This is a genomic window from Glycomyces tenuis DSM 44171, from assembly GCF_000427885.1.
Lineage (GTDB): Bacteria > Actinomycetota > Actinomycetes > Mycobacteriales > Micromonosporaceae > Glycomyces > Glycomyces tenuis.
Window position 1 is genome coordinate 282,516 of sequence record NZ_ATYW01000002.1, and the last position, 56,485, is coordinate 339,000.

54 protein-coding genes and 1 pseudogene (2 of these 55 only partly in view) are annotated in these 56,485 nt (G+C 71.5%); 35 read left to right on the forward strand and 20 right to left on the reverse strand.

Translation table 11 applies throughout. The features are described 5' to 3' along the window. From YWW_RS0103920 to YWW_RS0103930, 3 genes are all read left to right on the forward strand, one after another. Positions 1–881, forward strand: partial view of an MFS transporter gene (locus YWW_RS0103920; RefSeq protein ID WP_051325347.1) — the 3' portion only. It extends 535 nt beyond the left edge of the window; the window shows 881 of its 1,416 coding nt (coding positions 536–1,416); its start codon lies off the left edge, out of view; its stop codon occupies positions 879–881. Positions 882–994: 113 nt separating this feature from the next. After that, a complete protein-coding gene (locus YWW_RS0103925) occupies positions 995–3,070 on the forward strand; it encodes a molybdopterin oxidoreductase family protein (protein WP_026929072.1) in 2,076 nt (691 codons plus the stop codon). Between the two features lie 134 nt (positions 3,071–3,204). Continuing rightward, positions 3,205–4,338 carry an alpha/beta hydrolase family protein gene (locus YWW_RS0103930; RefSeq protein WP_051325348.1) on the forward strand — a complete coding sequence of 378 codons (1,134 nt, stop codon included), beginning with the start codon at positions 3,205–3,207 and terminating at the stop codon, positions 4,336–4,338. Positions 4,339–4,491: 153 nt separating this feature from the next. On the opposite strand, the gene YWW_RS0103935 is transcribed toward YWW_RS0103930, so the two are convergent. The 6 genes from YWW_RS0103935 to YWW_RS0103960 form a co-directional block, all read right to left on the reverse strand. Further along, the gene (locus tag YWW_RS0103935) at positions 4,492–4,890 is read right to left on the reverse strand and encodes a TA system VapC family ribonuclease toxin (protein ID WP_026929074.1); all 399 of its coding nucleotides are present in this window, start codon (positions 4,888–4,890) and stop codon (positions 4,492–4,494) included. Then, positions 4,890–5,123, reverse strand: a complete 234-nt coding sequence (locus tag YWW_RS0103940; protein WP_026929075.1) for a hypothetical protein — start codon at positions 5,121–5,123, stop codon at positions 4,890–4,892. The genes YWW_RS0103935 and YWW_RS0103940 overlap by 1 nt, the downstream gene beginning before the upstream one ends. A gap of 23 nt (positions 5,124–5,146) precedes the next feature. Beyond that, positions 5,147–6,115 carry a 4-hydroxy-3-methylbut-2-enyl diphosphate reductase gene (ispH, locus tag YWW_RS35705; RefSeq protein ID WP_051325349.1) on the reverse strand — a complete coding sequence of 323 codons (969 nt, stop codon included), beginning with the start codon at positions 6,113–6,115 and terminating at the stop codon, positions 5,147–5,149. Then, on the reverse strand, positions 6,112–7,125 hold the full coding sequence (locus YWW_RS35710) for a polyprenyl synthetase family protein (protein ID WP_035704019.1): 1,014 nt from the start codon (positions 7,123–7,125) through the stop codon (positions 6,112–6,114). Before YWW_RS35710 ends, ispH begins: the two co-directional genes overlap by 4 nt. Before the next feature lie 82 nt (positions 7,126–7,207). Beyond that, positions 7,208–8,626, reverse strand: coding sequence for a family 2B encapsulin nanocompartment shell protein (locus YWW_RS0103955; RefSeq protein ID WP_026929077.1), 1,419 nt, complete (start codon positions 8,624–8,626; stop codon positions 7,208–7,210). Between the two features lie 90 nt (positions 8,627–8,716). Then, a complete protein-coding gene (locus tag YWW_RS0103960) occupies positions 8,717–9,502 on the reverse strand; it encodes a bestrophin-like domain (RefSeq protein WP_026929078.1) in 786 nt (261 codons plus the stop codon). 36 nt (positions 9,503–9,538) lie between these two features. On the opposite strand from YWW_RS0103960, the gene YWW_RS36395 reads away from it, so the two are divergent. Beyond that, positions 9,539–10,105, forward strand: a complete 567-nt coding sequence (locus YWW_RS36395; RefSeq protein ID WP_026929079.1) for a hypothetical protein — start codon at positions 9,539–9,541, stop codon at positions 10,103–10,105. Here YWW_RS36395 and YWW_RS28215 read toward each other — a convergent pair. Beyond that, a complete protein-coding gene (locus tag YWW_RS28215; protein WP_051325350.1) occupies positions 10,059–12,248 on the reverse strand; it encodes a terpene synthase family protein in 2,190 nt (729 codons plus the stop codon). The genes YWW_RS36395 and YWW_RS28215 overlap by 47 nt on opposite strands. A gap of 348 nt (positions 12,249–12,596) precedes the next feature. Between YWW_RS28215 and YWW_RS28220 the strand changes: the two genes are divergently transcribed. Genes YWW_RS28220 through YWW_RS0103990 form a run of 4 tightly spaced genes read left to right on the forward strand, consistent with a single transcriptional unit; the run spans position 12,597 to position 17,993 of the window. Next, complete coding sequence (locus tag YWW_RS28220; protein ID WP_081687174.1) at positions 12,597–14,018, forward strand: FAD-dependent oxidoreductase; 1,422 nt, start codon at positions 12,597–12,599, stop codon at positions 14,016–14,018. Beyond that, positions 14,015–16,495: a nitrite reductase large subunit NirB gene (gene nirB, locus YWW_RS0103980; RefSeq protein WP_026929080.1), complete on the forward strand. Its 2,481-nt coding sequence runs from the start codon at positions 14,015–14,017 to the stop codon at positions 16,493–16,495. The genes YWW_RS28220 and nirB overlap by 4 nt, the downstream gene beginning before the upstream one ends. A 2-nt stretch (positions 16,496–16,497) precedes the next feature. Beyond that, positions 16,498–16,878, forward strand: a complete 381-nt coding sequence (nirD, locus tag YWW_RS28225; RefSeq protein ID WP_051325351.1) for a nitrite reductase small subunit NirD — start codon at positions 16,498–16,500, stop codon at positions 16,876–16,878. 5 nt (positions 16,879–16,883) lie between these two features. Beyond that, positions 16,884–17,993, forward strand: a complete 1,110-nt coding sequence (locus YWW_RS0103990) for a uroporphyrinogen-III synthase (protein ID WP_035697285.1) — start codon at positions 16,884–16,886, stop codon at positions 17,991–17,993. 97 nt (positions 17,994–18,090) lie between these two features. Here YWW_RS0103990 and YWW_RS0103995 read toward each other — a convergent pair whose 3' ends face one another. Next, positions 18,091–18,489 (reverse strand): hypothetical protein, encoded by a 399-nt coding sequence (locus YWW_RS0103995; RefSeq protein ID WP_026929082.1) that lies wholly within the window; start codon positions 18,487–18,489, stop codon positions 18,091–18,093. Positions 18,490–18,838: 349 nt separating this feature from the next. On the opposite strand from YWW_RS0103995, the gene YWW_RS28230 reads away from it, so the two are divergent. Continuing rightward, positions 18,839–19,480 (forward strand): hypothetical protein, encoded by a 642-nt coding sequence (locus YWW_RS28230; protein WP_051325352.1) that lies wholly within the window; start codon positions 18,839–18,841, stop codon positions 19,478–19,480. A 35-nt stretch (positions 19,481–19,515) separates the two neighbouring features. Here YWW_RS28230 and YWW_RS0104005 read toward each other — a convergent pair whose 3' ends face one another. Next, on the reverse strand, positions 19,516–20,565 hold the full coding sequence (locus YWW_RS0104005) for an NAD-dependent epimerase/dehydratase family protein (RefSeq protein WP_051325353.1): 1,050 nt from the start codon (positions 20,563–20,565) through the stop codon (positions 19,516–19,518). A 110-nt stretch (positions 20,566–20,675) separates the two neighbouring features. Here YWW_RS0104005 and nfi point away from each other — a divergent pair, with 110 nt between their 5' ends. Both nfi and YWW_RS0104015 read left to right on the forward strand, forming a co-directional pair. After that, positions 20,676–21,380: a deoxyribonuclease V gene (nfi, locus tag YWW_RS0104010; protein WP_211228415.1), complete on the forward strand. Its 705-nt coding sequence runs from the start codon at positions 20,676–20,678 to the stop codon at positions 21,378–21,380. Positions 21,381–21,451: 71 nt separating this feature from the next. Then, positions 21,452–21,910: a hypothetical protein gene (locus YWW_RS0104015; protein ID WP_026929085.1), complete on the forward strand. Its 459-nt coding sequence runs from the start codon at positions 21,452–21,454 to the stop codon at positions 21,908–21,910. A 61-nt stretch (positions 21,911–21,971) separates the two neighbouring features. Here the strand turns inward: YWW_RS0104015 and YWW_RS0104020 are convergent, their stop codons facing one another. Then, positions 21,972–22,619, reverse strand: coding sequence for an MOSC domain-containing protein (locus tag YWW_RS0104020; RefSeq protein ID WP_026929086.1), 648 nt, complete (start codon positions 22,617–22,619; stop codon positions 21,972–21,974). 98 nt (positions 22,620–22,717) lie between these two features. On the opposite strand from YWW_RS0104020, the gene recO reads away from it, so the two are divergent. Beyond that, positions 22,718–23,464: a DNA repair protein RecO gene (gene recO, locus YWW_RS0104025; protein ID WP_026929087.1), complete on the forward strand. Its 747-nt coding sequence runs from the start codon at positions 22,718–22,720 to the stop codon at positions 23,462–23,464. Between the two features lie 9 nt (positions 23,465–23,473). On the opposite strand, the pseudogene YWW_RS38180 reads toward recO, so the two are convergent. From YWW_RS38180 to YWW_RS0104040, 3 genes and pseudogenes are all read right to left on the reverse strand, one after another. Continuing rightward, positions 23,474–23,773: pseudogene (locus YWW_RS38180) on the reverse strand (type II toxin-antitoxin system VapC family toxin); the annotation flags it as partial. A 93-nt stretch (positions 23,774–23,866) separates the two neighbouring features. After that, on the reverse strand, positions 23,867–24,115 hold the full coding sequence (locus tag YWW_RS28235; protein ID WP_035697126.1) for a hypothetical protein: 249 nt from the start codon (positions 24,113–24,115) through the stop codon (positions 23,867–23,869). 92 nt (positions 24,116–24,207) lie between these two features. Beyond that, positions 24,208–24,876 (reverse strand): alpha/beta hydrolase, encoded by a 669-nt coding sequence (locus YWW_RS0104040; RefSeq protein ID WP_162145916.1) that lies wholly within the window; start codon positions 24,874–24,876, stop codon positions 24,208–24,210. A 139-nt stretch (positions 24,877–25,015) separates the two neighbouring features. Here YWW_RS0104040 and YWW_RS0104045 point away from each other — a divergent pair, with 139 nt between their 5' ends. Next, positions 25,016–25,810 carry an isoprenyl transferase gene (locus YWW_RS0104045; protein WP_026929089.1) on the forward strand — a complete coding sequence of 265 codons (795 nt, stop codon included), beginning with the start codon at positions 25,016–25,018 and terminating at the stop codon, positions 25,808–25,810. 4 nt (positions 25,811–25,814) lie between these two features. Here YWW_RS0104045 and YWW_RS28240 read toward each other — a convergent pair whose 3' ends face one another. Then, positions 25,815–26,750: an ion transporter gene (locus YWW_RS28240; RefSeq protein WP_155829895.1), complete on the reverse strand. Its 936-nt coding sequence runs from the start codon at positions 26,748–26,750 to the stop codon at positions 25,815–25,817. A gap of 108 nt (positions 26,751–26,858) precedes the next feature. Here YWW_RS28240 and YWW_RS0104055 point away from each other — a divergent pair, with 108 nt between their 5' ends. The 12 genes from YWW_RS0104055 (at position 26,859) to YWW_RS28245 (ending at position 34,939) form a co-directional block, all read left to right on the forward strand. Continuing rightward, positions 26,859–27,863, forward strand: coding sequence for a permease (locus YWW_RS0104055; protein WP_026929090.1), 1,005 nt, complete (start codon positions 26,859–26,861; stop codon positions 27,861–27,863). Beyond that, complete coding sequence (locus YWW_RS0104060) at positions 27,860–28,564, forward strand: TIGR03943 family putative permease subunit (protein WP_026929091.1); 705 nt, start codon at positions 27,860–27,862, stop codon at positions 28,562–28,564. Before YWW_RS0104055 ends, YWW_RS0104060 begins: the two co-directional genes overlap by 4 nt. Positions 28,565–28,694: 130 nt before the next feature. Then, positions 28,695–29,741 (forward strand): metal ABC transporter substrate-binding protein, encoded by a 1,047-nt coding sequence (locus YWW_RS0104065; protein WP_026929092.1) that lies wholly within the window; start codon positions 28,695–28,697, stop codon positions 29,739–29,741. Between the two features lie 14 nt (positions 29,742–29,755). Next, positions 29,756–30,517 (forward strand): metal ABC transporter ATP-binding protein, encoded by a 762-nt coding sequence (locus YWW_RS0104070; RefSeq protein ID WP_035697121.1) that lies wholly within the window; start codon positions 29,756–29,758, stop codon positions 30,515–30,517. A gap of 8 nt (positions 30,518–30,525) precedes the next feature. Beyond that, a complete protein-coding gene (locus YWW_RS0104075) occupies positions 30,526–31,419 on the forward strand; it encodes a metal ABC transporter permease (RefSeq protein ID WP_026929093.1) in 894 nt (297 codons plus the stop codon). A 63-nt stretch (positions 31,420–31,482) separates the two neighbouring features. Then, positions 31,483–31,797: an ArsR/SmtB family transcription factor gene (locus tag YWW_RS35720; protein WP_026929094.1), complete on the forward strand. Its 315-nt coding sequence runs from the start codon at positions 31,483–31,485 to the stop codon at positions 31,795–31,797. 217 nt (positions 31,798–32,014) lie between these two features. Beyond that, positions 32,015–32,398 (forward strand): transcriptional repressor, encoded by a 384-nt coding sequence (locus YWW_RS0104085; protein ID WP_051325355.1) that lies wholly within the window; start codon positions 32,015–32,017, stop codon positions 32,396–32,398. A 10-nt stretch (positions 32,399–32,408) separates the two neighbouring features. Then, positions 32,409–32,768 (forward strand): antibiotic biosynthesis monooxygenase, encoded by a 360-nt coding sequence (locus tag YWW_RS0104090; protein WP_026929096.1) that lies wholly within the window; start codon positions 32,409–32,411, stop codon positions 32,766–32,768. Continuing rightward, positions 32,765–33,568 carry a hypothetical protein gene (locus YWW_RS0104095; RefSeq protein ID WP_026929097.1) on the forward strand — a complete coding sequence of 268 codons (804 nt, stop codon included), beginning with the start codon at positions 32,765–32,767 and terminating at the stop codon, positions 33,566–33,568. Before YWW_RS0104090 ends, YWW_RS0104095 begins: the two co-directional genes overlap by 4 nt. Positions 33,569–33,631: 63 nt before the next feature. Continuing rightward, a complete protein-coding gene (locus YWW_RS0104100) occupies positions 33,632–33,835 on the forward strand; it encodes a hypothetical protein (protein ID WP_026929098.1) in 204 nt (67 codons plus the stop codon). Further along, the gene (locus tag YWW_RS0104105; RefSeq protein WP_026929099.1) at positions 33,832–34,413 is read left to right on the forward strand and encodes a hypothetical protein; all 582 of its coding nucleotides are present in this window, start codon (positions 33,832–33,834) and stop codon (positions 34,411–34,413) included. The genes YWW_RS0104100 and YWW_RS0104105 overlap by 4 nt, the downstream gene beginning before the upstream one ends. After that, on the forward strand, positions 34,361–34,939 hold the full coding sequence (locus tag YWW_RS28245; protein WP_035697114.1) for a TetR/AcrR family transcriptional regulator: 579 nt from the start codon (positions 34,361–34,363) through the stop codon (positions 34,937–34,939). The genes YWW_RS0104105 and YWW_RS28245 overlap by 53 nt, the downstream gene beginning before the upstream one ends. A 55-nt stretch (positions 34,940–34,994) precedes the next feature. On the opposite strand, the gene YWW_RS0104115 is transcribed toward YWW_RS28245, so the two are convergent. Next, a complete protein-coding gene (locus YWW_RS0104115; protein ID WP_155829896.1) occupies positions 34,995–36,200 on the reverse strand; it encodes a hypothetical protein in 1,206 nt (401 codons plus the stop codon). A 126-nt stretch (positions 36,201–36,326) separates the two neighbouring features. Between YWW_RS0104115 and YWW_RS0104120 the strand changes: the two genes are divergently transcribed. The 3 genes from YWW_RS0104120 (at position 36,327) to YWW_RS0104130 (ending at position 42,769) form a co-directional block, all read left to right on the forward strand. After that, positions 36,327–38,129, forward strand: coding sequence for an HSP90 family protein (locus YWW_RS0104120; protein WP_155829898.1), 1,803 nt, complete (start codon positions 36,327–36,329; stop codon positions 38,127–38,129). Between the two features lie 91 nt (positions 38,130–38,220). Continuing rightward, positions 38,221–41,121: a hypothetical protein gene (locus YWW_RS0104125; protein ID WP_026929102.1), complete on the forward strand. Its 2,901-nt coding sequence runs from the start codon at positions 38,221–38,223 to the stop codon at positions 41,119–41,121. A gap of 271 nt (positions 41,122–41,392) precedes the next feature. Next, positions 41,393–42,769 (forward strand): glycine--tRNA ligase, encoded by a 1,377-nt coding sequence (locus tag YWW_RS0104130; protein WP_026929103.1) that lies wholly within the window; start codon positions 41,393–41,395, stop codon positions 42,767–42,769. 3 nt (positions 42,770–42,772) lie between these two features. Here YWW_RS0104130 and YWW_RS0104135 read toward each other — a convergent pair whose 3' ends face one another. Then, entirely contained in the window at positions 42,773–43,672 is a 900-nt protein-coding gene (locus tag YWW_RS0104135) for a hypothetical protein (protein ID WP_026929104.1), read from the reverse strand. Between the two features lie 67 nt (positions 43,673–43,739). Here YWW_RS0104135 and YWW_RS0104140 point away from each other — a divergent pair, with 67 nt between their 5' ends. Continuing rightward, positions 43,740–44,861 carry a hypothetical protein gene (locus YWW_RS0104140; protein ID WP_026929105.1) on the forward strand — a complete coding sequence of 374 codons (1,122 nt, stop codon included), beginning with the start codon at positions 43,740–43,742 and terminating at the stop codon, positions 44,859–44,861. Between the two features lie 161 nt (positions 44,862–45,022). On the opposite strand, the gene YWW_RS0104145 is transcribed toward YWW_RS0104140, so the two are convergent. Then, positions 45,023–45,220: a hypothetical protein gene (locus tag YWW_RS0104145; RefSeq protein ID WP_026929106.1), complete on the reverse strand. Its 198-nt coding sequence runs from the start codon at positions 45,218–45,220 to the stop codon at positions 45,023–45,025. Positions 45,221–45,572: 352 nt separating this feature from the next. On the opposite strand from YWW_RS0104145, the gene YWW_RS0104150 reads away from it, so the two are divergent. After that, positions 45,573–45,830 carry a type B 50S ribosomal protein L31 gene (locus YWW_RS0104150; RefSeq protein WP_026929107.1) on the forward strand — a complete coding sequence of 86 codons (258 nt, stop codon included), beginning with the start codon at positions 45,573–45,575 and terminating at the stop codon, positions 45,828–45,830. A gap of 65 nt (positions 45,831–45,895) precedes the next feature. Here YWW_RS0104150 and dusB read toward each other — a convergent pair whose 3' ends face one another. Together dusB and YWW_RS37190 are read right to left on the reverse strand one after the other, a co-directional pair. Further along, positions 45,896–47,059, reverse strand: a complete 1,164-nt coding sequence (gene dusB / locus YWW_RS37185) for a tRNA dihydrouridine synthase DusB (protein WP_026929108.1) — start codon at positions 47,057–47,059, stop codon at positions 45,896–45,898. Between the two features lie 83 nt (positions 47,060–47,142). Beyond that, positions 47,143–49,215, reverse strand: a complete 2,073-nt coding sequence (locus YWW_RS37190; RefSeq protein ID WP_026929109.1) for a hypothetical protein — start codon at positions 49,213–49,215, stop codon at positions 47,143–47,145. A 558-nt stretch (positions 49,216–49,773) separates the two neighbouring features. Here YWW_RS37190 and dnaG point away from each other — a divergent pair. Beyond that, entirely contained in the window at positions 49,774–51,642 is a 1,869-nt protein-coding gene (gene dnaG / locus YWW_RS0104165) for a DNA primase (RefSeq protein ID WP_026929110.1), read from the forward strand. Positions 51,643–51,705: 63 nt separating this feature from the next. On the opposite strand, the gene YWW_RS0104170 is transcribed toward dnaG, so the two are convergent. Further along, positions 51,706–52,749 (reverse strand): fatty acid desaturase family protein, encoded by a 1,044-nt coding sequence (locus YWW_RS0104170; protein WP_035697102.1) that lies wholly within the window; start codon positions 52,747–52,749, stop codon positions 51,706–51,708. A gap of 429 nt (positions 52,750–53,178) precedes the next feature. On the opposite strand from YWW_RS0104170, the gene YWW_RS0104175 reads away from it, so the two are divergent. From YWW_RS0104175 to YWW_RS0104190, 4 genes are all read left to right on the forward strand, one after another. Beyond that, positions 53,179–54,132 carry an ABC transporter ATP-binding protein gene (locus YWW_RS0104175; protein WP_026929112.1) on the forward strand — a complete coding sequence of 318 codons (954 nt, stop codon included), beginning with the start codon at positions 53,179–53,181 and terminating at the stop codon, positions 54,130–54,132. Next, the gene (locus YWW_RS0104180) at positions 54,129–54,938 is read left to right on the forward strand and encodes an ABC transporter permease (RefSeq protein ID WP_026929113.1); all 810 of its coding nucleotides are present in this window, start codon (positions 54,129–54,131) and stop codon (positions 54,936–54,938) included. Before YWW_RS0104175 ends, YWW_RS0104180 begins: the two co-directional genes overlap by 4 nt. Before the next feature lie 9 nt (positions 54,939–54,947). Continuing rightward, entirely contained in the window at positions 54,948–55,745 is a 798-nt protein-coding gene (locus YWW_RS0104185) for an ABC transporter permease (RefSeq protein ID WP_026929114.1), read from the forward strand. 128 nt (positions 55,746–55,873) lie between these two features. Next, on the forward strand, positions 55,874–56,485 hold the 5' portion of the coding sequence (locus YWW_RS0104190) for a M23 family metallopeptidase (protein WP_155829900.1). Its footprint extends 312 nt past the window's final position; 612 of the gene's 924 nt are visible here — the first part of the coding sequence; it begins with the start codon at positions 55,874–55,876; the stop codon falls past the right edge of the window.

Below are 56,485 nucleotides of genomic sequence, written 5' to 3' on the forward strand. Positions count from 1 at the left end.
GCGGCAACATCGGCGTCCCGGCCGTCCAGTTCATCGGCCCGTTCGTGATCGCCCTCGGCGTCGTCGGCGCCTCCCAGGGCACCGACGAGGCGGGCGAGCGGATCTGGCTGCACAACGTCCCGCTGCTGTGGCTGGTCCTGGCCCTGTTCGCCGCCTTCATGGCCTGGCGCTACATGGACAACCTAGCGGTCTCGCGCACCCCCATCAAGCAGCAGCTGCCGGCGCTGACCCGCAAGCACACCTGGGTGATGAGCGTGCTCTACATCGGCACGTTCGGCTCCTTCATCGGCTACTCCTTCGCGTTCCCGCTGGTCATCCAGATCGAGTTTCCCGAGTTCGCCTCCCTGTGGATGGCCGCCCTGGGCCCGCTGGTCGGGTCCCTGTCGAGGCCCGTCGGCGGCTGGCTCTCGGACAAGTGGGCCGGCGCCCCGATCACCAGCCTGTCGTTCATCCTCATGGGCTGCGGCGTCCTCGGCGCCGTCTGGGGCATCGACACCGGCTCCTTCGCCCTGTTCTTCACCTCCTTCATGGTCCTGTTCCTGATGAGCGGCGTCGCCAACGGCTCGACCTACCGCTCGATCCCGGCGATCTTCAAGGCCGAGGCCACCGCCGCCGTCGGCCGCGAGGCCACCGAGGAGGAGGTCGTCCAGGCGAAGAAGCTCACCGCCGCCGCGCTCGGCTGGATCTCCGCGATCGGCGCCTTCGGCGGCTTCCTGATCAACCAGGCGTTCCGCATCGCCAACGAGCAGACCGGCTCGGTCGTCCCCGCCATGTACGGCTTCCTGGCGGCCTACATCCTGTTCCTGGCCATGAACTGGTGGTTCTACCAGCGGAGGGTCTTCGTGGAGCGGGCCCCGAGCCTCGCCTACGCCAAGGTCTGAACGCTCCTCGCCAGAGCGGCCCGCAATCGTCAGTCGAAGACATTGCGGGCCGCTTAGCATTCCGGAAACATTCGGCTCGTGACGATGTAACGGCGCCGGAGCACACTCGCCGCATGACCGTTCGCACCCGCCTTCCCGTGGTCCGCGCCGCCGACACCCACTGCCCCTACTGCGCCCTCCAGTGCGGCATGCGACTCGAGGAGGACGAGGCCGGCGAGGTCACCGCCTCCCCGAGGGGCGGCGGCATGTGCAAGAAGGGCTGGACGTCCCCCGAACTCCTCGACCACCCGGCCCGCCTCACCAGGCCGCTGCTCTGCGGCGAACCCGTCTCCTGGGACGAGGCGCTCGACCACGTCGCCGAGCGGATCCGCGCCGTCCAGGCCGAGCACGGCAGGGACGCCGTCGGCGTCTTCGGCGGCGGCGGGCTCACCAACGAGAAGGTCTACCAGCTCGGCAAGTGGACCAGGCTCGCCTTGGGCAGCAGGCACATCGACTACAACGGCCGGTTCTGCATGTCCTCGGCGGCCGGGGCGCTGAACCGCTCCTTCGGCGTCGACCGCGGCCTGCCGTTCCCCGCCGAGGACCTCAAGGACGCCGACGTGGTGCTCCTGGTCGGCGCCAACCCCGCCGAGACCATGCCGCCGTTCATGCGGTTCCTCTCCCGAAGCGAGCTCATCGTCGCCGACCCGAGGCGCACCGCCACCGCCGAGGCCGCCCAGCTCCACCTCCAGCCCCAGCCCGGCACCGACCTCGCGCTCGCCAACGGCCTGCTGCACATCTGCATCGAGCAGGGATACATCGACCACGACTACATCGACGCCCACACCACCGGCTTCGACGAGGTCCGCCAGACCGCCGCCGGCTACTGGCCCGCGTTCGTCGAGCGCATCACCGGCGTCGGCGTCCCCGACCTGTACGCCGCCGCCCGCCTCCTCGCCGGACGCATCGGCGACGCCCCGGGCAGGGCGCGAACGGCGATCCTGACCGCCCGCGGCTCCGAGCAGCACGCCAACGGCGTCGACACCGTCACCGCCTGGATCAACCTCGCGCTCGCGCTCGGCCTGCCCGGCAGGCCGTCCTCCGGCTACGGCTGCATCACCGGCCAGGGCAACGGCCAGGGCGGACGCGAGCACGGCCAGAAGGCCGACCAGCTCCCCGGCTACCGCATGATCGACGACCCGGCCGATCGCGAGCACGTCGCCGCCGTATGGGGCGTCGACCCCGACACGCTGCCCGGCGCGGGCGTCTCCGCCGTCGAGCTGCTGCGCAAATGCGGCGACGAGGTCAAGATGCTGTTCGTGCTCGGCTCGAACCCGGTCGTCTCCGCGCCGCGCGCCGCCCGCGTCTCCGACCGGCTCAGGGCCCTGGAGTCGCTCGTGTCATTCGACTTCGTCATGTCCGAGACCGCCGCGCTCGCCGAAGTCGTCCTGCCGGTCACGCAGTGGGCCGAAGAGGACGGCACCATGACCAACCTGGAGGGCCGGATCATCCGCCGCCGCGCCCTGCGGCCCGCGCCCGACGGCGTCCGAAGCGACCTGCGGGTCCTGGCCGAACTCGCCGAGCGCCTCGACGCGCCCGGCACCTACTCCTCGGACCCGGAGGCGGTCTTCGCCGAGCTCGGCCGCGCCTCGGCCGGAGGCCGTGCCGACTACTCCGGCGTCACCTACGAGCGGCTCGAGGAGCGGGGCCTCCAGTGGCCGGTGCCCGCGCCGGACCACGGCGGCACGCCGCGCATGTTCGCCGACTTCGAGTTCGCCACCCCCGACGGCAGGGCCAGGTTCATCGCGGTCGACCACCGGCACCCGGCCGAACGCCGCGACGACGTCTACCCGCTGTACCTGACGACCGGCCGCGTCCTCACCCAGTACCAGTCGGGGGCGCAGACCCGCCTGATCGACTCCCTCGGCGGCACCCCCGACAGTGAGCAGTTCCTCCAGATCCACCCCGACACGGCCGTGCGCCACGGCATCGCCGACGGCGACCAGGTGCGCGTCACCTCCCGCCGCGGCTCCTACACCGCCCCGGCCCGCCTGACCGCCGACATCCGGCCCGACACGGTGTTCTCCCCGTTCCACTTCCCCGGCGCCGCCAACGCCAACGCCGCCGTCTCCGACGTCCTCGACCCGATCTCGCGCATGCCCGAGTTCAAGGTCTGCGCCGTCAAGATCGCCCCGGTCGCCAAGGGCTGAACTCGGCCGAAAGACGGAGGCGAACCGGTCGAATTGCCCAGGGAGGCAAGCCCCTTCCGCTCCTAGACTGGTGGTGCGGCCCGGCCCCGCCAGAGGCCGGGCCGACCACAACGCCATCCGATTGGGAGCGACACTTGAAACGCAATGCCAGACGGGCCCTGCTCGGTGCGACCGCCGTCGCGGTCGCCGCGAGCGCCGGCGCCTTCGCGATCACGAGCGCCGGCGCCGAGACGGCCGGACCCGAGCCCGCCCAGCAGCCCGCTCTCGCGATCCCCGAGCCGACCGGCGAGTTCGAGACCGGCGTCGACACCCTCCACCTCGTCGACGAGGGCCGGGCCGACCAGTGGGTGCCCGAAGAGGACCGCGAACTCATGGTCACGATGTGGTACCCGACCGACGAGGAGGGCGGCGAGACCGCGCCGTACATGACCGCCGAGGAGTCGGCCCTGTTCGGCGCCCAGCTCGAAGCCCCGCCGGAACTGCTCGCGAGCGTCGAGACGAACTCGGTGCCCGGCGCCGAGCCGCTCGCCGACGACGGGACATTGCCGCTGGTGATGCTCTCGCCGGGCTTCTCCTTCCCGCGCGCCACGCTCACCGGCGTCGCCGAGGAGCTGGCCAGCCAGGGCTACGCCGTCGCGGCCGTCGGCCACAACTACGAGGCCCCGATCACCTTCCCCGACCGCACCACCGAATGCCTCGCCTGCACGACCGACGACTACGACGCCATCGTCCCGAACCGGGCCGAGGACCTGACGTTCGTGCTCGACGAGCTCACCGGCGACGACGCCGCCTGGGAGGACTCCGGCGTCATCGACGCCGACCGCGTCGTGGTCGGCGGCCACTCGATCGGCGGCGCGAGCAGCCACCGCGTCATGCTCGCCGACGACCGCTTCGACGCCGGGTTCAACCTCGACGGCACCTTCTTCGCGCTGGACCGGCACAAGCTCGACCGTCCGTTCATGATGGTCGGCGCCGCCGAGCACGGCCTGCCCGGCGAGGACGACACCTGGACGAAGGCGTGGAAGCACCTGGACGGCTGGAAGCGCTGGATCACCGTCGACGGCACCGGCCACAGCTCCTTCACCGACCTCGCCCCGCTCGGGGCCCAGGCCGGCAGGCCCCTCCAGGACCTCGACGGCTTCTACGCCGACCGGCTGACCCGCGCCTATGTGACCGCCTTCGCCGACGAGCACCTGCGCGGCGAAGAGGACCCGATCCTCGACGGCCCCAACGAGGACTGGCCCGAGGTCCGCTTCCACAACCCGTAGCACCGAACGCCACCGCAAGGCGGCCTACCGGCGCGAAGCGCCGGTAGGCCGCCACCACTCTTGCTCTCGCCGCAGGATCTCCTCGATCCGTTCGGAGATGTCGTTTCGGTCGCTTTTTACCGGCCCCGGCGGCGCGCAGCCGTCGGAAGCCGGTCAGCTTTTTGGGATGAGCACCGCCACATCGGAGTGCAGGCTCGACATTCCGGAATCGAAGGTCGCGACTTTACCGCTTCGAGCCCTCGCGAGTCCCGCGAGATATGCGTCGGCTACCTGTCGGTGCCCAACGACGCCTTTGAGAGAGACCGCGGTGTATGGAAGATCGTCCGGCCAGAATTCATGACCGGTGAACGAGGTGAACCCCTCGAGCACCTCGATTGCGGTGATGGCGGATCTCCCCTCTCGCAAGAGCGACCTGACCAACCCTCCCTGAGTGATCGGGCAGGTGGCGAACCCGCCTTCGCGTTCGGCGAACCACCGCTCAGCGACATCGTGATGGTTGTGCTCGTCTATCGCCAAAGCGGCGAGCACATTGACGTCGAGGAGCCAGGCCACTATTCGTCGTCCTCCAGGCTTCGGACGTCTTCAGAGGTGACGACATGTCCCACACTCACGACCGGCAAGCCGGTCAACGGGCTTCTTCTGACCTCGCCCTCGGCCAAATGGTCGGATTGGAGCCCGCGCCGGAAATATTTCGCCACGACATCGCTGAGCGTCGTCGCGGTGTCCCGCGCGATGGCGAGTGCCTGCTGATGCAGGTCGTTCGGAAGATCGACGGTAGTACGCATGGAACCATCATGTCATCGTCGCATCATGATGATTTCTCGTTTTTCGTGTTTCGTTCGTCGCGGCGCAGCCGCTGGGGGAGGAGGAACTCCGTGGTCTCCTCCGCGACGCTCCGCTCGACCACCTCGACCGGGCCGAGCCTCGCGATCGCCTCCACCACCTCGTCCACCAGCGCGGGCGGCGCCGAGGCCCCGGCCGTCACCGCCACCGTCCCGGCCCGCTCGATCCACTCCCGCTCGATCTCCTCCGCCCCGTCGATGAGGTGCGCCTCGGTGCCCGCGTTCCGCGCCAGCTCCACGAGCCGGTTCGAGTTCGACGAGTTCACCGAGCCGATCACGAGCACCAGCTCCGCCTCCTCCACCACGGCCGCCAGCGCGGCCTGCCGGTTCGTGGTGGCATAGCAGACGTCGTCCGTCTTCGGCGCCTTGATCGCCGGGAAGCGCCGCAGCAGCGCCGCCGCGATCCGCTCGACCTCGGCCACCGCGAGCGTCGTCTGCGCCAGGTAGGTGAGCCTGCCGGGGTCGGGGACGTCCAGACGCTCGACGTCCCCGACCTCTTCCACCAGCACCGTCCGCTCCGGGGCCACGCCCATGGTGCCGACGACCTCCTCGTGGCCCGCGTGCCCGATGAGGACGACGGTGTCGCCCGCGTCGGCCGCCCGCCGCGCCTCGGCGTGCACCTTGGACACCAGCGGGCACGTCGCGTCCACCGCGTCCAGTCCCCGCCGCGCCGCGTCGGCCTGCACGGCCGGGGCCACGCCGTGCGCCGAGAACACCACGAGCGCGTCCTTCGGCACCTCGTCGAGCTCGGAGACGAACACCGCGCCCCGCGACTCCAGGTCGCCCACCACCTGGGCGTTGTGGACGATCTGATTGCGCACGTACACCGGCGGCCCGTGCCGCTCCAGCAGCCGCTCCACGATGTCGATCGCCCGCTCCACGCCCGCGCAGAACGAGCGCGGCGACGGCAGCAGGATCCGCCGCGGCCCGCTCATCCCGTCCTCCCCACGGTCCCCGCGGCCAGCTCGCCCAGCTCCGCGACCGCCTCCGGGCGCAGGCTCGCCGTCGCGAGCGCGGCCGAGGCCGAGTCCGCGAGCGCCGCCGCCGCGGACTCGCCGGCCCTCTTGCCGCCGCACGCCTCCACCAGCTCGGCGGCGCGCCGCAGCTCGGCCTCGTTCAGCGGGCCGGTGCGCCCGTACAGCACCGCCAGCTCCGCCGACTCGGGACGGCCCGAGTCGAGCGCGGCCGTCACCGGCAGCGACTTCTTGCGGTTGCGCAGGTCCGAGTACACCGACTTCCCGGTGGCCGCCGGGTCGCCCCAGATGCCCAGCAGGTCGTCGACGTGCTGGAACGCCAGCCCGAGCCGGAGCCCGAAGTCGCGCAGCGCCGCCACCTGCGCGGCGGTCCCGCCCGCGTACAGCGCGCCGAGCGCGGTGGCGCAGCCCATGAGCGAGGCGGTCTTCGCCTCGGACATGGCAGTGCACTCGGCCAGGCCGACCCGCTCGCGGCCCTCGAAGCCGGTGTCGGCCAGCTGCCCTTCGATGAGGGTGCGGACGGTCGAGGCCAGCCGCCCGACCGCCTCGGCGGCCCGCGAGCCGCCCGTGCCCGCGAGGACCTCGAACGCCAGGGCGTGCATCGCGTCGCCGAGCAGGATCGCGTCGGTCGTCCCGAAGGCCTTCCAGACGGTCGGGCGGTGCCTGCGCAGCGTGTCGCGGTCGATGATGTCGTCGTGGACGAGTGAGAAGTTGTGGACCAGCTCCACGGCCACCGCCGCCGGGACGGCGGGCCGCCACCGGCCCGCGACGGCTTTGGCGGCCAGGAGGGTCAGCAGCGGCCGCAGGGCCTTGCCGGAGCCGCCCCCGGCCGGTCGGCCGTCGGCGTCGGTCCATCCGAAGTGGTAGGCGGCGGCGCGGGCCGCCGCGGCGGGGAGCCGTTCGACGGCGGACCGCAGCCCGGTGTCGATGGCCTCGCGTTCGGCGGCGTAGCGGTCGGTCAGCACGGTCATGTGGCCTCCCAGGTCAGCTGTTCGAGGATCGGGTTGCGGTCCCGGGCGCCCGCCGCTCACCGGCGGGCGCCCGGGTTCGGTCTCAGCGGCCGATCTCGACGTTCTCGAGGATGCCGAGCGCGTCGGGCACCAGGACCGCCGCCGAGAAGTAGGCGCTGACCAGGTAGGACATGACGGCCTTCTCGTCGATGCCCATGAACCGGACCGACAGGCCCGGTTCGTACTCGTCCGGCAGGCCGGTCTGGTGCAGGCCGACCACGCCCTGCTCGTCCTCGCCGGTCCGCATGCACAGGATCGAGGTGGTGCGCGCGGGGCTCACCGGGATCTTGTTGCACGGCAGGATCGGCACGCCCCGCCACGCCGGGATGTGGTGGCCGCCGAACTCGACGGTCGACGGGTAGAGGCCCCGCTTGCTGCACTCGCGCCCGATGGCGGCGATCGCCTTCGGGTGCGCGAGCAGGTACTCGGGCTTGCGGCGCCGGCTGAGCAGCTCGTCGAGGTCGTCCGGCGTCGGCGGCCCCGTGCGGGTCGGGATGCGCTGCTCCAGCGCGGCGTTGTGCAGCAGCCCGAAGCCGCGGTTGTTGACCATCTGGTCCTCCTGCTGCTCGCGGAGGGCCTCGACGGTGAGCCGGAGCTGCTGCTCCATCTGGTTCATCGGCTTGTTGTAGAGGTCGGCGACGCGGGTGTGGACGCGCAGCACCGTCTGTGCCACCGACAGCTCGTACTCGCGCGGCGCGAGCTCGTAGTCCACGAAGGTCCGCGGCAGGTCGGGTTCGCCGTCGTGCCCGGCGGCGATGTCGATCGCGGCCTCGCCGTACTTGTTGGACTTGGCCGACAGCCCCGCGCGGTAGCGATCGAGGTGCTCGGCCAGGGCCGGGATCCGCTCGGTGATCTCGGCGATCGCCTCGGACGGCAGCGTGAGCACCGTGGTCGGCGTGGAGGCCACGACGTCGTGCTCCCACACGGGCCCGTCCTCGGTCAGGGCGTGCGAGCCGAAGTGGTCGCCGTCCATGAGCACGTCCACCGCGGCCCGGTCGCCGTAGGGCCCCGAGACGAGCTGGTCGACGCGGCCGTGCGCGATCAGGTGGAGCCCGTCGACCGCCTCGCCGCTCCTGGCGAGGTGCTCGCCGGCCTCGACCTCGCGCTGCTCGAAGCGGTCGGCGATCGCTTCGAGCGCGGCCTCGTCGTCGAAGCCGCGCAGCTGCGCGATCTCGCCGAGCTCGGACGGGATGACCCGGACCGCGGCGCCCTCGCTGGTGAACTGGACGCGCCCGTCGCCCACGGTGTAGGTGAGCCGCCGGTTGACGCGGTAGGTGCCGCCGGAGGTCTGGACCCACGGCAGGATCCGCAGCAGCCACCTGGAGGTGATCTCCTGCATCTGCGGTGCCGATTTGGTGGTGGAGGCGAGGTTGCGGGCCGCGGCCGTGGACAGGCTCGTCTGCTCTTGGCCGTTGCCGGTGTGCGCCGGAGGCGTCGTGTTGGTGAGTACCGAGTCGGACATGATGTGAATCCTCACGTTGGAGCGTGTACTGCTCTTCGCTTGCGTCAGATGTTCATTCGGTTGTTATCGGTGTGTGAACTCTCGATCTGCTCATCGGTCCGTGTAGTGCGCGTCGATCTCGTCGTAGCGGTCGAGCGCGGTCTCGTAGGCGTCCGGTTCGATGGCCTCGCCCCGGCTGAACGGGTATTCGAGCTGGTAGGTGGCCGCCAGCATGAGCGCGACCATGCCCGAGATCAGTCCGACGAGGACGAACTGGAAGCGCCGCGTCGGCGTGCCGAGCGTCAGCGAGACCCCGAACACCAGCAGCGCCCCCGCCAGCAGCACTGTCCACATCGGCCCTGAGAGGCCGCGCTGGGCTTGGAGGAGCCGCTCCGTGCGGTGGTCGGTGAGGTCCCGGATCTGCTCGCGGGCGTCGTCGAGCCGCGTCTGGAGCACGTCGTCCGGCTCGGGGACCGCCGACAGCGGGGCACGCATCCGGTCGATGAGCAGCAGCCCCGCCGAGTCGACCCGGTGCTGCTCGCGCATGGACTCCCATTCGGCGCCGATCACCAGCTCGGTGTAGTCGCGCACCGCCTGTCGCGTCTCGTCGCGCTCGGCGTCCGGCAGCGTCTCGGCCGTCCAGTACACCTCGACCAGCGCTCCGGCCTCCTGGTACGTGACGCTCCCGGCCTCGTTGCGGGCCTCCCAGGCGGTGATGAGCACGAACGCGAGCACCACCGCGTACAGGACCGTGAGCAGCTCGAACAGCGTCGTGCCGATCTCGTTGTTGCGTTCGCGCCGCGTCGGCGGCGCGAACCGCTGGAGCAGCGCGACGAGCACGCTGACCGCCGCCACCACCGCGAGGGTGAACGCCAGGCTTTCCCACCAGATTGCCATTGACAGCCTTAAAGTCCGTAAATCAGAATCTAAGTCATGAAGCACGCATATAAGTCGGTCGTTCGCCGGGGGCTCATCGTCCTCGCGGCCGCCGGAGCGACCGCGGCGTCCGCGCTGGCCCTGTCGAGCGAAGCACCGGCCCACGGCGCGCTCATCGACGTCGAGATCCACCTGTGCCTCGACCTCCCGCTGCTCCCGCCGCTGCTGCCGTGCCCGGCCTCCGAGCCGCCGAGCCCGACCGAGCCGCCCGATTCCCCGCATCCTCCGAGCCCCTCTCATTCCCCGTCTCCTTCGCCGTCCCCGACGACGCCGCCTTCGCCTCCCGCGCCGGAGCCGACGACCGCGGCCCCCGAATCGCCGAGCCCGTCCGAGCCGGCCCCCGCGCCCCCTCCGCCCGAGCCGACGCCCGAAGCGCCGTCGCCCTCGTCCGCGCCGCCGAGCCCGGTGCCGCCGCTGCCCGAGCACCTCGCGATCGAGGACCCCGAGCCCGTCGCCGAGACCGACTCGGACGACACCGTCGAGACCAAGCGCCGCATGATGGCCGTGATGCTCGCCTTCACCGTGGCCTCTGGCGCGGGAGCGGCGGTCGGGCGCCGGAGCTGACCGTCCCCGGGCCGAGATCGGGGAGGGGCCTGAGCTCCTCCTCGCGGTACCGGCCGGTCTCGACGTGCCAGTTGAGGATCGCCGCCACCCAGTTGCGGAGCTCCTCGACGTAGGCGTCCAGGGCCTCGCGGGCCCCGGCCTCCAGTTCGAACTCATCGGCCACCGCCGGCAGCTCCGTCCCCGCGATCAGCTCGAACTGCTCGAGCCTGACCCGGATCAGATCGCACAGCACCGCGACGGCCTCGTCCTTGGGGCATTCGAGGAACTCCTCGATCACCGCCACGCCGTTGATGAGCTCCCCCTCGACCTCGATCTCCTTCTGGTAGGAGAAGACGTCGTTGATGAAGCAGGCCGCGTCGACGGCGCCGTCCTCCATCTCCCGCACCGGCCGGGAGGCGAACACCTCGTCCGGCACCAGCCGCCCCGTGGTGAGCCGCGCCAGGCTCATCGTCATGTCCGAGCCGAACGTCGCCCGGCGCATCTCGACGTAGTCCACCGGGTCCGGGACGCGGTTCTGCGCCGCGGTGTGCAGCTCCCACAGCCAGCCCTCGATCATCGTCTCCACGGCCCGCCTGAACTCCGCCCGCCCGGTCTCGTCCAGCGCGGGCGCCGTCCGGGACCACAGGTCCGCCAGGCCCGTCTCCAGCGGGCCGACCGCCTCGGGCACCGGGCCGAGGTCGAGCGGCATGCACCGCTGGAGCCTGCGATTCTGCGCCACGGCCGCCGCGAGGTTTCTGGAACGCCCGAACACCGACGGGTAGTAGTCGTCGCCGTAGGTGCCCCACGCGAGCCAGTCGGACGACAGCTCGATCTCCTCGAGCGTGCCGTCCGGGTCGATGCCCGAGGCGCACAGCGGGAAGTCGAACGACGCCAGCTGCTCCGGCGTCCACAGACCCGAGCCCGGCCGCAGCGGATCGCGCACGGTCATGCCCACCCGCTCTGTCCACTCGCAGCAGTGCCGCCGGCCCGCGTCGGTGTGCGGGCCGAGCTTGAGCTCGAACGGCACGCGGATCTCCGGCAGCCGCGTCGGCCCCACCTTCCTGAACGGCGCGCGGGCGTGCTGCCTGGGCCCCGAGGCCGCGACGCGCGCGGCCGAGGTCCCCAGGCCGTTCGGCCCGCCCAGCACCCGCTCGGCCGCGTCGTTCATGTACCGGCTCGAGCGCATGTGCCACTCGTGCCCGCCGGCCTGCCAGTCCTGGAGCCCCTTGGCGTACAAGGCGACCGCGAGCTGCTCGGGCGGCGTGACGCCCCGCTCGGCGCACAGCGGCGGCATCTCGGTGAGCGCCGTGTTCTCGAACTGGTGGAGCCGCGAGGTCAGGATGTCGTTCACCAGCTCGGCGGCACGCTGCGTCGAGCAGCCGAGGAAGCGCTCGAAGACGAGCACCGCGTTGGCGTTCTCGCCCTCCTCGGCGACCTCCCGCCGATACGAGAACAGGTCGTTGCGCAGGTGGACGCCGTCGGCGAAGGTGTCGCGCAGCACCCGCAGCGGCCGTTCGGCGGCGATCGCGTCCGGCACCTCCGCGCCGACGGCGTACTCGACCAGGCCCGCCGACCACGGCGCCCCGCCGACCTTGCGGCGCATCGCGATGTACTCGATCGGGTTGGCGACCCGGTCGGTGGCGATGTTCGCCAGCTCCCACAGCGACTCCATGAGCAGGCCCTCGGTGCTGACGCTGAAGCGCCGCCGCCACCCCGGCGACATGGCCGGCGCGGTGCGCGACCACAGGTCCACCAGCCCCCGCTCGACCGGGTTGGTCGGCTCGGGGACCTCCCCCAAGTCCAGCGGCATGAACAGCATGATCCGGTCGAGGTAGGCCTTCGCCCCGGCGGTGTCCCGCGTGCGCTTGAACGCATCGAGGAAGTGGTCGTCGAAGAAGAACACCCACACGTACCAGTCGGTGATCAGCTCGAGCGCCTCGGCGCCGCAGTCGGGGTGCGTGTACGCGCACAGCAGCCCGTAGTCGTGGCGCTCGAGCTCCGCCTCGTCCCAGATGACGCCGCCGTCGGCGGCCGGGGCGTCGAGCATCCCCATCTCCTTCGCCCAGATGCGGGCGTGGGTGCGGGCGCCCTCCAGGTGCGGATTGAGCCGGGCGGGGTACGGCAGGTAGAACACGGGCAGCGCGAACGGGTCGTCGGAAGACATAGTACTCCAAATGGGTGAAACCTTCGGATTACGTCGGATATCACTCTAGGAGCCGATTCCCTTGATCACCACCCCCGCGGCGATGCCGTGCGGAAAACGTCTAGACGCCCTGTGTGCGAATCGCACCCGGGCGTCCGAGCGCACCCGCCGCGCCGAGCCCGGCCGTCCGGTCGCGCCCGGGCCGGAGTGAGGACTACTTAGCACGCGCGAAACAAATGCCGCGCCACTGTGTAACAGCCCCGAGTGACGCTAGAGGTCCGTCGAGGCCGGACAACGCCGTCACCACGACAGCGCGGACCGCAGGGCCGCGCCGCCAGCAGCACCCGCCGACACCGGGAGGTCCAGCGCGTGAAGGTCGCCATCGTCGGCTACGGCATGGCCGGGGCCCGCATAGCCCGTGAACTCGGGCGCCGCGGCCTCGAGGTCACCGTGTTCGGCGCCGAGTCCAGCGCCGCCTACAACAGGATCCTGCTGTCCAGCATGATCGCCGGAAAGCAGTCCGAGGCCGAGATCGCCCTGCCCGGGCCCCCCGAGCACGTCGAGCTGCGCCTCGGCGAGACCGTCAAGGACGTCGACCTCGACGCCAAGACGATCGACGGCGCCGCCTTCGACAAGCTCGTCCTCGCCACCGGCGCCGAAGCCTTCGTGCCGCCCGTCCCCGGACTCCTGCCGCTCCCCGCCGGAGCGTACGTCCTGCGCACCGTCGAGGACGCCCGCCGGATCCTCACCGAGACCGAGAACCGGGCCAACGCCGTCGTCCTCGGCGGCGGCCTCCTCGGCCTCGAGGCCGCCCGCGGCCTCGCCGGGCGCGGCCTCGACGTCACCGTCGTCCACGCCGCCGGCCACCTGATGGAACGCCAGCTCGACCCGCTCGGCTCCCAGGTCCTGGCCGCCACCTACGCCGAACTCGGCGTCAACTCGATCACCGACGCCCAGACCACGCGCGTCATCCACGGCGACGACGGCCTGACCCTCGTCCTCGCCGACGGGCGCACCGTCACCGGCCAGCTCATGGTCGTCTCCTGCGGCATCCGCCCCGAGACCGGCCTCGCCCGGTCCATGGGCCTCGAAGTGGGCCGCGGCGTCGTCATCGACGACCAGTGCCGCACCTCCCACCCCGACGTGTTCGCCGTCGGCGACTGCGCCGAGCACCGCGGCATCCCCTACGGACTCGTCGGCCCCGCCTGGGAGCAGGCCGATGTCGTGGCCGACCTCCTCTCCGGCGTCGATCCCGACGCCGCCTACACCGGCTCACGGCTGGTCACGCGCCTCAAGGCCACCGGGATCGACCTCGCCGCGATGGGCGAGACCGAAGGCGACGAAGTGGTCTCCTTCGCCGACCCCGTCCGCGGCACCTACGCCCGCCTCGTCATCGACGGGAACGGCCGCCTGGCCGGCGCGGTCATGCTCGGCGACAACCCGATGGTCGGCCAGGTGGTGCAGCTGTTCGACACCGGCGACCCGGTCCCGCACGACCGCCGCACCCTCCTGATGGGACGGCCCGGCGAGTCGGTGTCGGTGGCGCCCTCGACACCCGAGTCCATGCCCGACGAGGCCGTGGTGTGCCGGTGCAACAACGTCACGAAGCGGGAACTGGCCGACGCGTTCCGCTCCGGAGCGCGCACCCCGGAGGCGCTGTCGGACGCCACACAGGCCTCCACCGGCTGCGGCACCTGCGTCGACGACGTCGCGAGCGTGTGCAAGTGGCTGAACGGAACCGTCGCCGGCCTCGGCGAGGCCGCAGCGATCCTGAATGAGGTAGCAGCATGAGCAGCAAGCGATTGGCAGTGGTCGGCGACGGCATGGTCGGACGCCGCTTCCTGGAGGCGATCGTCGAGCGCGACCCGTCCTGGGAGGTCACGGTCCTCGCCGAGGAACCGCGCCCCGCCTACGATCGGGTCCGCCTCTCGGCGTTCTTCGATGGCGTCAGTGCCGAGGAGCTCTCCCTCGCCACCGAACTGCCCGGCGTGGACGTCCGGCTCGGCGAAGCGGCGACGGCCATCGACCGCGCCGCCCGCGCCGTCCGCACCGAGCGCGGTGAGTACCCCTACGACAAGCTCGTGCTCGCCACCGGCTCGGCCGCCTTCGTCCCGCCCGTCGAAGGCGCCGACCTCGAAGGCGTGTTCGTCTACCGCACCATCGAGGACCTCGAGGCGATCAAGGCCCGCGCGCAGGGGCGCCGCCACGGCGTCGTCGTCGGCGGCGGCCTGCTCGGCCTCGAAGCCGCCAACGCGCTGCGCCTGCTCGGCCTCGAGACCCAGATCGTCGAGTTCGCGCCGTGGCTCATGGCCCGCCAGCTCGACGAGGCCGGCGGCGGCGTCCTCAGGCGGCACATCGAACGGCTCGGCATCGACGTCGCCTGCTCCACCGGCGGCACGAAGATCTCCGCGGCCTCCGGCCGCCTGCGCATGGAGACCAACGTCGAAGGCCTCGCCTTCGACACCGACCTCATCGTCTTCGCCGCCGGGGTGCGCCCCCGCGACCAGCTCGCCCGCGAGTGCGGCATCGACGTCGGCGAGCGGGGCGGCGTCATCACCGACACCGCCTGCCAGACCTCGGACCCCGACGTCTACGCCATCGGCGAGGTCGCCGCGATGGAAGGCGTCTGCTACGGCCTGGTCGCCCCCGGCTACACCATGGCCGAGGTCGTCGCCGACCGGCTCGCCGGCGGCGAGGCCACCTTCCCCGGCGCCGACCTGTCCACCAAGCTCAAGCTCCTCGGCGTCGACGTCGCCCAGTTCGGCGCCATGGACGGCCCGCTCGCCACCACCTACCTCGACCCGGCCGAAGGCGTCTACGCCAAGCTCATCCTCTCCGACGACGCCCGGACCCTCCTGGGCGGCATGCTCGTCGGCAACGCCGAGCCGTACCCGCTGCTGCGCGCCAGCGTCGGCGGGCCCGTGCCCGCGCAGCTGGCCGACCTGCTCTCCTCCGGCGAAGTCCAGGCCGGGCTCCCCGACGGCGCCCAGGTGTGCTCGTGCAACGCCGTCACCAAGGGCGACATCATGGGCGCCATCCACGAAGGCTGCACCGACGTCGGCGCCCTCAAGGACTGCACCCGCGCGGGCACCGGCTGCGGCTCGTGCGTGCCCATGCTCAAGCAGCTCCTCGCCGAGGGCGGCGTCGAAGTCTCCACATCGGTGTGCGAGCACTTCACGCAGTCCCGGGCCGAACTGTTCGACATCGTCAAGGTCACCGGCATCACCACCTTCTCCGAGCTCATCGCCCGCTACGGCGTCGGCGCCGGCTGCGACCTGTGCAAGCCCGCCGTCGCCTCGATCCTGGCGAGCCTGGGCGGCGGCCACATCCTCGACGGCGAGCAGGCCGCGCTCCAGGACACCAACGACCACTTCCTCGCCAACCTCCAGCGCAACGGCACCTACTCCGTCGTCCCGCGCATACCCGGCGGCGAGATCACGCCCGAGAAGCTCATCGTCATCGGCGAGGTCGCCCGCGACTTCGGGCTCTACACCAAGATCACCGGCGGCCAGCGCATCGACATGTTCGGCGCCCGCGTCGAGGACCTGCCGAAGATCTGGCGGCGCCTGGTCGACGCCGGATTCGAGTCCGGCCACGCCTACGGCAAGGCCCTGCGCACCGTCAAGTCCTGCGTCGGCACCGACTGGTGCCGCTACGGCGTCCAGGACTCGGTCAAGATGGCCATCGACCTCGAACTGCGCTACCGGGGCCTGCGCAGCCCCCACAAGCTGAAGTCGGCGGTCTCGGGGTGCGCCCGCGAATGCGCCGAGGCCCGAAGCAAGGACTTCGGCGTCATCGGCACCGAGAACGGCTGGAACCTCTACGTCGGCGGCAACGGCGGCTTCACGCCCCGCCACGCCGACCTCCTCCTCGCCGACGTCGACGCCGAGACGCTCGTGCGCACCATCGACCGCTTCCTGATGTTCTACATCTCCACGGCCGACCGGCTCCAGCGCACCTCCAAATGGGTCGAGTCCCTCGAAGGCGGCATCGACTACCTCCGCGAAGTCATCGTCGATGACAGGCTCGGCATCTGCGACGAGCTCGACGCCCTCATGGCCTCGCACGTCGAGCACTACGCCGACGAGTGGAAGGGCGTCCTGGACGACCCCGAGAAGCTCCAGCGCTTCGTCTCCTTCGTCAACGCCCCCGAGACCCCCGACCCGTCGATCGAATTCGAGACCGTCCGCGGGCAGCGCTTCCCCGCGGGCACCACCGAACGCTCGCACACCGGACCGGTGCTGCTCGGCACGCCTGAAAGGAAGTAGTCATGGAAGCAATCTGCGCATTCGACCGCCTGGTCCCCGGACGCGGAGCCGCCGCGCTCCTGGCGGACGGCACCCAGATCGCCGTGTTCCGGCTCCCCGACGACAGCCTCTTCGCGCTGTCCAACCGGGACCCGTTCACCGGCGCGCACGTCATGAGCCGCGGCATCGTCGGCGACAGGGGCGGCGAGCCGACCGTGGCCTCGCCGCTGCTCAAGCAGGTGTTCTCGCTCAAGACCGGCCGGTGCCTCGACGACGAGGACACCGCCCTGGAGGTCTTCGCCGTCGAAGTCGTCGACGGCGAGGTCCGCGTCGGCGCGGACGTCAGAGCGGCCGTGTTATGGCCCGAGCCGCCGCCGCGCCGCCACAGTCGGACACGGGAGTGAAGAACGTGCTCGCACCGCTCACCGGATACACCGTCGCAGTGACCGCCCAGCGCCGCGCCGACGAGCTCGCCGCGCTGCTGGAACGCCGCGGCGCGCGCACCGTCGTCGCGCCGACCCTGCGGATCGTGCCGCTGCCCGACGACGAGGCGCTGCGCGCCGCCACCGTGGAGCTCATCCGGGAGGCGCCCGACGTGATCGTGGCGACCACCGGGATCGGCTTCCGCGGCTGGCTGGAGGCCGCCGAAGGCTGGGGCATGGGCGACGACCTGCTGCGCGTCATGGCCGGCGCGCGGATCCTGTGCCGGGGGCCCAAGGCCCTCGGCGCGGTGCGCGCCGCCGGGCTCACCGAGGAGTGGACGGCGCCCTCCGAGACCGGCACCGAAGTCGTCGAGTACCTCAAAGGGCGCGGCGTCGGCGGGCAGCGGGTGGCGATCCAGCTCCACGGCGATCCGGCCGAGGACTTCATCCACACCGTCCGCGACGGCGGCGGCGCGGCCGTGCCCGTCCCGGTCTACCGGTGGACGCTCCCGACCGACATCACGCCCGTGCAACGCCTCGTCGACGCGATCTGCGCCCGCAGGATCGACGCGGTGACCTTCACTTCCGCGCCCGCCGCCAACGCGCTCCTGCGCATCGCCGGAGACCAGGCGGCGGACATGCTGGAGGCCCTGCGCGCACCGGCCGAGGACAACGGCGTCCTCCCGGTCGCGGTGGGGCCGGTGACCGCCGCGCCCCTGGTGCGGCTCGGCGTCGACGTCGTCCAGCCGCAGCGCGCCCGGCTCGGCGCCCTGGTCCGCACCGTGGCCTCGGCGCTGCCGAAGCGCTCGCGCAGGCTCATGCTCGCCACGGGCCACCGGATCGAGCTGCGCGGCCACATGGTCCTGCTCGACGACGAGCCCTACCAGCTCCCGCCCGCGCCGATGGCCGTCATACGGGCCCTGGCGAGCGCCGACGGGAAGGTCCTCTCGCGCGCCGAGCTGCTGGGCCACCTGCCCAGGGGCGCCGACGGGCACGCCGTGGAGATGGCGGTGACGCGCCTGCGGGACGCGGTGAACCTCCGCTCCTGCGTGGAGACGGTCATCAAGCGCGGCTACCGGCTCAACCTGGAGACCTGAGCGCTGCTCCTCGCACCACCGCTCGGAGGACCTCGCGCCGGCGAGGATCACGACGATCACGGCGCCGCCGAGCCGGTACGCCGCGACCGAGGACGCCCTATCCGTCGAACCAGGCCGCCGCGGACGGCAGGATCATGAGGACGACGATCACGAGGTAGACCGCGATCAGGACGAGCGCCGACATGTCGCCGGTGACCGCGGCGATCGCCGCCGCGGCGGCGCGGACCAGGCTCAGCGTGATGGCGTACGAGCGCGCCCAGTTCCAGCGCATCTGGATCGCGAAGCCGAGCACCGCGTTGACGAGGTCGGCGACGATCAGGCAGATCAGCAGGAAGCCGGTGATCGGATCGCGGTCGGCGCGGTCGGTGTAGTCGGCCCAGTCGCCGCCGGAGTCCACCAGCCCCAAGGCCGCCGTGATCCACAGGATCGCGATCACGGCCAGGATCGGGCCCGGGATGCCTCGCAGCAGCGTGCGCTGGTTCTTCTGGAGCGCCATGGGATCTCGCCTCCGTCGCCGGTGCCGCCGCCCAGCGTAGTGAACGCCGCGGACCGCCGCCGACGCGACCGGGCCTCACGGCCGCGCCGTTCGGCGCTTCCGCTTTGCCCGCCCGCTGCGCGTTACATTCGGGCGAAACTGGGAAAACTCGGGATGACTGCGATAAAACGGAACGGTCACCGAGTGCGTCCAAGCAGGACCGGAGCTCTCGCGGCGGTCGCCGCGATCCGTCCGGGATCCGCACGGCGGTGCCGGCCCGACCACGGAAACGGAGAGCGCCATGGCCTACGCACCGCCGCCTCAGTATCCCCAGCAACCCGCGCCGCCGCCGGAACCGAGGCGGCGGCCGATGACCGTCACCGTCGCGGTGTGGATCATGTACCTCACCGCGCTCGTCCTCGTCGCCACCGCGATCGCGCAGTTCTCGGTCCAGAGCGCGGTCAAGGACACCGTCGAAGACCAGGTGGCCTCCGACCCGTCGTTCGCCGATGCGGGCATCACCGCCGACGACGTCTCGACCCTCGTGTCGGTCGTCTTCGTCGGGATCGCCGTCGTCTACCTCATCTTCGCGGTCTTCTACGTCGTGCTCGGCGTCCTCGACAACGCCGGCAAGCGGCCCGCGCGGATCCTCACCTGGATCCTGGCGGGCATCGCGCTGCTGTGCTGCGGCTTCGGCGGGATCGTCAACCAGATCGGCGCCAGCACGTACACCGTCAACGGCGAGGAGTACAACGACGAGGTCACGCAGGCGCTCGAGGACGCCACGCCGGGGTGGGTGAACGCACTGGAGTGGATCTCGGTGCTGCTGTTCATCCTCGGCTCGCTGGCCGTCATCATCCTGCTGGCCCTGCCGGCCTCGAACGAGTTCTTCCGCAAGGAGCCGACCGCGCAGCAGCCCTACCCCGGCCAGCCCCCGTACGGGCAGCAGCCGCCCTACGGCCAGGGGTCGCCGCCGAACGCCCCCGGGCCGCCGCCCCACCCCGGCCGGTAGCACGACGGCCCCGCCCGAAGGGCGGGGCCGTTCGCCTATTGCGGCTGCTTCCAGTCCGGCGGCGGCACGGCGAAGCCGCGCTCCCGGTCGTGCCAGGCGCCCAGCACCGCGCCCTCCTTCTCGCGGGAGAGCCCCGCGTGCAACTCCGGCGCTTCGGCGTTGGCCCGCCACCAGCGCTCGACGGTGGCGCCCAGCGGGGAGAGCTCGAGCCCCGCGTCGGCCGCCGGGCCCGGATCGTGGGCGGTCATCCCGTCGTAGTCGGGCTCGGGCAGCCACAGGCCCAGCGAGTCGGGCCCCGCCCACGGGACGACGCCGTGCTCGAGGAGGAAGTCCTGCGGCACCCACGTGAACGCGGGCCGCTCGGCCGTGACGCCGAGCCCGGTGAGGGCGTCGGCGATCCCCTCGAGGAACGCGGCCATGCCGACCGGCGCGCCGATGGCGTCGTAGGTGCCGCTCAAACGCCGCTCCGCCGCGTCCAGGATCCACGACGCGAGGTCGGCGACGTCGACCCACTGGACGAGCCGCTCGGGCCGGCCGGGGGCGAGCACCTCGCCGCCCTCGGCGATCCGCAGCGGCCAGTGGCCGACGCGGTCGACGTTGTCGCCGGCGCCGATGATGAGCCCCGGTCTGGGAATGAACGCCTTGTCGCCCAAGCGTTCCCGGACGAGGTTCTCGCAGGCGACCTTGTTGCGGCCGTACAGCTCGATGTCGGGGTCCTCGTCGTCCGGACCGGTGGGCTCGAGCACCTCGGAGTCGGGGCGCGAGTGGTCGGCGTACACCGAGATCGACGACACGAACGTCCAGTGGCCCACCGAGTCGGCCAGGACGTCGAGTACCCGCCCGACCTGGGCCGGGATGCGGGCGACGTCGACGACGGCGTCGAAGGACCGGCCGCGGAGCGGCTCGACGCCCTTGTCGTCACTGCGATCGATGCGAATGAACTCCACGTCTTCGGGAGGCTCGCCGCTCTCGCCGCGCGCGGCGACCGCCACCTCCCAGCCGCGGGCGACGGCCTGCCCGGCGATCGCCTTGGACAGGTAGACGGTGCCGCCGAGGACGAGCATCCGCTGCTGCTGATCGGTCATCCCCTGATGATCGTCGCGACCCCGATGGAAGGCAAGGGCGTTCACCGACAGCGGAAGGACCGGGGCCAACGGGCCTCGAGCGCCGGTCGGCACTTCGTTAGGCTTGCGGCGTGAGTGCTGACGAACACCACCCCGACCAGCGGTACGCCCGCCTGCCGGCCGACGAGGCCGAGGCGGTGGCGATGCAGGCGGAGCTGGCGAGCTGCGTCGTCGTCGCCGATCCGGCCGGCGCCGTCGAGACCGTCGCGGGCCTCGACATCGCCTACGACAAGGACGGCGACGACGTGGTGGCGACCGCGGTCGTCCTGCGCCGCGGCGACCTGGAGGTGCTCGACCAGGCGGTGGTGCGCGGGCGGTCCGACTTCCCGTACGTGCCCGGCCTGCTGGCCTTCCGCGAGCTGCCGATGCTGCTGCGTGCGGTCGAGTCCCTGAAGGTGACCCCGGACGTCTTCGTCTGCGACGGCTACGGGCTCGCCCATCCCAGGCGGTTCGGCCTGGCCTGCCATCTCGGCGTCGTCCTCGACGTGCCCTCGATCGGCGTGGCGAAGAGCCCGCCGCACGTCTCGGTGGCCGAACCCGGCACCAGGCGCGGCGACTGGAGCCCGATCCACAGCGGCGAGGAGGTCATCGGCTGCGCGCTGCGGACCCGCGAGGAGGTCAAGCCGATCTACGTCTCGGTCGGTCACCGGTGCACACTGGACACCGCGCGCGAGCTCGTCCTCGAACTCGCCCCCGACTACCGCCTGCCCGAGCCGATCCGCGCGGCCGACCACCTCGGCCGCCGCCGTCTCGCGGCCGCCGAAGAGGCGCGGTAGGGCCTCCCCCACCTGGAAGACGGGCGCTCGCAGGATGGTTCGGTCCGGGCCGCGACCATAGCGTTGAGCGCATGAGCACAACACCTAAGCAAGTCAAGTCGGCGGCGCTGCTGTGGGCGGTCGCGGTGGCCGCGGGCGTCGCCGAGACGGGCCTGGCCGTCACCGAGATCGCGAGCGAAGGCGGCCTGGAGGCCGGAGTCTGGGTCAACATCGGGCTGCGCTCGCTCGTCTACACCGGGGCCGCGCTGCTGGTCGTCCTCTTCACCCAAGGGCGCCGCTGGGCCCGCGTCGGCCTCGCGGTCCTGCTGTCGACGATCGGCCTGGCCTCGATGGTCGTGCCCCCGGCGCTGGCGATGGCCGACGGCGAGGGCTTCGTGGACGCCTTCGGCTCCGGCGGCGAACTCGCGGTCCCGTTCCTCGCGGTCCGCATGGTCCACATAGCGGCGGTGGTCGTGGCGACCGCCCTGATGTTCACCCCGAGTGCCAACGCCCACTTCCGAAAAGACCGACTGGAGCCGGTCACTCCCTGAATCCGGTCCCGGAACGCACTGATGTCGCGGCGGCCCCGGCCCGTCGAGCCGGGACCGCCCGCTATGCGCGGGAGCGGAGGAAGGCCGCCTCGGCCGGGGCCAGAGACGGCGCCTCCAAGACCCTCGGGATCAGTTCCCGCTCGCCCATGGCCGCCTTGAAGAACATCGCGACCGTGACGTCGTGGTCCGGGCGGTCGACCACTTCCAGCTCGCCGCCCTGCTCCACCGCGCCGGGCTCGACCACGCTCAGGTACGCCCCGGGCCTGGCCTCCCGCGTGAAGGTCTTCAGCCAGCCCCGCGCGTCCATCCAGCCGCGGAAGGTGTTGCACGGGGTCCTCGCGGCCGTGACCTCCAAGACCAGGCCGTCGGCGCCGCGCCAGCGCTCGCCGATCCTCGCCTCGCTCAGATCGTGGCCCTCGACGGTGAGGTTCTCGCCGAACACCCCGGCCCGCAGCTCGCGTCCGAGCAGCACCTCGAAATGGTCGTAGTCCTCCCGCGAGTAGGCGTACACCGCCTGGTAGGTGCCGCCATGGTGCTGCACGTCGCCGACCCGGTCCCCGGCCAGCCCCACACTGCCGTCGCCCTTCGGGCCGGGCGCGGTCACCGCGACCGGACCGGACACCGGCCGCTTGTCGATGGCCGTGAACCCGGGATCGTCCTTCCACGGGTTGGGCCGAGGCCTGCCGATGTTGACCGAGAGGATGCGCATGAGCGGGAGCATAACGGGCAGAAGCAGGGGCATCAATCGGATTTCGGCGCCGGTGCCGACTCGGACGGGCTGTCGGCGGGGCCGGTTAGAGTGGTGGCGTGGGGGTCAGTACCAGGAAGCTCTTTCGCGACGACGCGGTGGTGCTGCGCACCTTCAAACTCGGCGAGGCCGACTCCATCGTCTCGCTGCTGGGCCGCCGCCACGGCCGCTTCCGCGCCGTCGCCAAGGGCCTGCGGCGCACCTCGTCGAAGTTCGGGGCCCGCCTCGCCCCCTTCGGGCACGTCGACCTCCAGCTCATCGAGGGCCGCGGCGAGCTCCACACCGTCACCCAGGCCGTCGGCCTGCACCTCTCGGGCGGCGCGATCAGCGCCGACTGGGCCTCGTACACGGCCGCGTGCGTCATCGCCGAGGCCGCCGAGCGGCTCGTGCCCGAGGACCACCAGGCCGACCTGGACGTCTTCCAGCTCACGCTCGGGGCCTTCCGGGCCCTGGCCGAGACCGACCTGCCCGCGGTCCTGATCATGGACTCCTACCTGCTGCGCGGCATGAAGAGCGCCGGCTGGGCGCCCTCGCTCAACGAGTGCGCCAGCTGCGGCAAGGACGGCGAGCACCGGGCGTTCGCCGTCGCCGCCGGCGGCGCGGTGTGCCGCGACTGCCGGCCCGGCGGGGCGTCGGTCCCGATGCCCTCGTCGATGGAGCTCATGCGGGCCCTGGAGGCGGGGGACTGGCAGCACGCGGTCGGCGTCGACGGCCGCGAGCGCACCGAGGCGGCCGGGCTGATCGCCGCCCACTTCCAATGGCACTCCGAGCGCCCACTGCGAACCCTGAAGTACGTGCCGCACTGACCCCCAGTGTCATACAGACGGAGGTATGAAGGTCTTGCAGCGAATGCCGGGGGCGTTCGCCATGCGTTTGTCCCGTGTCCGGAGAACGGCGTTCGACTCCTCGGCCAGCGTGACGTAGGAGGCGTCGTACGGGGTCAGGTTGTGCCGCAGTTCCCGGATACGCCCCCGCATCAGCTGATGCGGAAACCGCTCGATCGCCAATTTTGAAAGGTTCCGGAGGGCTTTATCCGCTTCGGGGTCGGTCAGCTTGCCGGTCCGGCATCGCTGTCTGATGACGGAGATGATCTCCAGGTCGACCAGCTGGGGACCGACGAGTTCGTAACCGACGAGCTGGTGCGGAGGTTCTCACCGTCGGGTCCGAATCGATGAGCGAGGGTGCGAGCACCGAGGCGTCGACTACGATCACCGGGACTCCCTCAGCTCGCGGAGGATCTCGACGGCTTCCTCGCTCGACAGGTGAGCGGTGGCCTCCCGGTCGATCTCTTCGAACAGCTCACGGTTGCTCGGCGCCGCGGCATCGCGGATGAGCTTCTGAAGAAGGTATTCGTTGAGGGACACCCCGGCGACCTTCGCCCGCCGCTCCCAGTAGGCACGGGCCTCATCGGGCATTCGGTCGATGATGTCCATCGGACCAGCGTAGCTCTTCTGCATGCGCACAGGATATGGAAGATCCTTCTGAACTCTTGTCATATCGCGTGTCGCGGCGTGTTCGGCGGGTCGTTAAGTCCGGACCGCCTCGCGCGCTAGGCGGTCCGGGACAGGAACTCCTCGGTGACCGCGAGGAGGCGCTCGCGCGCCGCGACGGCGCCGAAGTCGTGTCCGACGCCCTCGATCAGGAGCTCTTCCAGGCGGTCGCCCCAGACCCGCCGATAGGGCTCGGTGAGCTTCGGGTCCATCAGATCGTCCTCGGCGCCTCCTGCGAGCAGGGCCGGGCCGCCGTGGCGGGAGGCGGCGGTGAACTGGTCGATGCCGCGCACGTCGTCGAAGAACGCCGCGGTGACCGGCCAGCCGCCCATGTCGACGTAGCCGTTCTCGCGCAGCGGCCCCCAGACGTGCTCCTCGGTCCAGTGGTCCATGTCGGCGCTGCCGCCGGCCGGAGCCCACAGCGCGAGCGACCGCACCGGGCGCGTCCCGGCCACCACCACCGCGACCAGGCCTCCCATGCTCATACCGAGCAGCGAGATGCGGTCGGCGTCGACCGCCTGGTGCTCCGCCAGCCGATCGACGACCGCCCCGACTTGGGAGACGCGGTCGGAGACGGTGAAGTCGGCGGGCTCGCCGTCGGATTCGCCGCACCCGGCGAAATCGAAGCGGTAGAAGGCGATGCCGTGCTCGGTGAGCCGCCCGGCCAGCCGCACGTAGGCGCCGCCCATGTCCAAGCGGCTGCCGCTGAGGCCGTGGCAGATCACCACGGCGGGGCCGGCGTCCGCCGGGGGAGGTGGATGACGCCGCGGAGGGTGCGGCCGTGGTGGTCGACGTTGAGAGGTTCCACGGGCTTCAACGTAGCAGGCGCGACTAAGATCGAGTCCCGTCCGCATCGATGGAGGTCCCGTGAGCCGCACCTATGAGCCGCCCAAGCCGCACCCGTCCGGTGCGACGCCGCCCCGCCTGCCCCGCGAGCTGATCCCGCGGCACGTCGCGATCGTCATGGACGGCAACGGCCGCTGGGCCAAGGAGCGCGGCCTCAAACGCACCGAGGGCCACGCGATGGGCGAGGCCTCGCTGTTCGACGTCATCGAGGGCGCGATCGAGATGGGCATCGGGACGCTGTCGGCCTACGCGTTCTCCACCGAGAACTGGCGGCGCAGCCCCGACGAGGTGCGCTGGCTCATGGGCTTCAACCGCGACGTGATCCACCGCCGCCGCGACGAGCTGCACGCGATGGGCGTGCGCATCCGCTGGGCCGGGCGGCGGCCGAGGCTGTGGAAGAGCGTCATCTCGGAACTCCAGGTGGCCGAGCGGATGTCGAGGCACAACGACAAGATCACGCTCCAGTTCTGCGTGAACTACGGCGGCAGGGCCGAGATCGCCGACGCGGCGGCGGCGCTGGCGCGGGACGTCAAGGCCGGCAAGGTCAATCCCGACCGGGTGACGGAGAAGACCTTCGCGCGGTACCTGTACAACCCGGACCTGCCCGACGTGGACCTGTTCCTGCGGCCCTCGGGGGAGCAGCGCACCTCGAACTTCCTGCCGTGGCAGTCGGCCTATGCCGAGCTGGTCTACATGGACGTCCTGTGGCCCGACTTCGACCGCCGCCACCTGTGGCAGGCCTGCGAGACCTACGCCCGCCGGGACCGGAGGTTCGGCGGGGCCGAACCGAATCCGGTCGCCGAGTCCGCGGCCTGAATCCCTAGGCGCTGTTCAGGCGGTCCGACGGCGAGTCGGGGACCGCCGAGCGCGGTTCCTGGCCGGGGTACTTGAACGGCGTGTACTCCTTGGCCTCCTCACGCCGCACCACCAGTTCGTCCACAGTGCTCTGCAGTTTGTCGATGCGCGCCAGCAGCACCGCGGTGTCGGCCGACACCTGGCCGTCCTCGTCGTCGATCCGCTGCGCCTCCTCCATCGAGGCCAGCACCACGCCGATCAGGATGTTCACCAGTATGAACGCCCCGAACAGCACGAACACCACGTAGTACGGGAGCGTCCACAGGTTCTCCTCCATGCTCTCGCGCATGATGTTGCCCATGTCGTCGAAGGCCACGAGCTGGAACAGCGTCAGCAGCGCCGTCCCGACCGTCTCGAAACGCTCCCCATCGGACTCGCCGAACGCGATCCACCCGATCATCGCCCACAGGTACATGATCACGCCGGTCAGCGCGAACACCCCCGCCGACTTCGGCAGCGCCTTCCCCGCCGCCACCAGGATGAGCCGCAGCGACGGCATCGACCTGAAGATCCGCACCACCCGCGCCAGCCTCAGCAGCCGCAGGATCGTCACGTTCTCCCGCAGCCCCGGCAGGAACGAGGCCACCACGATCGCGAAGTCGAACACGTTCCAGCCCTGGCGGAAGAACCGCCACGGCCGCCGCCCGTACGAGACCAGGCCGATCGCCACCTCCAAGGTGAAGAACGCCAGGCACACGTGGTCGACCCACACCAGGAAGTCGCCGGCGCTCCGCACGGCCCTCTCGAACGTCATCGCGCCCAGCACCGCGCCGTTGAGCACGATCACGGACATCGACAGGACCTGGAAGCGGGTCGACCGCAGCAGCGCACGGCAGACGCCCGGCACGGTGGTATCGGCGGTCCGCGGCTTCGACGACGACCCGGGTGAGGAAACTTGCACGGACAACAGGGTAATCACTCCTGGCACACCCGTCCGCCCGAGGCTTGCGCCGCGCCGCCCGCGCGAGGCCTGTACCGCACGGCCCCGCGCGTACCGCAGAATGGTGACGTGAGCCAAGACGTCGCCGAGCACAGCGACACCGCCGAGCGCGCGCCCGCGCGCCGCCGCCGCGGACTGACCTCGATCGAGGTCCTCGCGCTGCTCCTGGTCTTCGGGCTCACCGCCCGTCCCGGCCTGGTCGAACTGTTCGGCGAGGCGGCCGCCCAGGCCTGGATGGCCCGGTTCGTCGCCGTCATGGTCCAGGCCGTCCCGTTCCTGACGCTGGGCGTCGTGCTCTCCTCGGCGATCGCGGCGTTCGTGCCCGCCGGCTTCTTCCACCGCGTCCTGCCCGGCCGCCCCGCCCTGGCCGTGCCGGTCGCGGGCGCCTGCGGCGCGGTCCTGCCCGGCTGCGAATGCGCCTCGGTGCCCGTCGCCGGAGCGCTGGTCAGACGCGGCGTGGCCCCCGCGGCGGCCCTGACGTTCATGCTCGCCTCCCCGGCGATCAACCCGATCGTGCTCGTCTCCACCTTCGTCGCCTTCCCCGGGCAGCCCGAGATGGTGTGGGCCCGGCTCACCGCCTCGCTCGGCGCGGCGGTCGCCATCGGCTGGCTGTGGATCAGGCTCGGCAGGACCGAGTGGCTGCGCCTGCCCGCCCACCGCCACCACGACGGCGGCCGGTGGGCCGCGTTCTGGTCGGCGATCCGCCACGACTTCTTCCACGCGGGCGGCTACCTCGTCATCGGCGCGGCGATCGCGGCCACGCTGAACACGCTCATCCCCGAAGCCTGGCTGGCGCCGCTCGCCGAGCACCCCGTCCTCGGCGTGCTCGCGCTCGCCGCCCTGGCCGTCCTGGTGTCGATGTGCTCGGAGGCCGACGCCTTCGTGGCCGCCTCGCTCACCCAGTTCTCGCCCACCGCGAAGCTGGCGTTCATGGTCGTCGGCCCGTTCGTCGACGTCAAACTCGCGGCCATGCACGCCGCCACCTTCGGGCGGGGCTTCGCCGTCAGGTTCGCGCCCGCCGTGTTCGCCGCGGCCCTCGGCGCCGCCGCCCTGACCGGGGCGGTGCTGCTGTGAGGCGCGACGCGCAGGCGGTGGTCCTGCTCCTCCTCGGCGGCGGCCTGCTCCGCCTGGCGGTCACCGGCGACTACCTGGACTACGTCAAGCCCTCCGCGCTCTGGCTCATCGTGCCCGCCGGGCTCGCCCTGATCACCGTCGCTGCGGTGACGGTATGGGACGTCTGGCGGGACCGGCCCGAGGCCGGGCACGACGGCCACGGCGATCCCAAGGTCGCCTGGCTGCTGCTCGCGCCGGTCGTCGGGATGCTCCTGGTGGCCCCGAACGCGCTCGGCTCCTACGACGCCGAACGCAGCGGCACCGCCGTCGGCTCCGAGGAGGGACGCGCGGGCTATCCCGAGCTGCCCGACGACGAGGACCCCGTCGAGCTGGCGCTGCTCGACTACGCCGCCCGCGCGGTCTTCGACGAGGGCCGCACCCTCGAAGGCCACCGGATCCAGTTGAGCGGCTTCATCCTCTACAACGGCGACGAGCCGCAACTGGCGCGCATGGTCGTCTCCTGCTGCGCGGCCGACGCCCGCCCGGTCAAGATCGGTTTCGACGGCGAGGTCCCCGAAGGCCTGGAGCCGGACCAGTGGGTGGAGGTCGTCGGCGTCTACTCGCCGCGCCAGGGCCGCGACGAGATCAACGGGGAGCTCATCCCGTACATCGAGGTGGAGTCGGTCACCGAGATCGCCGCTCCTGACAACGAATACCAGTGATACCTGTCATGAGTTCCGCTCGCGCCCGCAGCGGCGTGGAGCGTCACCGCAGGTGAGAGGCTTGTGGCAGGACCGCCCTCCATACATTAGATGTTGACAATGATTGTCATCTCTGGGCAAGGTTTCCGGTATGCGCCGAACAATGCTCACAGTGCCCGCCGCCGGGCTCCTCGCGGCGGCCGCCCTCGCCGCCTGCGGCGACGGCGACTCCGCCTCCTCCGACGGCGAGATCGACGTCGTGGCCGCCTTCTACCCGCTCGCCTTCGCGGCCGAACAGGTCGGCGGCGACCACGTCAACGTGTCCAACCTCACCCCGGCCGGCCAGGAGCCGCACGACCTCGAACTCGCCCCCAGCGACATCGCCGCCATCGAAGAGGCCGACTACATCGTCTACCTCGAGGGCTTCATGCCCGAATTCGACGAGGCCGTCAGCGAGTACGCCTCCGACAAGGCCCTCGAAGTCGGCTCCGCCGTCGAGCTCCTCGACTACAGCGAGGACACCGAGAACCTCGAGGACCACGATCACGGCGAGGAGTCCCACTCCGAGGACGAGCACGGCGAGGAGTCCCACAGCCACGACGAGCACGCCGAGGAGAGCCACTCCGAGGGCGAGCACGCCGAAGAAGAGGACCACGACCACGAGCACGCGACCGAGGGCACCGACCCCCATGTCTGGCTCGACCCGATCCGCTACTCGGCCATCGGCGAGGCCGTCGCCGACGGCCTCGCCGGCATCGACGAGGCGAACGCCGAGGCCTACACCACCGGCGCCGAGGACTTCACCGCCGCGCTCACCGAACTCGACGCCGAGTTCACCGAAGGGCTCGCGAACCGCGCCTCCGACGACATCGTCACCTCCCACGCCGCCTTCGGCTACCTCGCCGACCGCTACGGACTCCACCAGATCGCCATCTCCGGCGTCAGCCCCGACCAGGAACCCGACAGCGCCCGCATGGCCGAGATCGCCGAGTTCGTCGAGAGCCACGACGTCACCACGATCTTCTTCGAGACCCTCGTCTCGCCCGACATCGCCGAGACGCTCGCCGCCGAGACCGGCGCCGCCACCGCCGTCCTCGACCCCCTCGAAGGGCTCACCGACGACCAGGAGGGCGCCGACTACTTCACCGTCATGCGCGACAACCTCGCGGCGTTGCAGACGGCGCTCGGCGCGGCCTGAGCGACAATGAACCGATGCCCGTCATAGCAACCCGCGGCGCGACCGTCTCCTACGGCGGTCGCGCCGTCGTCCGCGGCGTCGACCTCGCCGTCGAATCCGGTGAGGCCGTCGCCGTCATGGGCGCCAACGGCTCCGGCAAGTCCACGCTCGTCAAGGCCGTCGTCGGCCTGGCGCCCCTCGCCGCGGGCGCCATCGAGCTGTTCGGCGTCCCCCAGCGCCGCTTCCGCAACTGGAAGCGCGTCGGCTACGTCCCCCAGCGCACCGGCGCCGCCTCCGGCGTCCCGGCCACCGCCGCCGAGGTCGTCGCCCAAGGGCGCCTGGGCCACCGCCTGATCGGCCTGCCGGCGCGCCGAGGCGACCGCGCCGCCGTCGCCCGCAGCCTCGAGGAGGTCGGCCTCGCCGGCCACGCCCACTGCTCGGTCGACACCCTCTCGGGCGGCCAGCAGCAGCGCGTCCTCATCGCCCGCGCCCTCGCCACCGACCCCGAACTGCTGATCATGGACGAGCCCACCGTCGGCGTCGACGCCGAGACCCAGGCGGCGCTCGCCGCGGTCGTCGCCGACCGCGTCGACGCCGGATGCGCGGTCCTGCTCGTCACCCACGAGCTCGGCCCGCTCACCGACCGGCTCGACCGCGCCGTGGTCCTGGCCGACGGCCGCGTCGTCCACGACGGCGAGCCCCCGCGCCCGGTCGGCGAGCACGCCGACCCCCGCCACCAGCACGCGCACCCACATGCCAACGGCGAGGACACCGACGACCTCTGGGGCGGCAAATGAACCTGGACATGTCCATCTTCGGCTACGAGTTCATGCAGCGCGCCCTCATCAGCGCGCTCGCCGTCGGCCTGTGCGCGCCGGCCGTCGGCGTCTTCCTCGTCCAGAAGCGCCTCGCGCTCATCGGCGACGGGCTCGGCCACATCGCGCTCACCGGCGTCGCCATCGGCTTCCTCACCGGCGGCGCGCCCATGTGGACCACGCTCGCCACCACCATCGCCGCCTCCGTCGTCATGGAGCTCCTGCGCAGCCACTCCAAGACCTCGGGCGACGTCGCCCTGGCCATGATGTTCTACGGCGGCATCGCCGGCGGCGTCTACCTCACCGGCATCGCCTCCGACAAGGGCGTCGCCAACCTCCAGCAGTACCTGTTCGGGTCCCTGCTCACCGCCGGATGGGACGAGGTCTGGACCATCGCCGTCGGCGGCGCCGCCGTCGCACTGCTCATGCTGGTCCTCAGGCCCTGGATGTCGGCCATCGCCACCGACGAGCAGTACGCCCGAGTCGCCGGGCTGCCCGTCGCCGGGCTCAACCTGCTGCTGCTCATGACCACCGCCGTCGTCGTCTCCGTCTCGATGCGCGCCGTCGGGCTGCTCCTGGTCAGCGCCCTGCTCGTCATCCCCGTGGTCACCGTCCAGCAGTTCACGCGCTCCTTCCGGGCCACCATGCACGGCGGCATGGCCGCCGGGCTCCTCATCGCCGGGGCCGGCGTCGTCGCCTCGGCCGTCCAGGACGTCCCGCCGGGCGCGACCATCGTGCTCATCGGTGTCGCCTGCTTCGTCGTCACCGCCACCGCCGCCGCCCTTGTGCGCCGCGTCCGCCGCACCTGGCGCCGCCACCTGCCGCCCGAAGGCGAGCCGCTCGAGGTGGAGCTGCCGCGGGCCGAACCGTCCCCGGGGGGATGACTTCGCGTGGGGGAGGCGACACCTGGGCCGGTCCGGGAGCCGCGGACGCGTTATTTTTGCCATGTGCGTACTGAAGCCGAGCTCACCGAATCCACGCCAGCCGACTACGAGCAGGCCGGGGAGCTGCTGCGCGCGCTCGCCGCGCCGCTGCGCATCGCGATCGTGATGGAGCTGGCCGAAGGGCCCAAGTACGTGCACCAGATCGTGGAGGTCCTCGGCGTCACACAGCCGCTGGTCTCCCAGCATTTGCGGGTCCTGCGAGGGGCGGGTATCGTGCGCGGGACCCGGTCGGGCAGGGAGATCTCGTACAGTCTTATCGACGACCACATCGCCCACATCGTCACCGACGCCGTCAACCACGCCAGAGAAGGGCACTAGCCGGGGGCCCGGACGCGGGCGGAACGGCGAAACCGAACCCCGCCTCGGGCGGGGCGAGCGCGCACGCATCGGACTGGAGGGCGATAGGTTGGAGCCCCGAGTCCGCCCGGGCCCGCACCATCGACCACGCAGGAGGAAAGCGCAGTGGCAGGCCCACCCGTCTCCCACCACTACCCGAACCGGAGTGAACACTGTGCCTAAGCCGCCGGTAGAGAACATGGCGCGGTCCACCAAGCAGCGGACCGCGATCCTCGAGCTGCTCGAAGCCGACGACGCCTTCCGGAGCGCCCAGGACCTCCACGCGATCCTGCGCGACGCCGGGTCCAAGATCGGGCTGACCACCGTCTACCGCACCCTCCAGGCCTTCGCCGACGCCGGCGTCGTCGACGTCATGCGCCTGCCCGGCGGCGACCACCTGTACCGGCTGTGCACGGCCGAGGAGCACCACCACCACCTGGTGTGCCGCAGCTGCGGCAGGACCGTCGAGGTCGCCGGGCCCACCGTCGAGCGCTGGGCCAACAAGGTCGCCTCCGAGCACGGCTTCACCGACGTCGGACACACGCTCGAACTCCACGGCCTGTGCGCCGCATGCTCCAAGTAGGCTTGGGACGATGCTGGTGCTGTATCGGTTCGCCGTCTCCGAAGGCGAAACGGAAGACTTCTCGCGCGACGCCGAAGCCGCACTCGCGGCGCTGGCCTCGTGCGACGGCTACGTGCGCGGCCGCCTCGGGCGCGCCGTGGACGAGGACGAGACCTGGCTGCTGCTCACCGAGTGGGCCGGGGTCGGCTCCTACCGCCGCGCCCTGTCGAACTACCAGGTGAAGATGGCCACCCCGCTGCTGTCGCGAGCGCTGCCGGAGGCCTCGGCCTTCGAGGTCCTCGCCGAGTGCGCCCCGGGCGGCGAGCCGATCGGATCCGGCTCGGACCGCTCCGAGGACCCCGGGACCGCCCGACAGGAGGCCAGACGATGAGCGACCGCCCCGATCGCTCCCAGGACGACGACGCGCCGCGGCCCGAACCGGCGGAGCGCCCGGCCGAGCCGATCGTCGCCGAACCGCGCGACACCGAGCCGGACGTCGAGCCGATCCCCGTGCAGATGGTCGCGCCGATCCAGATCGCCCCCGAGCCCGGCACCGCCCCGGCCCTGGCCGAGTCGCCCGCCCCCGAACCCGAGCGTCCCGAGCCCGACGCGGACGCCTCGGCGCCGGACGAGACCCCCGAGCCCGCCCCCACCGAGGAGACGCTGGCGCTCCCGCCGGCCACCCCCGAGCCGCCCCCGCCCCCGTCCTCGCAGCCGGAGCGCATGTCCGCCCTCGAAGGCGTCGCGGTGCCGTTCGCGGCCCCGCCGGCCGAGCGCAACAGCGGCAGGTTCGCCCTCGCGTTGGCGTTCGGCGTCGGCGGCGGCGTCATGGCCCTCATCGCCGTGGTGGTCGCCCTGTTCGCCTCGCTTTTCACGCTGACCGAGTCCTACATGGACAAGATCGAGGACACGGCCGAGGCCTTCATCTCCGACATCGACGACGAGCAGTGGGACGACGCTTACACCCGCCTGTGCCCCGACATGCGGGACCGGCCGGTCGAGGACTACATCGAGGAATGGGACGACTGGGAGGTCGACGGCGCCGACGTCCGACCGGTCCGCGACGAGATGAGCGGCACGTACGTGCCGGTCGAACTCGCCGACGGCTCGGTCGTGGAGCTGCGCATCCTCATCGAGCAGGGCCCCGAGTCCGTCGACACCACCGTCTGCGGCTGGGACCAGACCGGCTAGATCCGGCCGCCGAGGAGGCGGCCGCTCTTGCCACCCGGATGTTAATGCGATTAACATAGGCACATGAGCCCTCGTGTCAGACGCGCCGCGTTCCGCGCCGCGCACCTGCTCCTCGCCGCCGCCATCGGCTGCTACGTGTACTTCCCCGACTCCTGGGCCCTCGGCCTCAAACCGGTGATCATGGCCGTGGTCTTCCCGCTCGCGCTGATCAGCGGCCTCGCCATGTGGGGCCGCCGCCGCGTCCGCGTCACGGTGGCGGGCCCGTGAACCGCCGCCTGGCCTGGGCCGCCCTCGCCGCGGTCGGCATCGCCGCCGCCCTCGCCGCCCAGATCCGCCTCCAAGCGCTGTTCGCCACCGCCGAGCACCCGACGACCCTCCTGCGCTCCAACCACAACGCCGACGCCGCACTCGCCCGCGACTGGCACCGGACACTCCTCGACCAGGGCACCCTCGACCGCATGGTCACCACCGAACGCTTCGACTACCTCTGGATGCTCGCGCTCGCCGCGGCCCTGGTCTCGATCACCATGCTCGCCTCCGCGCTCTTGGAGCGCCGCGCCCCCCGAGCCTCCCGGCGGCTGCGCCGCCTCGCCCCCGCGGCCGCGCTCCCGGCGGCCGTCGACGCCGCGGAGAACGCCGTGTCCCTGGCGATGCTCGCCGACCCGCTCGGCTTCCCCGAGCTCCTCGCCCCCCTCCACGCGTCCCTGGCCTGGCTTAAGCTTGCCTGCGTGGTGGCCGTCGCCGTGGGCGCGTCCGCCTACACCCTCGTGGCGGCGGTGAAGGGAGAACGGCATGGGGACCACGACGCCGTACCACCACGGCTCGCTGCGCAGGGCCCTCCATGACGCCGCGCTGCGCCTCATCGCCGAGCACGGCGCGGACGCCTTCACCTTGAAGCAGGCCGCCGCCGAAGCGGGCGTGAGCGTCGCCGCCCCCTACCGCCACTACGGCGGCAAGGCCGACCTCCTCGGCGCGCTCGCCGCCGAGGGCTTCACGCTCCTGGCCGACCGCCTGCGCGCGGCCGCGGCCGCCGAGGACCCGGCCCAGGCCCTGCTCGACGCGGGCCTGGCCTACCTCGCCTTCGCCGACGAGCACCGGGCCCACTTCGAAGTCATGTTCCACAACCGCGGCCGCGAGCCCCGAGCCGAAGGCGCCGTGGCCCTCGACGTCCTAGGCGGCGTCATCGCCAGGCTCGAGGCCGCCGGGCGGCTCGCGGTGCCGCCGCCGGCCGCGCTGCGCGCCGCCTGGGCGTCCGTCCACGGCCTGGCGGTCCTGCGCCACGGCGGCATGCGCACCGTCGTCGACGACGACCCGCGGTCGCTGCGCGACGAGGTCCTCGCTCCGCTCCTGAGCGGCGGGCTCCTGCGCTGAGCCGCGGTCGCCGCGCGACGAGGCCCCCTCCACCGCCGAACGGCCGCCTCCCGCCCTAGAACCGCGACGGCGGATACCGCTGCGGCGGGACGGCCTGCGGCGCCCCCGTCCCCGGCTGCCCCATGGGGACCATCATGACGAGCGCCGCGGCCGGTCTGCGCGGCGTCCACTTCCGGACGCCGGGCACGAGCATGAGCGCGAAGACGGCGACCGCCAGCACTTGGAGAGCGATGTGGCGGGCGAACATCATCGGGTAGGGATTCGACTCCCACGGCGGGATGAAGTCGCGGTACTCGCGGTATTCGAGGTACACGAAGACGAGCAGGAGCCCCGCCGAGAGGATCGCGCCGATCGACCACACGACGCCGAAGACCCTCGCCGCCGCCGAGCCCTTCATCAGCCCCGGCGCGCAGATGACGGCGCAGATCAGCAGCACCGCGTAGACGACGGTCGGGATGCCCCGCATCCAGATGTTGTCGCCGTCCAGGAACGCCCCAGGCAGCGACGTGTACTCGGAGTACCTGGCGTTCTCGGCCATCGCGCTGTCGACGTTGACCCACACCCCCCACGCGCACAGCGCGGCGAACAGCCACACCGCGATGACGGCGACGGTGGCCGCGCCCGGCCTGGTCTCCGGGCGCTCCGGCTGCGGCGGGCCGGCCACGCCGGGCGCCCCCGGCATGCCCGACACCTGCACCTCGCCTCGCTGGATGCGGTGCATGAGGATCCACTGCCGCGCCGACTTGGAGCACAGCAGCCCCAGCAGCGTGCCGTAGAGCGCGGCCAGAACGCCGCCGACCGCGAGCGCGATCTCGCCGCCGTTCCCGAACGCGATGGTCCCGAAGACGATGCCGACGGCCGCGAAGACCAGACCGATAATGGCCGACACCAGGTTCCAGATCCACGCCCAGCGCTTGCCCCGTGCGATGTGCACGGGCGTCAGCACCGACTGGATCGTGGTGTACAGGGCGTAGGCCAAGGCGATCAGGCTCAGCGGGTGGAAGAAGTCGATCATGTTGATGATCGAGAAGACGTCGCCGACTGCGGCGATGGCGAGGAAGATCCACAGGATCACCTGGATGCCGGTGACGGTGCCGGGCTTGTCCATCGTCATCACCGGCGCGGCCATCTGGCCGGGGACCGGCTGGCCGGCGGGCCCCGCCGTCGGACCGTAGGCGCCGCCGGGCCCCATGGTCGGCGGCCGAGGCGGGACCGACTGGTACCCGGATGGCGAAGGAGGTTGCTGGGGAGGGAAAGTCATTGATTTCCTCGGGTTTTGGGGCAGGTTGTAGCGGTCAGATTACCGGACATCGACAACCGGGCGGTGGTGCGCGGGTTTGCTAGTCTGACTCACGCCGAGAGACCTCCGAGCGAAGCAGGACGCACCGTGTCTGACATAACGCCCACTTCCCACACGTTCCAAGTGGATCTGCGCGGCCTGGTGGATCTGCTGTCCCACCACCTGTACTCGTCTCCGAAGGTCTATGTCCGCGAGCTGCTCCAGAACGCCGTCGACGCGATCACCGCGCGCCGCGCCTTCGAGCCCGCCGCCCCCGGCGAGGTCCGCATCGCCACCGACGGGCAGCGCCTGACCATCACCGACCCCGGCGTGGGCCTGACCGCCGCCGAAGTCCACAAGCTGCTCGCCACCATCGGCGGCTCCTCCAAACGCGACGAGGAGATCGAGGGCGCCCGCCGGGACTTCCTCGGCCAGTTCGGCATCGGCCTGCTCGCGTGCTTCACCGTCGCCTCGGTCATCACCGTCACCTCCCGCTCGGCCAGGGAACGCGACGCGGCCGCCGTGCGCTGGTCGGCCCGCGACGACGGCTCCTACACCGTCACCGAACTGCCCGAGGGCGAGCGACCCGAGCCGGGCACCGTCGTCGAACTCCTCGCCCGCCCCGGCGAGCAGTGGCTCGCCCCCGGCAAAGTCGTCGACCTCGCCCGCGAGTACGGCTCGCTCCTGCCGGTCGACATCACCGTCGAAGGCGGCGGCGAGACCGTGCGGGTCACCGACACGCCGCCGCTGTGGGAACGCCCCTGGCCGACCGCGACGGCCCGCCGCCTCGCGCTCAACGCCTACTGCGAGGAGACCCTCGGCTTCTCCCCGCTCGACGTCATCGACCTCGACGTGCCCCTGGCCGGCATCAAGGGCGCCGCGTTCGTCCTGCCGCACGCCACCTCGCCCTCGGCGCGCCCCGCCCACCGCGTGCACCTCAAGCGGATGCTCCTGACCGACACCGCCGACAACCTCGTCCCCGAATGGGCCTTCTTCGTCCGCTGCGTCGTCGACACCGATGCGCTGCGCCCCACCGCCAGCCGCGAGTCCCTCTACGACGACGAGGCCCTCGCCGTCGCCCGCGACGCGATCGGCGCCCAGATCCGCGACTGGCTCGCCAAGCTCGCCTCGACCGACCCGAGCCGCCTGGAGGCATTCCTCGCCGTCCACGAGCTCGGCGTCAAGGCGCTCGCCCGCCACGACGCCGAACTACTCGAGGCCATGCTGCCGTGGCTGCGCTTCGAGACCACCGACGGCGCCTCGAACCTCATCGACTTCGCCCGCGCCCACCAGCCGGTCTACCTCGCCGCCACCGTCGACGAGTACCGCCAGGTCGCCCAGATCGCCGCCGCCCAGGGCATCGGCGTGGTCAACGGCGGCTACACCTACGACGCCGAACTCGTCGGGGCACTGCCGCGCCTCGACCCGCAGATCAAGGTCGAGTCGCTCCAGCCCGGCGTCATCTCCGCGAACCTCGACCCGCTCCCCGGCGAGACCGAACTGGCCCTCCAGTCCTTCCTCGCCGCCGCCCGCGCCCGCCTCGACGCGGTCGACGTCGACGTCGTCCTGCGCGAGTTCAACCCCGTCTCCGTGCCCGCCCTGCTCCTCGACGACCGCGAGGCCCGCCGCGAACGCCAGCGGGCCGAAGCCGAGGCCGAGGCCGACGACCTGTGGGGCGGCATCCTCGCCTCCATCAAGCAGCACGCGGCCCGCGCCCAGCTCGTCCTCAACCACCGCAACCCCACCGTCCGCCGCGTCAGCGCCATCGGTGACCCCGAACTGGCCGGGACGGCGGTCGAGTCGCTGTACGGGCAGGCGCTCCTGATGAGCCACCGGCCGCTGCGCGCGGCCGACACCGCGCTGCTGAACCGCTCGTTCATGAACCTGCTCGAACACGTCACCAGAGAGTGAGGACCAGACCGGCGACCCCGGACCTCCCCGCCCCCGACCCGACGGGGGAGACCCAACCCGAAACCGCTTGAACCGTCACGAAGGATTGGCCATGTCGACTCCTGACCCCGATGCGATCTGGCGACTGCTCAACGAGGCCCGCTTCGAAGAGGCGAGCGAGACGAAGGTCGCGGCCCTGGAGCGGGCCGTGGAGGCCGCCGACGCCATCGGCGACCCCGAACTGGTCAACTACGCGCTCAACGGCCTGGTCGACGCCTACGAGTTCTCCCGCGACTCCACGCGCATCCTCATCCCCTTCGCCCGGCTCCTGCGCAACTTCGACACCAGCCCCGACCACTTCGACGCCTACCTGACCAGGTCGCTGTACTGGACGTTCAAGTGGATCGTCGACAAGATGATCGAGCAGCCCGACGTGCCGCTGGAGTCCATCGAGCACTGGCTGTCCGAGATGCGCAGCCGCTACGCCGAGGCCGGCTACTCGATGCACGCCCCCGCCGCCTACGACATGCAGCTGGCCTTCCACATCGGCGACTACGACCGCGTCGCCGCCGCCATCGAGGCCCTCGGCGAAGCCGAGGAGGACGACATGTCCGACTGCGCCGCATGCCAGTACACCTCTCTGGCCACCATCGTCTTCTACGCCGAGGAGGACAGCGCCGACGCGTGCATGGAGATGCTCGACCCCGTCCTGACCGGCGAGTACACCTGCGCCCACGAGCCCCACTACGCCCTCGCCCTGTCCCTCGTCCCCCTGGTCGAACTCGGCAGGCCCGAGCAGGCCCGCGCCAACCACATGCGCGGCTACATGATGTGCAAGGGCAAAGAGGACATGGTCGCGATGATCGCCCTCCACGTCGAGTTCTGCGCCCTCACCGGCAACGAGGCCCGCGCCGTCGAGATCCTCGCCGACCACGCCCGCTTCTTCGACCTCGACCTCGGCGTCAGGGACCGCCAGCGCCTCCTGGAGGTCGCCGTCCTCACCTGTCGGCGCCTCCAGGCCCTCGGCTTCGCCGACGCCGCCGTGCCCGGGCCCGGCGGCCGCGACTGGACCGCCGCCGAACTCCACGACTGGGCCGAGGCCGAACGGACCGCCATCGTCGCCAAGTTCGACGCCCGCAACGGCAACGACCACCACTCGACCGCCTCCGCCTGCGTCGTCGACTCCACGCCCTATCCCGAGCCGGTCCACCTGGGCCTCAAGGAGCTCAAGGCGAAGGAGCCCCCCGCCGCCCCCCTCGCTCCCGAGCGGGTCGAGGGCCCCGACCTCGACAAGGCCATCGACGCCGCCTACGCCGCCTACGACCGCTGCTCGCCCGACACCTGGAAGGCCTGGCTGCGCGTCGGCGCCATCGCCGACTCGCTCGGCATCGAGCTCATCGCCGAGCACCGCGCCGAGATCGCCCACGCCCAGGCGACCGAGTCCGACGACCCCGCCGAGGTCCTCGCCGGGCTCGCCCGCGCCTCCGAGCTGTACGGCCTCGCCGGGCAGCCCGGCCGCGCCCTCGTCGCCGACGCCTTCGCGCTGCTGCACCTGGCCGAGACCGAACCGGACCGCGCCCGCGCCGGCGCCGCCCGGATCGTCGACGGCGCCCACCGCCTGCGCGAAGAGCAGCGCATCGACGACCGCAGCTTCCACACCAGCCAGGTGCTCGCCCTCCGAGCCGAGTACATCGCCGCCGGGGACGACCTCGCGTCCGTCCCCGCCGAGCTCGCCGAGCGCGCCCGCGCCCTCGACGCCGAACTGGCCGCCTTCCCCGAGCGCCGCTACGCGCTCATCCGCCGCTGCGACCTCGCCGACCTGCGCGCCCGCCTCACCACCGACACCGAGGCCAAGACCGCGCTGCTGCGCGAGGGCCTGCGGATCGCCCAGGACGCCGAGGCCGGCTGGGCCGTCGCCCGCGCCGACGCCGACCTGGCCGACCAGCTCGCCCTCGCCGGCGAGTTCGAGGCCGCCCTGGAGGCCGCCCGCGAGGGCATCGCCGCGCTCGGGACCGATCCGGGCCGCGGCGTCGCCGCGAAGCTCCACCTCCAGGCCGCCGAGTTCTCGATGCGCCTGGGCGACCACCCCGGCACCTACGAGCACGCGCTCCAGGCCTCGATCCACTGCGACGCCGCCGGCATGGCCGTCCCCGCGGCCATCGCCCGCCACCTGATGGGCGTCGCCCTCGTCGAGCAGGACCGCCGCGCCGAGGCCGTGCCCGTCCTCGAGGCCTCCCTCGCCGACCTGCCCGAGAGCGAGGTCTGGCGGGTGTGCAACGTCCGCTTCAACCTCGCCGAGTCCTACGACCGGCTCGACGACACCAGGCAGGCCGTCGAGCACGGCCTGGCCGCCCTCGCGCTCATGGAGGCCGCCGAGGACGACTACACCGCCCGCCTGTACGCCGACACGCTGTTCCTCACCGGCGAGCTGCTCGAGAAGCTCGGCGAGCACGACCACGCCCTCGAGGTCTACACGCGCGCCGCCACGGCGGCCGAGGAGCTCGGCGACCTCACCTCCTGGACCCGCGTCAGCCGCGCCCGCGTGTGGCTGCTGCGCACCGTCGTAGGCGACGCCGCCTTCGGTGAGGGCCTCCAGACCATGGCCCAGCTCGCCGCCCGGCTCCAGGCCGTCCGCGCCGACCCCGAGGCGAGCGAGCAGGTCAAGGAGACGTGCCGCTTCGAGCTCGGCGAGACCTACCGGCAGCACGCCCAGCTGACCTTCCAGTTCCTGGAGAGCCAGGCCGGGGAGCCGGGGCTGCGCCGCGACGAGGCCGAGCCGGTGCTCGACCTCCAGCGCCGCGCGCTCGCGGTGTTCCGGGACGGCCCGCTGCTGCTGGAGCGGGCGAGTCTGACCGCGCACCAGACGATGTGGCTGCTCTCCGAGCTCGACGACGTGCCGGGGGCGATCGGCGTGGGGGAGGAGGCCCTCGGCTGGCTGGCCTCCCCGGAGTTCGCCGAGGCCCGCGAGGGCTTCGAGCAGCACCTGTCCGACCTGCGGCAAGGAGACCGGTAGGAGCGGCGGCGCCCGCCCGCCGAGCGGCGGCCGAACCGACTCACGGCTCGTCGGCTTCGCCGGAGAGGCCGACACATGGCCCGCCCTCGGTCGAGAGGGGAGCCGACAGCGCGTCGACCGCTGCGAGGTAGGCTTGCTCAGCGGTGGCCGCGGCGGCTCTCGCCCGTCGCGAAATCGGATTGCCCGACCACCACTTACAGCTCGAACATGGTCATGTTCTGAGAATCATCAGCAGTCTCACCGACCGCCAGCCGGATCGAGAGGAATCATCGTGTCCCAAGACCGCACCGACGCACTCATCAGCCTGAGCAAACGCCGTGGCTTCGTCTTCCCCAGCTCGGAGATCTACGGAGGCACCCGCTCGGCTTGGGACTACGGTCCGCTCGGCGTGGAGCTCAAGGAGAACATCCGCCGCGAATGGTGGAACGCGATGGTGCGCCAGCGGGACGACGTCGTCGGCATCGACTCGGCCGTCGTGCTCAACCGCCAGGTGTGGGAGGCCAGCGGCCACGTCAAGGAGTTCACCGACCCGCTCACCGAGTGCCAGTCGTGCCACAAGCGCTTCCGCGCCGACCACCTCATCGAGGCCTACCAGGAGAAGCACGACGGCCGCGAGCCCGAGGGCGGCCTGCACGACCTCGCCTGCCCCAACTGCGGCGCCCGCGGCTCGCTCACCGAGCCGCGCATGTTCAACGGCCTGATGAAGACCTACCTCGGCCCCGTCGAGGACACCGAGAACGAGCACTTCCTGCGCCCCGAGACGGCCCAGGGCATCTTCGTGAACTTCACGAACGTCATGACCGCCGCGCGCAAGAAGCCGCCGTTCGGCATCGCCCAGACCGGCAAGTCCTTCCGCAACGAGATCACGCCGGGGAACTTCATCTTCCGCACCCGCGAGTTCGAGCAGATGGAGATGGAGTTCTTCGTCGAGCCGGGCACCGACGAGGAATGGCACGAGTACTGGCTCCAGGAGCGCTGGAACTGGTACGTCGACCTCGGCCTCTCCGAAGGGAACCTGCGCCGCTACGAGCACCCCAAGGACAAGCTCAGCCACTACTCGAAGCGCACCGTCGACATCGAGTACCGCTTCCGCTTCGCCGGCGGCGAATTCGGCGAGCTCGAGGGCATCGCCAACCGGACCGACTTCGACCTGTCGACCCACGCCTCCCACTCCGGCGCCGACCTGTCGTACTTCGACCAGGCCAAGGGCGAGCGCTGGACGCCGTACGTCATCGAGCCCGCCGCGGGCCTGACGAGATCGGTGCTCGCCTTCCTGCTGGAAGCCTACGACGTCGACGAGGCCCCCAACACCAAGGGCGGCGTCGACAAGCGCACCGTGCTCAGGTTCGACCCGCGCCTGGCGCCGGTGAAGGTCGCCGTCCTCCCGCTGAGCCGCAACGAGAACCTCTCGCCGAAGGCGAAGGACCTCGCGGCGCGGCTGCGCAGGCGCTGGAACGTCGACTTCGACGACGCCGGCGCGATCGGCCGCCGCTACCGCCGCGCCGACGAGATCGGCACGCCGTACTGCGTCACCGTCGACTTCGACACGCTCGAAGACCAGGCCGTGACCATCCGCGACCGCGACTCGATGAAGCAGGAGCGCGTCGCCCTCGACCAGGTCGAGCGCTACCTCCTCGAGCGCCTGTAGGCCCTAGACCCCGGGGCCGATCTCGATCCGATTGAGGTCGGCCCCTTCGGGTATGGACGCCGTGAGCAGGTCGATGTACTGGAGCGAGACCCCCGGCGGGATCGAGCGGTACCCCGGGACGGTGTTGGGGTCGCCGAACGGATCGCCCCAGCCGGGCAGGCCGCCGACGATCGTCCCCTCGACGTCGCGGAACACGATCGCGATCTTCACCGCATCGACGTAGCCGAGGTGCTCTTGCGCCTCGACCTGGTAGGAGACCCGGTAGCCCTCGGGGCTGAACAGCGGCTCGATGTCCACCACGGCGACCTGGGGGCGCCGCATCTCCTCGCCGAAGGGGTACGAGCCGGCGTCGGTCCCCCCGGGCGGGTCCCACATCTGCGCGTCCTCGATCACGAGGTCGAGCGCGCCCTCGTCGATGTCGCCGGCCGGCTCCAGCAGCACGTACCCGACGGGGACCGACGACTCGGCCGGGATGTGATCGAGGTAGACCTGCTCGACCGTGAACGGCGAGCCCTCCGCGTTCTCGGACATCACCGCGAGCGTGCTCGGCATGACCACCGCGTCGTGCGGATTCCTGATGATCGCCCCGAGACTCAGGCGCTCCTGGCCGTACCGGTCCACCACCCTCCCGAAGCCGAACTCGACGATCTCGAGCTCGGCGGCCATCGTGGCGTACGTGTCGCCGAAGCCCTCGCCGTCGTCCAGGAGCGAGAGCTCGTCGACCTCGGACACGGCCGCGTCAGGGTCGGGCCCGGTTTCGATCGCCATGAGCAGCAGCAGGATCGACACGCCGACGGCGATCCCGAACGGCAGCTGGGGGAGAGGCTCGGTCCGGCGGTGGACTCGGGTGACGAGTCCACGCAGCGTGTGCGCGACGCCGGTGGCCCAGCGGATCGGGCGCATAGAGGGGGTCCTTCGTGAGAACGCTACACTGGTGATTTCAACGGTAGCAGTCTGATTCCCGGGAGCCATGGTGTCGCACCCCTCGGCGCCCCAACCGGATTCGGAGATCACCATCGCGCTCGACGGTGAACCCGAACCGGACCCGCCGCCTTCGCGTCCCCGCCTCCCCAACGTCGTCCTGGTGTTCACCGCGGCCGTCGTCATGCTCGCCGCCGGCGTCGTGGCGGTGTCCAAATGGCTGCCCCTCCGCGAGCCCGCCGCAGAGGAGGCCGTCAGGTCGTTCCTGGAGGCCGTCCGCGCGGGCGACGTGGGCGCCGCCCTGGCGCTGGCGGGCGAGAGCGACGGCTCCGAGCGGTTCCTCGTCGCCGAGGCCCTCGACGACCGCTGGGAGGTCGTCCAGGTGGCCCAGGTCGCCTACACCGAGACCCCGAGAGGCGCGACGGCGGAGGTGTACGCCGAGATCGAGGCGCACGACGGCACCCGGCTCGGCCACCGCTACCGGGTGGGCCTCGAAGGCGGCGACCCGGTCGTCCGCAATGCGCTCGCCCGCACCGAGCACATACCCGAGGGCTTCGGCCACCTCGAGCTCAACGGGTACTCCGCCGACCCGGGCGAGGAGTCGCACGTGCTGCTGCTGCCCGGCGTGTACGAGCTGTACGAGTCCCAGCCGGCGACCCTGGACCTCGGCGTGTACCCGGTCCTGGTGCTCGGCGACCAGTTCATCGAGCTCGGCGGCGAGCACGCGACGACCTGGCTGCCGCAGCCGTGGCCGCAGCTGTCGGAGGAAGGGCGGCGGGCCCTCGACGAGGCGCTCAGGGCCCGCCTCGACGCCTGCGCGGAGCGGGCCCCCGCCGACGGCTGCCCGTTCGCGCCGCCGCCGGGGGACGAACGCATCGACATCCCCGCCGATGCGACGTGGGAGATCACGGCGTATCCGCAGGTGACCGCGGCGTACATGTACCTGCCGGGCTCCACCGAGCGGTCCTTCGAGCTGTTCACCACCGAGCCGGGCTCGGTCGAGGTCGAGGCCGTGATCGTCGAGGAGGACGGCGGCGAGCGGCGGACCAGGCTGAACTGCGGCATCTCGCCGGACGGCGTCCACGCCGAGTTCGACATGGCGGGCGGCGTGACGCTGACGCCGGGCTCGACGGCCGCGGAGCACTGCGGCTCGATGGTGGAGGTCGAGTGAGGCCCGCCCCGAAGACCGCGGCCGACCCGCTCGGCTCGCCGAAGACTGGGCTTGGAGCTCCGCCCGTCCCGCCGAGGCGGACGCGGTAGTGGTGGACGGCCCGCCCGCCTCGGGCTCGCCGAGTGGGCGGTATGAAGACAGATGCCGCTTTCCGGCCTTGCTCAGTCGATGTGGATGACGCAGTCGCAGTCGATCCAGGCTCGGGTGTCGCATTCGCCGGTGTGGGTGATGGAGTAGTGGACTTTGCTCTCCGACGCCCACAGTGAGGCGGGGCTGGTCGGGACCTCGGCCGAGGGTCGCTCGCCGGGCAGGTCCTCTTCGATCGCCTCGAACGAGACGGTCTCCACTTGCTGGGCCATTGCTGTCATGCTCCTTACGTTTAACGAGCTAAACGCAGAAGTTGCTCACGTGGTTTCGGGTCTGAGAGCATCCTCACAGCGCGCTCGCTCCGACCAGGGTAGCGCTCCCGTGCGACGGTCGTGTATGAGTTTTCGGATGCGGTCGAGCGCAGAGGCCCATGTCCACCAGGAGATTCTCCGTATATCCGGCGTTTCGCCACTGTGGCCGATCTCTCTGAGTCGGACAACCGACACTCTGGGCTTCCGCGGCGGCGGGAATTTTCCGTTCCGCCCGCCGGTTGTCCCCAGACTGAGACCTGGATCGAGCCGAGCCCCGGCTCGAGGACATCGCCCAGGCGGGGGGAATGACACCATGAAGCAGGATATCCACCCGGAATACGGCTACGTCGTCTTCCGTGACAGAGGCGCCGACTACTCGTTTCTGACCAGGTCGACCCTCGGCTCGGACGAGACGGTCGAGTGGGAGGACGGCAACACCTACCCGGTGGTCGACGTCCAGATCTCCTCGGCCTCGCACCCGTTCTGGACCGGCAAGAGCCGCGTCCTGGACGACGAGGGCCGCGTCGCCAAGTTCTACAAGAAGTACGGCAAGTCGCCCCAGAGCGAGTAGCCGCACCGGACCAAAAGGGGGCCTCCCGGCACCGGAGGCCCCCTTTTGCGCGCCTGCCGCGGCGCTCAGCCGCCCGAGGTGTCGAGCTCGGCGCCCTCGGGGACGGCGGCGTCCTCGCGGTCGTCGAGCCAGCCCTCGGGGAGGGGCACCTTGCCGGGGCTGTTCGTGCGCCCGCGCGGCTTGCCGAGCGTCGCCTCGGGGAACGGCGCGTCGGCGTCGAGCTTGCCGAGCAGGTCGTCGAGCTCGCCCAGGCTCGAGACCATCGACAGCGCGCGCCGCAGCTCGCCGCCCACCGGGAAGCCCTTGAGATACCACGCCACGTGCTTGCGGAACTCCTTGCAGCCGTGCTCCTCGGCCGGGATGTTGCGCCTGGCCTCGTAGGACTCGGCGCCCGCGATCCAGTCGACCAGCAGCGCCGCGTGCCTGGCCATGACCGCCGCCACTTCGCCGAGGCTCGGCAGCCGGCGTTCGCCGCGGCCCGCGAACGCCGCCTCCAGGTCCCCGAACAGCCACGGCCTTCCCAGGCAGCCGCGCCCGACCACGACGCCGTCGCAGCCGGTCTCGGCGGCCATGCGGAGCGCGTCGTCGGCCTCCCAGATGTCGCCGTTGCCGAGCACCGGGACGTCCAGGGCCTCCTTGAGCGAGGCGACGGCCTCCCAGTCGGCGGTGCCCGAGTACCGCTCGGCGGCGGTGCGGCCGTGCAGCGCCACCCACGCCACCCCGGCGTCCTCGGCGATCCTGCCCGCGTCGAGGTAGGTGAGGTGCTCGTCGTCGATGCCCTTGCGCATCTTCACCGTGACCGGGATCCCGGCCGGAGCGGCGGCGTCGACGGCGGCGGTCACGATCCGGCGGAACAGGTGCCGCTTCCACGGCAGTGCCGAGCCCCCGCCGCGGCGGGTGACCTTCGGCACCGGGCACCCGAAGTTCAAGTCGATGTGGTCGGCCAGGTCCTCCTCGGCGACCATCTCGACGGCGCGTCGCATCCCGTCGGGGTCCACGCCGTACAGCTGAAGACTGCGGGTCTCCTCCTCGGCGTCGAACTCGATGAGCCGCATCGTCTTCGGGTTGCGCTCGACGAGCGCCGCCGCGGTGATCATCTCGCACACGTAGATTCCCGCACCCTGTTCCCTGCACAGTTTGCGGAACGGCAGGTTGGTGATGCCGGCCATCGGGGCCAGCACCACCGGCGGGTCCACGGGACCGCCCGCGAGGGAGAGCTGCTTGGTCACCGCTCGATTATCCCAGCGGGAGCCGCCCGCTCCAAGCCGAGCGCCGCCGATGTGCGGAACGGCGCCGATGGAGCGGGCGGCTCCTACTCCAGGTCGAGTGTCACCGAGGCGTCGAACGGGCGCCCCTGGACGGGGTAGGCGCCGCCGTAGGCGAAGCCGTCGCCGCCGACCTCCGCGCCGCTCGGGAGCGTCGCAGGGCCGACCAGGTACGTGTGGAGCGCCTGGCCCTCGTAATCGGAGACGAGCAGCACCGTGGCGGCGCCCCCATAGCCCTGGACGTCGAGCGCCGGCGTCTCGGAGGCGCAGAGCGCGTCGGTCAGGCGCGCGTCGGCCAGCTCGTTCACGACCTCGCCGCCGGAGATCCAGCGCACCGCCGAGTCGCCGCGGGTGGTGGCGATGAACTGCCCGCTCTGCGCGCCGACCACGAGGCAGCTCGGGTTCGGCCCGACCTCGACGGCGGCGGTCTCGGCCAGTTCGGCGTCGAGCTCGTGGACGACGCCGTCGCCGGTCGCCACGGCGAAGGTCTCGCCGTTGAGCGCCACGTCGGCCACGCCGCCGCCGAAGGAGGCCGGCTCGGAGGCCGCGGCCTCGAAGGCGAACTCGGCGCCCTCGATGTGCTGCGCCGCCAGCCCGGTGAGGACGGCGGTCAGGTCGACCTTGACGGCCTGGCTCTCGCTGAGCGAGCCGACCAGGGCGTACGCGGCGGTGGCGACGGTGTCGGCGTGCGGCTCCTCTTCGACGGTGGTGCGCCCGGTGCTCAGCGAGCCCGAAGAGTCCGACCAGGCGTCGACCGAGGTCGGCGCGGTCAGCGGCAGCTCGACCTGGCCGACGATCTCGGCGCTGCCGAAGTGCCCGGCGTTCGGGAGGCCCGGATAGGGCTCGGACCAGCTCGAGTTGTAGGAGCCGGCCTTGTCGGCCAGGGCCACCACGACCAGCGCGCCGGTCTGCTCGGCGGGGTTCCAGGTGGTGACGAGCGCCAGCTCGTTCCCGTCGGTGAGCGCCACGTCGGTCGGGACCAGCCCCTCGGGGAGCTGGAGGCAGGTGCCGCCCTGCGCCCCGCTGATGCCCGCGGTGGCGAGGACGCCGCCGGAGAAGACGATCACCGAGTGGGCGTTGATCTCGCCGCTCTGCTCGGGGCGCGCGAGCGCGACGGGCGCGCCGAGCTCGCCGCCGAGGCCCGCGACGCAGTCGGCGGTGCTCCCCTCCTCGAGTTCGAGCTCGGGGACGCCCTCCTCTGAGAACCGGCCTCCGGCGCGGGGCGTGATGCCCAGCTGGTCGTCGGTGGACTCGAGGACGGAGACGTGGTCGACGCCGGAGAGTTCGCCGTCGTCGGTCACGTAGGCGAGCTGGCCCTGGACGCTGCGGTCGGCGTCGCCGAAGAGCGGCTCCGCGGTGACGGCGTTGCCGCTCACCGCCGCGAGCTCCTCGGAGGCGGCGTTCTCGCCGGGCGTGCCGTAGCGGTACTCGAACCATTCGGCGGTGCCCGCGGCGGCGGCCAGCTCGGCGTAGCGCTCGGCGTCGAGGGCCTCGCCGGTCTCGGCGCCCCCGTCGGACGAGCCGTCGCCGCCCTCGCCCTCTTCGCTCGGTTCGCTGGCGGGCGGCCCGCCGAGCATGATGACGATGGCGATGATGAGGCCGAGGGTGATGACCCCGCCGATGCCGTAGATCGCGTAGCGGACGCCCGCGTGGGTCGGCGGGGCGGCGACCTTGCCGTCCGACGGCGGCGGAGGCGCCGGCTCGGACCGCGGCGGTTCTGAGCGCGGCGGCTCCGACTGCACGGGCTCGGCCTGGGCGGGCACCGACGGCGCCGCCTGGTACGTGTCCGAGTACGCCGAAGCGGGCGGCTCGGGGGCGAGCTCGGCCCCGTACTGGTCTGCCTGCCGGTAGGGCTCGGCCTGCGCGCCGCTCTGGTAGGTGCCCCCCTGGTACGGCTCGGATGTGAAGGCCTCGGCCTGGTGCCCGGCGGCCTGGTACGGGTCGGAGCCGTACGGCGCGGCGTTCGGACTCGGCGCGTAGGACTGCTCGGACGGCGAGGGCTCCGGTTCGGCGGCGGGATCCGGCCAGGGCGCTCCGCCCTGGGGGCCGCCCCAGCCGCCGGTGCGGGACTGCCGGCTGATCCAGTCCTGGTTCTCCGGCGGCGGCCACTGGCCGCTCATGTCCGGCGCCTCGCCCCACTCCTGTCGGCGCGGGAACTCCGGCTCGACCGGGGGCGGAGGCGGAGGCGCGGCTGGAGGTGTGGGCGGAGGCGCGGGCGAAGGCGCCTCGGGTGTCCGGCTCGGCAGCGGCGCGTCCGCGGTGAGCCCGGCGAAGCCGTCGGGCGCCGGCTCCTGGGCGCCCGTCCCCAGAACGTCCTCCTCCGCCGGTTCCGGCTGAGAGGAGGGCAGGTGACCCACCCCGCGCGCGGTGATGCGGGGAGGATTGGTGGGTGTGGCCGCCGGCTCGCTGGCAGGGGGCCAGGAGGGAGGCTGCTCGGGCGTTGGGTCCGGCATGATAGGCGACTCTAGCGGATTGAGGTGCCGGGCGGTGAGGCGTGGTCGGGAAACGATCGACTGAGGAACATGGTACGGCGAAGCGGCCCACCGGAAGCGTTCCGGGACATGACGATCACTCAAGTGTGACGCGCGTCGGACGGTTCCCTCACACGGCCGGGCCGCTGCGGCCGGAGCGTCGGCCCCAGGGGGCAGAATGGGAAGGTCTTCGAAGTGAGGTGAGTGGTGGCGGGCCGGATCCGAGACGCTGACATCCAGCTGGTGCGCGAACGCGTCGACATCGCCGACGTGATCGGTGAACGCGTCACCCTGCGCAATGCCGGTGGCGGCAATCTCAAAGGGCTGTGCCCCTTCCACGACGAGCGCTCGCCGAGCTTCAACGTCACGCCCGCCCGCGGCGTCTACCACTGCTTCGGCTGCGGCGTCGGCGGCGACGCCATCACCTTCCTCACCGAGCTCGACGGGCTCACCTTCGTCGAGGCCGTCGAGCGCCTCGCGGCCCGCGCCGGCCTCAAACTGACCTATGAGGACATCGACGGCCGCGTCCGGCGCGGCCCCTCCTCCCAGCCCGGCCTCAAGCAGCGGCTGCTGGAGGCCCACACCGCCGCCGCCGACTTCTACACGAGACAACTGCTGACACCCGAGGCCGGGTCTGCCCGCCGCTTCCTGACCGACCGCGGCTTCGACCGCGAGGCCGCCGCCACCTTCGGCTGCGGCTACGCCCCCGACGCCTGGGACGCCCTCACCAAGCACCTGCGGGCCAAGGGCTTCACCGCCGAGGAGCTGACCGGCGCCGGCCTGGCCAAACCCAGCCGCACCGGCAACCTCATCGACCGCTTCCGCCGCCGCCTGGTCTGGCCGATCCGCGACTCCTCTGGCTCGACGATCGGCTTCGGCGCCCGCAAGCTCTTCGACGACGACCAGGGCCCGAAGTACCTCAACACGCCCGAGACGCCGCTGTACAAGAAGTCCCAGGTGCTGTACGGGCTCGACCTCGCCCGCCGGGAGATAGCCAAGACCGGGCGCGTGGTCATCGTCGAGGGCTACACCGACGTCATGGCCTGCCACCTCGCCGGCGTCCCCGTCGCGGTCGCCACCTGCGGCACCGCCTTCGGCGCCGAGCACATCCGCATCCTGCGGCGGTTCCTGTTCGACTCCGAGACCGCCAACGGGCGCATCATCTTCACCTTCGACGGCGACGAGGCGGGGCAGCGGGCCGCGCTCAAGGCCTTCGACGAGGAGCAGCGCTTCGTCTCCCAGACCTACATCGCCGTCACCCCCGACGGCCGCGACCCGTGCGAACTGCGCCAGCACGGCGGCGACGAGGCGGTGCGCGAGCTCATCGAGCGGCACACGCCGCTGGTCCAGTTCGCGCTCGACCGCGAGATCGCCAAGCACGACCTCGACACCGCCGAAGGCCGCCTGCACGCCACCCGCGCCATAGCGCCGCTGCTGGCCCGCGTCAAGGACCGCGGCCTCGTCGACGAGTACATCGGCGACTACGCCGGGCGCCTCGGCAAGGAGAAGGCCGAGCTGCGCCGCGCCGTCGCGGGCGCCGGGTCCGCCTCCGGCCAGGCCGCCGAGCAGGTGCCCGCCCCCAGGCGCAGCCGCGACGCCGATTCGACGCAGCTGCGCGCCCAACGCGAGGTGCTCAAGCTCGCGCTCCAGCACCCGCAGGTCGCCGGGCCCTACTTCGACGCGGTCGACGCCGTCCCGTACACCGACTCGAACTACCGGGCGGTGCGCGAGGCGGTCGCCGCGGCCGGGGGGGCGGCGAAGGCCGCCTCGGGCGTGAACTGGATCGCCGCCGTCTCGGCCGCCTGCACCGAGATCGCCGCGCAGGCGCTGGTGAACGAGCTGGCCGTCGAGGAGCTGCGAATCGACCGCGAACCGGACGCGGTCTACGTGCGCACGCTGCTGGCCCGCATCCAGCGCCCCGTCGTGGAAGCCGAGGTCGCCGACCTCAAAAGGCGCCTCCAGCGGGTCAACCCCAGCACCGACAAGGACGAGTACATGAGCCTGTTCGGCAAGCTCATGGGCCTGGAGCAGCACGTGCGCTCACTGCGCGACCAGGCCGCGAACGCCGTCGAATAGAGCGCGGAACAGAGGAAGGCCGCCCACTCGTGCAGTGGGCGGCCTTCGCTCGACGGGTGTTGCTCACAATGCCTTGGACGGCTGCGGGTTGCGCAGCGGTTCGCCGTTGCGGTGCAGCTCGCCGAGGGCCTCGCGCCAGGACTGGATCAGCCCGGTCGCGTGGTAGGGGATGCCCTTCTCCTCGCAGAACTCGCGCACGATCGGCTGGGCCTTGCCCAGGTGCGGCGAGGGCATGCCCGGGAACAGGTGGTGCTCGATCTGGTAGTTCAGGCCGCCCATGGCCGCGTCGATCATTCGGCCGCCACGCACGTTTCGGGAGGTCAGGACCTGCTTGCGCAGGAAGTCGAGCTGCTGCTCGCCGACGAAGGTCGGCATGCCCTTGTGGTTCGGGGCGAAGATCGAGCCCATGTACAGGCCCCACAGGGCCTTGTGCACGAGGATGAACACGATCGCCTTGCCCGGCGAGAGCACCAGGAACACGGCCGCCGCGTAGGCGACGAAGTGGATCGCCAGCAGCGTGGCCTCCAGCGCGCGGTGCTTCAGGCCCGGCTTGAGGACGGATTTGATGCCCGACCAGTTGAGGTTGAGGCCCTCGAGGGTGAGGATCGGGAAGAACAACTGCGCCTGGTACTTGCCGAAGAACCGGTCGATCCCCTGGGCGATGCGCGCTTGGCGCTTGGACCAGACGAACAGACCCGGCGAGACGTCCGGGTCGAGCTCCTCGTGGTTGGGGTTGGCGTGGTGGCGGGTGTGCTTGTCGTTCCACCAGCCGTAGCCCATGCCGTTGGCGAGGTTCCCCGTGAAGAAGCCGGCCCGCTCGGAGGCGGTGCGGGTGCGGAAGACCTGCCGGTGCGCGAGGTCGTGGCCCAGCAGCGCGACCTGGGCGCTGACGATCGCCAGGACGACGGCGGTGAACATCTGGAGCCAGGTGTCGCCGATGAACGCGAAGCTCACCCAGGTGCCCACGTACAGGGCGCCGACGACGCTGAACCGGAGCACGTAGTAGCGGGGACGGCGCCGCATGAGGCCCGCCTCGTTGATACGGCGGGACAGTTCGGCGAAGTCGCTGCCGGCCCGGGTGGGCCTTTCGGTCAATGCGGTTGGCATTGGCACTCCCAATGTCGAGTGTCGAGTGATCGCACAGAGTGTTCGGCGGCCCTGGACCGAGGGCGTCGCGGCACAGAGCGATCGGCCGTGCCGGTTCCGTGGGGAGTCCGGTTCCGCTGCTATTAAGCCTGCCCGTACGGGGACGCCATGTCGCTACCGCTGGCCCGTCAATGTAGGTAGTGCTAACCCCACCGCCGGGCGTGTCGCGCGGCGTCCGGGGAGCCCGGGCGGCCTCCGGTGCTGCACCCGTGCGGTGCGCCGAGGCCCGGTGTCCGGCGAGTTCCGCCGGGTCGCCGCACCCGTGCGGTGTGGGTTCGAGTCCCACCCGGGGCTCTGCCGAGCGGACGGACCGCTTCGTCCGGCCGCGCGCGACTGACGCGGTGAAAAACCGACTCGCGGCATGTCGGTGGTTCGATCTAGGCTCGTGGCATGCCGCTAGACAACGAGATCTTGGTGCGTGCGCGTGATCTGCGCAAACGCTACGGAAACCATGAGGCCGTCCGAGGCGTCGATTTCGAGATCCGGCGGGGCGAGGCCTTCGGCTTCCTCGGTGCGAACGGCGCCGGGAAGTCCACCACCATGCGGATGATCGGCTGCGTCTCCGAACCCAGTGGCGGCCACCTCGAGGTCTTCGACCTCGACCCGCACACCGACGGCCCGGCCATCCGCGCCCGCCTCGGCGTCGTCCCCCAGGACAACACGCTCGACACCATGCTCACGGTGTTCGAGAACCTCACCGTCTACGCCGGGTACTTCGGCATCAAGCGCCGCGAGGCCAAGGCCAAGGCCGCCGAGCTGCTCGAGTTCGTGCAGCTGTCGGCCCGCGCCAACGACCAGGTCAACGACCTCTCCGGCGGCATGCAGCGCCGCCTCGCCATCGCCCGCTCCCTCATCAACGCCCCCGACCTGGTCCTCCTCGACGAGCCCACCACCGGCCTCGACCCCCAGGCCCGCCACCTCGTCTGGGAGCGCCTCTTCCAGCTCAAGCAGCAGGGCGTGTCGATCCTCCTGACCACCCACTACATGGACGAGGCCGAGCAGCTGTGCGACCGGCTCGTGGTCATGGACGAGGGCAGGATCATCGCCGCCGGCTCCCCGCGCGAGCTCATCGACACCTACGTCACCAAGGAGGTCGTCGAGCTCCGCTTCGCGGGCAGGCACACCACCGCGCTGGCCGAGCTGGCCCTGGAGCTGGACGGCATCGGCGGCCAGATCGAGCCCCTGCCGGACCGGATCCTCGTCTACACCGACGACGCCGAGGACACCGCCGCAGCCCTCGAGGCCCGCGACATCAGGCCCACCTCCGTCCTGGACCGCCGCGCCACCCTCGAAGACGTCTTCCTGCGCCTGACCGGCCGCGCCCTCGTCGAGGACGAGGCATGACGGCCGTCGCGGCGCCCGCGCCCGCCCGGCTCGGCCACGCCGCCGGGGCCTGGCGCGCCTTCCTGCTCCAACTGGCCCTGTACAGGCACATCTGGCACGGCACGGCGTTCTCCTCGGTGATCCTGCCGATCCTGTACATGGTCAGCATCGGGATCGGCGTCGGCTCCTACATCGACGACGCCTCCACCGGCGGCATCACCTACGCCGAGTTCATCGCCCCCGGCCTCATCGCCTCGGTCGCGGTCATGATGCTCGGCAACGACATGGTCTACCCCGTCTTCGGCGGCTACCGGGAATGGGGCGGCTCCTACCTCGCGCAGCGGGCCACGCCGCTGCGCCCGGTCGACATCCTCAACGGCCACCTGCTGTACGCGGTCGTCTTCCGCCCGCTCACCGCCTGCACCGTCGTGGCGGTCGTGCTCGCCTTCTTCGGCGTCTACACCTCGGCCTGGGCGGCGCTGGCCGTCGTCGCCGCGGTGTTCGTCTCGGCCTCCATCGCGCCGTGGCTGTTCGCCTGGTGCTCGAGCCTGAAGAGCGAGTCGATGCTCAACGCGGTCTTCCGCTTCGCGATCATGCCGATCACGCTGTTCTCCGGGGTGTTCTTCCCCGCCGAGCAGATGCCGGGCTTCCTGCAGCCGCTGGTGTGGCTCTCCCCGCTGTGGCACGGCACCGAGCTCGCCCGCGCCGCCACCGCCGACGTCGCGCCCGCGCTGCCGCCGATCGCCCACCTCGCCTACCTCGTCGCGCTCGGCGCCGGCGGCTGGCTCGCCGCCAGGCGCGTCGTCGTCCGACGGCTGTCCTTCTAGGAGCATTCAGTGTCCGTCATCTCCTACGGCCTCGTCAGGGCCCGCGTGCGGCCCTCCGGTTCCATGCTCGCGCGCAACTGGATCGCCATGCGCCGCGCCTGGGTCCTGATCGTCTCCGGCGGCGTCGAGTCGCTGCTGTTCCTGTTCGCCTTCGGCTTCGGCGTCGGCTCCATGGTCGGCGACATCACGCTGCCCGACGGCACCGCGATCTCCTACACCGCGTACGTGGCCCCGGCGATCCTGGCCAACGCCGCCATGATGGGAACGCTGCTGGAGACCTCCATCAACGTGTTCGCGAAGTTCAAGTGGATGAAGGTCTACGACGGCATCCTCAACACGCCGATGCGGCCCGGCGACGTCGCCCTCGGCGAGGTGTGGTGGGCGCTCATCCGCGGCGGCATCTACGTCGGCATGTTCGTGATCGCCATGGGCGCCTTCGGGCTCCTCGACTCGTGGTGGTCGGTCCTGGCCGTGCCCGCCTGCGTGTTCATCGCCCTGGCCTTCGCGGGGATCGGCCTGACCCTGGCGACGTTCTTCCGCGAGTGGACCGACTTCGACTGGATGATGGCCGTCGTCTTCGCCATGTTCCTGTTCGGCGGCACGTTCACGCCGGTGGAGGCCTACCCGGGCTTCGCGCAGCCGATCGTCTACGTCATGCCGCTCTACCACGGGATCGAGCTGGTGCGCGGCCTCAGCCTGGGCGCCTTCCACCCGATGATGCTGGTGAACGTGTTGTACCTGATGGCCCTTGCGGCCGTTGGGACCTGGGTCGCGCAGCGGCGCTTGGCGAAAGCCCTATACAAGTAAGAAGAAATTCTCCAAATGTGTCCTTCACAACGAAGAATTTCTTCGATATCGTCCGTTTTACGCATGAAGGCCACCGTCCGAACCGTCGGCGCGGCTCCCCCCCCAGTCTCCCTTTAAGGAGGTCCCTCATGCGAACCGATGGACGCCTACAGCATCCGCTCCGCGAAGTCACGCGCAGGATCGTGCTCGCCTTCGCCGCATTCGCCCTCGCCGTCGCGGGCGCGATGATCCCGGCCACGGCGGCGAACGCCCAGGACGTGTCGATCCAGGCCGTCAGCCACAAGAGTCCCTTCAACTGCAACAAGGTCTTCGACGCCAACAACTGGACCGGCGGCCACAACCCGAGCAACACCATCGACTGGCAGACCGCCGGATCGGACGGCATCAACGGCGAGACCGTCCGCGCCACCGCCGGCGGCACCGCCTACTTCTACAACGAGGGCGGCGACAGCTACGGCCGGTGGGTCCAGATCGTCCACTCCGACGGCAGCCGCACCCGCTACGCCCACCTGGCCACCCAGGTCCGCTCGCCCGGCTCCAGCATGTCGGTCAGCCAGGGCACCGTCATCGGCACCGTCGGCTCCACCGGGAACTCCTCGGCCCCGCACCTGCACTACGAGCAGCGCAACAGCAGCGGCTCGGTCGTGACGCCGGTCGTCGAGGGCGTCCGGGTCCCGCTGGGCACCGAGAAGGCCATCAAGAGCACCAACGCCTGCGGCGGTGGCGGCGGGAACCCCTAC

Excerpts from the sequence above, each read along its gene's own strand:
- YWW_RS0103925 (WP_026929072.1), top strand. The coding sequence starts at position 995 with ATGACCGTTCGCACCCGCCTTCCCGTGGTCCGCGCCGCCGACACCCAC.
- YWW_RS0103940 (WP_026929075.1), bottom strand. The coding sequence starts at position 5,123 with ATGCGTACTACCGTCGATCTTCCGAACGACCTGCATCAGCAGGCACTC.
- ispH (WP_051325349.1), bottom strand. The coding sequence starts at position 6,115 with ATGAGCGGGCCGCGGCGGATCCTGCTGCCGTCGCCGCGCTCGTTCTGC.
- YWW_RS35710 (WP_035704019.1), bottom strand. The coding sequence starts at position 7,125 with ATGACCGTGCTGACCGACCGCTACGCCGCCGAACGCGAGGCCATCGAC.
- YWW_RS0103955 (WP_026929077.1), bottom strand. The coding sequence starts at position 8,626 with ATGTCCGACTCGGTACTCACCAACACGACGCCTCCGGCGCACACCGGC.
- YWW_RS0103960 (WP_026929078.1), bottom strand. The coding sequence starts at position 9,502 with ATGGCAATCTGGTGGGAAAGCCTGGCGTTCACCCTCGCGGTGGTGGCG.
- YWW_RS36395 (WP_026929079.1), top strand. The coding sequence starts at position 9,539 with ATGAAGCACGCATATAAGTCGGTCGTTCGCCGGGGGCTCATCGTCCTC.
- YWW_RS28215 (WP_051325350.1), bottom strand. The coding sequence starts at position 12,248 with ATGTCTTCCGACGACCCGTTCGCGCTGCCCGTGTTCTACCTGCCGTAC.
- nirB (WP_026929080.1), top strand. The coding sequence starts at position 14,015 with ATGAGCAGCAAGCGATTGGCAGTGGTCGGCGACGGCATGGTCGGACGC.
- nirD (WP_051325351.1), top strand. The coding sequence starts at position 16,498 with ATGGAAGCAATCTGCGCATTCGACCGCCTGGTCCCCGGACGCGGAGCC.
- YWW_RS0103995 (WP_026929082.1), bottom strand. The coding sequence starts at position 18,489 with ATGGCGCTCCAGAAGAACCAGCGCACGCTGCTGCGAGGCATCCCGGGC.
- YWW_RS28230 (WP_051325352.1), top strand. The coding sequence starts at position 18,839 with ATGACCGTCACCGTCGCGGTGTGGATCATGTACCTCACCGCGCTCGTC.
- YWW_RS0104005 (WP_051325353.1), bottom strand. The coding sequence starts at position 20,565 with ATGACCGATCAGCAGCAGCGGATGCTCGTCCTCGGCGGCACCGTCTAC.
- YWW_RS0104015 (WP_026929085.1), top strand. The coding sequence starts at position 21,452 with ATGAGCACAACACCTAAGCAAGTCAAGTCGGCGGCGCTGCTGTGGGCG.
- YWW_RS0104020 (WP_026929086.1), bottom strand. The coding sequence starts at position 22,619 with ATGCGCATCCTCTCGGTCAACATCGGCAGGCCTCGGCCCAACCCGTGG.
- YWW_RS28235 (WP_035697126.1), bottom strand. The coding sequence starts at position 24,115 with ATGCAGAAGAGCTACGCTGGTCCGATGGACATCATCGACCGAATGCCC.
- YWW_RS0104065 (WP_026929092.1), top strand. The coding sequence starts at position 28,695 with ATGCGCCGAACAATGCTCACAGTGCCCGCCGCCGGGCTCCTCGCGGCG.
- YWW_RS0104070 (WP_035697121.1), top strand. The coding sequence starts at position 29,756 with ATGCCCGTCATAGCAACCCGCGGCGCGACCGTCTCCTACGGCGGTCGC.
- YWW_RS0104075 (WP_026929093.1), top strand. The coding sequence starts at position 30,526 with ATGTCCATCTTCGGCTACGAGTTCATGCAGCGCGCCCTCATCAGCGCG.
- YWW_RS0104085 (WP_051325355.1), top strand. The coding sequence starts at position 32,015 with ATGGCGCGGTCCACCAAGCAGCGGACCGCGATCCTCGAGCTGCTCGAA.
- YWW_RS0104090 (WP_026929096.1), top strand. The coding sequence starts at position 32,409 with ATGCTGGTGCTGTATCGGTTCGCCGTCTCCGAAGGCGAAACGGAAGAC.
- YWW_RS0104095 (WP_026929097.1), top strand. The coding sequence starts at position 32,765 with ATGAGCGACCGCCCCGATCGCTCCCAGGACGACGACGCGCCGCGGCCC.
- YWW_RS0104100 (WP_026929098.1), top strand. The coding sequence starts at position 33,632 with ATGAGCCCTCGTGTCAGACGCGCCGCGTTCCGCGCCGCGCACCTGCTC.
- YWW_RS28245 (WP_035697114.1), top strand. The coding sequence starts at position 34,361 with ATGGGGACCACGACGCCGTACCACCACGGCTCGCTGCGCAGGGCCCTC.
- YWW_RS0104115 (WP_155829896.1), bottom strand. The coding sequence starts at position 36,200 with ATGACTTTCCCTCCCCAGCAACCTCCTTCGCCATCCGGGTACCAGTCG.
- YWW_RS0104125 (WP_026929102.1), top strand. The coding sequence starts at position 38,221 with ATGTCGACTCCTGACCCCGATGCGATCTGGCGACTGCTCAACGAGGCC.
- YWW_RS0104135 (WP_026929104.1), bottom strand. The coding sequence starts at position 43,672 with ATGCGCCCGATCCGCTGGGCCACCGGCGTCGCGCACACGCTGCGTGGA.
- YWW_RS0104140 (WP_026929105.1), top strand. The coding sequence starts at position 43,740 with ATGGTGTCGCACCCCTCGGCGCCCCAACCGGATTCGGAGATCACCATC.
- YWW_RS0104145 (WP_026929106.1), bottom strand. The coding sequence starts at position 45,220 with ATGGCCCAGCAAGTGGAGACCGTCTCGTTCGAGGCGATCGAAGAGGAC.
- YWW_RS0104150 (WP_026929107.1), top strand. The coding sequence starts at position 45,573 with ATGAAGCAGGATATCCACCCGGAATACGGCTACGTCGTCTTCCGTGAC.
- YWW_RS37190 (WP_026929109.1), bottom strand. The coding sequence starts at position 49,215 with ATGAGCGGCCAGTGGCCGCCGCCGGAGAACCAGGACTGGATCAGCCGG.
- YWW_RS0104170 (WP_035697102.1), bottom strand. The coding sequence starts at position 52,749 with ATGCCAACCGCATTGACCGAAAGGCCCACCCGGGCCGGCAGCGACTTC.
- YWW_RS0104175 (WP_026929112.1), top strand. The coding sequence starts at position 53,179 with ATGCCGCTAGACAACGAGATCTTGGTGCGTGCGCGTGATCTGCGCAAA.
- YWW_RS0104180 (WP_026929113.1), top strand. The coding sequence starts at position 54,129 with ATGACGGCCGTCGCGGCGCCCGCGCCCGCCCGGCTCGGCCACGCCGCC.